56 protein-coding genes, 3 tRNA genes and 1 pseudogene (2 of these 60 cut by a window edge) are annotated in these 57,671 nt (G+C 39.4%); 24 read left to right on the forward strand and 36 right to left on the reverse strand.

Translation table 11 applies throughout. The features are described from left to right. Both CFPU101_RS09730 and CFPU101_RS09735 read left to right on the forward strand, forming a co-directional pair. Positions 1-405, forward strand: the 3' portion of a protein-coding gene (locus CFPU101_RS09730) for a gamma-glutamylcyclotransferase (protein ID WP_206815163.1). Its footprint begins 174 nt before the window's first position; only the last 405 of its 579 coding nucleotides appear in the window; the start codon falls outside the window, past its left edge; the stop codon is at positions 403-405. Positions 406-443: 38 nt separating this feature from the next. Next, positions 444-923 carry a thioesterase family protein gene (locus CFPU101_RS09735; RefSeq protein ID WP_206815164.1) on the forward strand — a complete coding sequence of 160 codons (480 nt, stop codon included), beginning with the start codon at positions 444-446 and terminating at the stop codon, positions 921-923. Here the strand turns inward: CFPU101_RS09735 and CFPU101_RS09740 are convergent. The 3 genes from CFPU101_RS09740 to CFPU101_RS09750 all read right to left on the reverse strand — a co-directional run bounded on the left by CFPU101_RS09740 (position 904) and on the right by CFPU101_RS09750 (position 4,828). Then, positions 904-3,372, reverse strand: a complete 2,469-nt coding sequence (locus tag CFPU101_RS09740; protein WP_206815165.1) for a S8 family serine peptidase — start codon at positions 3,370-3,372, stop codon at positions 904-906. The two genes, CFPU101_RS09735 and CFPU101_RS09740, sit on opposite strands and share 20 nt — an antisense overlap. Positions 3,373-3,719: 347 nt before the next feature. After that, positions 3,720-4,004 (reverse strand): hypothetical protein, encoded by a 285-nt coding sequence (locus tag CFPU101_RS09745; protein WP_374191941.1) that lies wholly within the window; start codon positions 4,002-4,004, stop codon positions 3,720-3,722. Between the two features lie 89 nt (positions 4,005-4,093). Next, positions 4,094-4,828: an MBL fold metallo-hydrolase gene (locus CFPU101_RS09750; protein ID WP_206815166.1), complete on the reverse strand. Its 735-nt coding sequence runs from the start codon at positions 4,826-4,828 to the stop codon at positions 4,094-4,096. A gap of 149 nt (positions 4,829-4,977) precedes the next feature. Between CFPU101_RS09750 and CFPU101_RS09755 the strand changes: the two genes are divergently transcribed. The 5 genes and pseudogenes from CFPU101_RS09755 (at position 4,978) to CFPU101_RS09775 (ending at position 9,889) form a co-directional block, all read left to right on the forward strand. Next, positions 4,978-6,495: a site-2 protease family protein gene (locus CFPU101_RS09755; protein ID WP_206815167.1), complete on the forward strand. Its 1,518-nt coding sequence runs from the start codon at positions 4,978-4,980 to the stop codon at positions 6,493-6,495. Positions 6,496-6,612: 117 nt separating this feature from the next. Continuing rightward, on the forward strand, positions 6,613-7,209 hold the full coding sequence (locus CFPU101_RS09760; protein ID WP_206815168.1) for a peroxiredoxin: 597 nt from the start codon (positions 6,613-6,615) through the stop codon (positions 7,207-7,209). 125 nt (positions 7,210-7,334) lie between these two features. Beyond that, positions 7,335-8,551, forward strand: a pseudogene (gene ispG / locus CFPU101_RS09765) ((E)-4-hydroxy-3-methylbut-2-enyl-diphosphate synthase). Positions 8,552-8,595: 44 nt separating this feature from the next. Next, a complete protein-coding gene (locus CFPU101_RS09770; RefSeq protein ID WP_206815169.1) occupies positions 8,596-9,726 on the forward strand; it encodes a quinone-dependent dihydroorotate dehydrogenase in 1,131 nt (376 codons plus the stop codon). Between the two features lie 89 nt (positions 9,727-9,815). Continuing rightward, a tRNA-Asp gene (locus CFPU101_RS09775) sits at positions 9,816-9,889 on the forward strand. A 50-nt stretch (positions 9,890-9,939) separates the two neighbouring features. Here the strand turns inward: CFPU101_RS09775 and rd are convergent. From rd to CFPU101_RS09790, 3 genes are all read right to left on the reverse strand, one after another. Then, entirely contained in the window at positions 9,940-10,104 is a 165-nt protein-coding gene (gene rd / locus CFPU101_RS09780) for a rubredoxin (protein ID WP_206815170.1), read from the reverse strand. Positions 10,105-10,273: 169 nt separating this feature from the next. Further along, positions 10,274-11,365: a redox-regulated ATPase YchF gene (gene ychF, locus CFPU101_RS09785; RefSeq protein ID WP_206815171.1), complete on the reverse strand. Its 1,092-nt coding sequence runs from the start codon at positions 11,363-11,365 to the stop codon at positions 10,274-10,276. A gap of 142 nt (positions 11,366-11,507) precedes the next feature. After that, entirely contained in the window at positions 11,508-12,191 is a 684-nt protein-coding gene (locus CFPU101_RS09790; RefSeq protein ID WP_206815172.1) for an SH3 domain-containing protein, read from the reverse strand. A 368-nt stretch (positions 12,192-12,559) separates the two neighbouring features. On the opposite strand from CFPU101_RS09790, the gene CFPU101_RS09795 reads away from it, so the two are divergent. After that, positions 12,560-13,366, forward strand: a complete 807-nt coding sequence (locus CFPU101_RS09795) for an inositol monophosphatase family protein (protein ID WP_206815173.1) — start codon at positions 12,560-12,562, stop codon at positions 13,364-13,366. Positions 13,367-13,404: 38 nt separating this feature from the next. Beyond that, a complete protein-coding gene (locus tag CFPU101_RS09800; protein WP_206815174.1) occupies positions 13,405-13,788 on the forward strand; it encodes a DUF1499 domain-containing protein in 384 nt (127 codons plus the stop codon). Positions 13,789-13,822: 34 nt separating this feature from the next. Here the strand turns inward: CFPU101_RS09800 and CFPU101_RS09805 are convergent, their stop codons facing one another. Next, entirely contained in the window at positions 13,823-14,035 is a 213-nt protein-coding gene (locus tag CFPU101_RS09805) for a DUF2555 domain-containing protein (RefSeq protein WP_206815175.1), read from the reverse strand. 153 nt (positions 14,036-14,188) lie between these two features. Here CFPU101_RS09805 and CFPU101_RS09810 point away from each other — a divergent pair, with 153 nt between their 5' ends. Continuing rightward, positions 14,189-15,568, forward strand: coding sequence for a cytochrome P450 (locus tag CFPU101_RS09810; RefSeq protein WP_206815176.1), 1,380 nt, complete (start codon positions 14,189-14,191; stop codon positions 15,566-15,568). Between the two features lie 20 nt (positions 15,569-15,588). Here the strand turns inward: CFPU101_RS09810 and CFPU101_RS09815 are convergent, their stop codons facing one another. From CFPU101_RS09815 to leuB, 3 genes are all read right to left on the reverse strand, one after another. Then, entirely contained in the window at positions 15,589-15,846 is a 258-nt protein-coding gene (locus tag CFPU101_RS09815) for a DUF4926 domain-containing protein (protein ID WP_206815177.1), read from the reverse strand. A 93-nt stretch (positions 15,847-15,939) separates the two neighbouring features. Beyond that, positions 15,940-16,851 (reverse strand): allantoinase PuuE, encoded by a 912-nt coding sequence (puuE, locus tag CFPU101_RS09820; RefSeq protein ID WP_206815178.1) that lies wholly within the window; start codon positions 16,849-16,851, stop codon positions 15,940-15,942. 32 nt (positions 16,852-16,883) lie between these two features. Further along, on the reverse strand, positions 16,884-17,969 hold the full coding sequence (leuB, locus tag CFPU101_RS09825; RefSeq protein ID WP_206815179.1) for a 3-isopropylmalate dehydrogenase: 1,086 nt from the start codon (positions 17,967-17,969) through the stop codon (positions 16,884-16,886). 208 nt (positions 17,970-18,177) lie between these two features. On the opposite strand from leuB, the gene CFPU101_RS09830 reads away from it, so the two are divergent. Continuing rightward, positions 18,178-19,353 carry an LptF/LptG family permease gene (locus tag CFPU101_RS09830; RefSeq protein ID WP_206815180.1) on the forward strand — a complete coding sequence of 392 codons (1,176 nt, stop codon included), beginning with the start codon at positions 18,178-18,180 and terminating at the stop codon, positions 19,351-19,353. 31 nt (positions 19,354-19,384) lie between these two features. Here CFPU101_RS09830 and CFPU101_RS09835 read toward each other — a convergent pair whose 3' ends face one another. Further along, entirely contained in the window at positions 19,385-21,037 is a 1,653-nt protein-coding gene (locus CFPU101_RS09835) for an acetolactate synthase large subunit (RefSeq protein ID WP_206815181.1), read from the reverse strand. A gap of 346 nt (positions 21,038-21,383) precedes the next feature. Further along, on the reverse strand, positions 21,384-23,171 hold the full coding sequence (gene aspS / locus CFPU101_RS09840) for an aspartate--tRNA ligase (RefSeq protein ID WP_206815182.1): 1,788 nt from the start codon (positions 23,169-23,171) through the stop codon (positions 21,384-21,386). 223 nt (positions 23,172-23,394) lie between these two features. Here aspS and CFPU101_RS09845 point away from each other — a divergent pair, with 223 nt between their 5' ends. Together CFPU101_RS09845 and CFPU101_RS25525 are read left to right on the forward strand one after the other, a co-directional pair. After that, entirely contained in the window at positions 23,395-23,718 is a 324-nt protein-coding gene (locus CFPU101_RS09845) for a hypothetical protein (protein ID WP_206815183.1), read from the forward strand. 26 nt (positions 23,719-23,744) lie between these two features. Then, the gene (locus CFPU101_RS25525) at positions 23,745-23,888 is read left to right on the forward strand and encodes an HNH endonuclease (protein ID WP_242577860.1); all 144 of its coding nucleotides are present in this window, start codon (positions 23,745-23,747) and stop codon (positions 23,886-23,888) included. Between the two features lie 217 nt (positions 23,889-24,105). Here CFPU101_RS25525 and CFPU101_RS09855 read toward each other — a convergent pair whose 3' ends face one another. From CFPU101_RS09855 to hpf, 6 genes are all read right to left on the reverse strand, one after another. Continuing rightward, positions 24,106-24,909 (reverse strand): hypothetical protein, encoded by an 804-nt coding sequence (locus tag CFPU101_RS09855; protein WP_206815184.1) that lies wholly within the window; start codon positions 24,907-24,909, stop codon positions 24,106-24,108. A gap of 118 nt (positions 24,910-25,027) precedes the next feature. Next, complete coding sequence (ppsA, locus tag CFPU101_RS09860; RefSeq protein WP_206815185.1) at positions 25,028-27,514, reverse strand: phosphoenolpyruvate synthase; 2,487 nt, start codon at positions 27,512-27,514, stop codon at positions 25,028-25,030. Between the two features lie 86 nt (positions 27,515-27,600). After that, the gene (locus tag CFPU101_RS09865) at positions 27,601-28,593 is read right to left on the reverse strand and encodes a pentapeptide repeat-containing protein (RefSeq protein ID WP_206815252.1); all 993 of its coding nucleotides are present in this window, start codon (positions 28,591-28,593) and stop codon (positions 27,601-27,603) included. A 13-nt stretch (positions 28,594-28,606) separates the two neighbouring features. Then, positions 28,607-29,767, reverse strand: a complete 1,161-nt coding sequence (locus CFPU101_RS09870; protein ID WP_206815186.1) for a hypothetical protein — start codon at positions 29,765-29,767, stop codon at positions 28,607-28,609. A gap of 109 nt (positions 29,768-29,876) precedes the next feature. After that, positions 29,877-30,752, reverse strand: coding sequence for a hypothetical protein (locus CFPU101_RS09875; RefSeq protein WP_206815187.1), 876 nt, complete (start codon positions 30,750-30,752; stop codon positions 29,877-29,879). Between the two features lie 132 nt (positions 30,753-30,884). Continuing rightward, a complete protein-coding gene (gene hpf, locus CFPU101_RS09880; protein ID WP_206815188.1) occupies positions 30,885-31,520 on the reverse strand; it encodes a ribosome hibernation-promoting factor, HPF/YfiA family in 636 nt (211 codons plus the stop codon). A 659-nt stretch (positions 31,521-32,179) separates the two neighbouring features. On the opposite strand from hpf, the gene lipB reads away from it, so the two are divergent. Further along, the gene (gene lipB, locus CFPU101_RS09885; protein ID WP_206815189.1) at positions 32,180-32,860 is read left to right on the forward strand and encodes a lipoyl(octanoyl) transferase LipB; all 681 of its coding nucleotides are present in this window, start codon (positions 32,180-32,182) and stop codon (positions 32,858-32,860) included. On the opposite strand, the gene CFPU101_RS09890 is transcribed toward lipB, so the two are convergent. Further along, positions 32,831-33,517 carry a GDSL-type esterase/lipase family protein gene (locus CFPU101_RS09890; protein ID WP_206815190.1) on the reverse strand — a complete coding sequence of 229 codons (687 nt, stop codon included), beginning with the start codon at positions 33,515-33,517 and terminating at the stop codon, positions 32,831-32,833. The two genes, lipB and CFPU101_RS09890, sit on opposite strands and share 30 nt — an antisense overlap. A gap of 234 nt (positions 33,518-33,751) precedes the next feature. On the opposite strand from CFPU101_RS09890, the gene CFPU101_RS09895 reads away from it, so the two are divergent. From CFPU101_RS09895 to CFPU101_RS09910, 4 genes are all read left to right on the forward strand, one after another. Further along, positions 33,752-33,979 (forward strand): DNA-directed RNA polymerase subunit omega, encoded by a 228-nt coding sequence (locus CFPU101_RS09895; RefSeq protein ID WP_206815191.1) that lies wholly within the window; start codon positions 33,752-33,754, stop codon positions 33,977-33,979. Between the two features lie 19 nt (positions 33,980-33,998). Beyond that, complete coding sequence (locus CFPU101_RS09900; RefSeq protein ID WP_242577851.1) at positions 33,999-34,571, forward strand: hypothetical protein; 573 nt, start codon at positions 33,999-34,001, stop codon at positions 34,569-34,571. A 2-nt stretch (positions 34,572-34,573) separates the two neighbouring features. Next, positions 34,574-34,942: a DUF1818 family protein gene (locus CFPU101_RS09905; protein WP_206815193.1), complete on the forward strand. Its 369-nt coding sequence runs from the start codon at positions 34,574-34,576 to the stop codon at positions 34,940-34,942. A gap of 46 nt (positions 34,943-34,988) precedes the next feature. Beyond that, positions 34,989-35,062: transfer RNA gene (locus CFPU101_RS09910), tRNA-Pro, on the forward strand. A 90-nt stretch (positions 35,063-35,152) separates the two neighbouring features. Here CFPU101_RS09910 and CFPU101_RS09915 read toward each other — a convergent pair. Beyond that, the gene (locus CFPU101_RS09915) at positions 35,153-35,839 is read right to left on the reverse strand and encodes a CPBP family intramembrane glutamic endopeptidase (protein ID WP_242577853.1); all 687 of its coding nucleotides are present in this window, start codon (positions 35,837-35,839) and stop codon (positions 35,153-35,155) included. Positions 35,840-36,005: 166 nt separating this feature from the next. Further along, on the reverse strand, positions 36,006-36,293 hold the full coding sequence (clpS, locus tag CFPU101_RS09920; protein WP_206815253.1) for an ATP-dependent Clp protease adapter ClpS: 288 nt from the start codon (positions 36,291-36,293) through the stop codon (positions 36,006-36,008). 669 nt (positions 36,294-36,962) lie between these two features. On the opposite strand from clpS, the gene CFPU101_RS09925 reads away from it, so the two are divergent. From CFPU101_RS09925 to CFPU101_RS09935, 3 genes are all read left to right on the forward strand, one after another. Next, entirely contained in the window at positions 36,963-38,879 is a 1,917-nt protein-coding gene (locus CFPU101_RS09925; protein WP_206815195.1) for a peptidoglycan DD-metalloendopeptidase family protein, read from the forward strand. 95 nt (positions 38,880-38,974) lie between these two features. Continuing rightward, positions 38,975-39,046: transfer RNA gene (locus tag CFPU101_RS09930), tRNA-Met, on the forward strand. Positions 39,047-39,369: 323 nt separating this feature from the next. Continuing rightward, a complete protein-coding gene (locus CFPU101_RS09935; protein WP_206815196.1) occupies positions 39,370-39,852 on the forward strand; it encodes a hypothetical protein in 483 nt (160 codons plus the stop codon). Between the two features lie 17 nt (positions 39,853-39,869). Here the strand turns inward: CFPU101_RS09935 and CFPU101_RS25970 are convergent, their stop codons facing one another. The 12 genes from CFPU101_RS25970 to CFPU101_RS09995 all read right to left on the reverse strand — a co-directional run bounded on the left by CFPU101_RS25970 (position 39,870) and on the right by CFPU101_RS09995 (position 52,497). Then, positions 39,870-40,448, reverse strand: coding sequence for an L-lactate permease (locus CFPU101_RS25970; protein WP_206815197.1), 579 nt, complete (start codon positions 40,446-40,448; stop codon positions 39,870-39,872). After that, complete coding sequence (locus CFPU101_RS09945) at positions 40,370-41,536, reverse strand: L-lactate permease (RefSeq protein ID WP_206815198.1); 1,167 nt, start codon at positions 41,534-41,536, stop codon at positions 40,370-40,372. The genes CFPU101_RS25970 and CFPU101_RS09945 overlap by 79 nt, the downstream gene beginning before the upstream one ends. Positions 41,537-41,658: 122 nt before the next feature. Then, positions 41,659-42,684, reverse strand: coding sequence for a 2-hydroxyacid dehydrogenase (locus CFPU101_RS09950; RefSeq protein ID WP_206815199.1), 1,026 nt, complete (start codon positions 42,682-42,684; stop codon positions 41,659-41,661). 92 nt (positions 42,685-42,776) lie between these two features. Beyond that, positions 42,777-44,066, reverse strand: coding sequence for a phosphopyruvate hydratase (gene eno, locus CFPU101_RS09955; protein WP_206815200.1), 1,290 nt, complete (start codon positions 44,064-44,066; stop codon positions 42,777-42,779). A 57-nt stretch (positions 44,067-44,123) separates the two neighbouring features. Further along, a complete protein-coding gene (locus tag CFPU101_RS09960) occupies positions 44,124-45,221 on the reverse strand; it encodes a glycerol dehydrogenase (protein ID WP_206815201.1) in 1,098 nt (365 codons plus the stop codon). A gap of 120 nt (positions 45,222-45,341) precedes the next feature. Continuing rightward, complete coding sequence (locus CFPU101_RS09965) at positions 45,342-45,980, reverse strand: histidine phosphatase family protein (RefSeq protein WP_206815202.1); 639 nt, start codon at positions 45,978-45,980, stop codon at positions 45,342-45,344. Positions 45,981-46,103: 123 nt separating this feature from the next. Next, positions 46,104-47,276 carry a transaldolase gene (locus CFPU101_RS09970; protein WP_206815203.1) on the reverse strand — a complete coding sequence of 391 codons (1,173 nt, stop codon included), beginning with the start codon at positions 47,274-47,276 and terminating at the stop codon, positions 46,104-46,106. A gap of 76 nt (positions 47,277-47,352) precedes the next feature. Next, the gene (gene gap / locus CFPU101_RS09975; protein WP_206815204.1) at positions 47,353-48,375 is read right to left on the reverse strand and encodes a type I glyceraldehyde-3-phosphate dehydrogenase; all 1,023 of its coding nucleotides are present in this window, start codon (positions 48,373-48,375) and stop codon (positions 47,353-47,355) included. Positions 48,376-49,492: 1,117 nt separating this feature from the next. Next, positions 49,493-50,011, reverse strand: a complete 519-nt coding sequence (locus tag CFPU101_RS09980; RefSeq protein ID WP_206815205.1) for a zinc ribbon domain-containing protein — start codon at positions 50,009-50,011, stop codon at positions 49,493-49,495. Between the two features lie 142 nt (positions 50,012-50,153). Next, the gene (locus tag CFPU101_RS09985) at positions 50,154-50,510 is read right to left on the reverse strand and encodes a hypothetical protein (protein ID WP_206815206.1); all 357 of its coding nucleotides are present in this window, start codon (positions 50,508-50,510) and stop codon (positions 50,154-50,156) included. Positions 50,511-50,766: 256 nt separating this feature from the next. Further along, the gene (locus CFPU101_RS09990) at positions 50,767-51,777 is read right to left on the reverse strand and encodes an RNA-guided endonuclease TnpB family protein (protein ID WP_206815207.1); all 1,011 of its coding nucleotides are present in this window, start codon (positions 51,775-51,777) and stop codon (positions 50,767-50,769) included. An 18-nt stretch (positions 51,778-51,795) separates the two neighbouring features. Then, positions 51,796-52,497: an HNH endonuclease signature motif containing protein gene (locus CFPU101_RS09995; protein WP_206815208.1), complete on the reverse strand. Its 702-nt coding sequence runs from the start codon at positions 52,495-52,497 to the stop codon at positions 51,796-51,798. A gap of 14 nt (positions 52,498-52,511) precedes the next feature. Here CFPU101_RS09995 and CFPU101_RS10000 point away from each other — a divergent pair, with 14 nt between their 5' ends. Then, on the forward strand, positions 52,512-52,748 hold the full coding sequence (locus tag CFPU101_RS10000; protein WP_206815209.1) for a hypothetical protein: 237 nt from the start codon (positions 52,512-52,514) through the stop codon (positions 52,746-52,748). Then, positions 52,745-53,005 carry a PIN domain-containing protein gene (locus CFPU101_RS10005; protein ID WP_307730441.1) on the forward strand — a complete coding sequence of 87 codons (261 nt, stop codon included), beginning with the start codon at positions 52,745-52,747 and terminating at the stop codon, positions 53,003-53,005. The genes CFPU101_RS10000 and CFPU101_RS10005 overlap by 4 nt, the downstream gene beginning before the upstream one ends. A gap of 394 nt (positions 53,006-53,399) precedes the next feature. Here CFPU101_RS10005 and ileS read toward each other — a convergent pair whose 3' ends face one another. Further along, positions 53,400-56,270 (reverse strand): isoleucine--tRNA ligase, encoded by a 2,871-nt coding sequence (gene ileS, locus CFPU101_RS10010; RefSeq protein ID WP_206815210.1) that lies wholly within the window; start codon positions 56,268-56,270, stop codon positions 53,400-53,402. A gap of 156 nt (positions 56,271-56,426) precedes the next feature. Here ileS and CFPU101_RS10015 point away from each other — a divergent pair, with 156 nt between their 5' ends. Further along, positions 56,427-57,053: a GUN4 domain-containing protein gene (locus CFPU101_RS10015; protein WP_206815211.1), complete on the forward strand. Its 627-nt coding sequence runs from the start codon at positions 56,427-56,429 to the stop codon at positions 57,051-57,053. A 30-nt stretch (positions 57,054-57,083) separates the two neighbouring features. On the opposite strand, the gene CFPU101_RS10020 is transcribed toward CFPU101_RS10015, so the two are convergent. Further along, on the reverse strand, positions 57,084-57,470 hold the full coding sequence (locus CFPU101_RS10020) for a type II toxin-antitoxin system VapC family toxin (RefSeq protein WP_206815212.1): 387 nt from the start codon (positions 57,468-57,470) through the stop codon (positions 57,084-57,086). Beyond that, positions 57,467-57,671, reverse strand: partial view of a type II toxin-antitoxin system Phd/YefM family antitoxin gene (locus CFPU101_RS10025; RefSeq protein ID WP_206815257.1) — the 3' portion only. The gene runs 38 nt beyond the window's last position; 205 of the gene's 243 nt are visible here — the last part of the coding sequence; its start codon lies beyond the right edge, outside the window; its stop codon occupies positions 57,467-57,469. Before CFPU101_RS10025 ends, CFPU101_RS10020 begins: the two co-directional genes overlap by 4 nt.

Raw genomic sequence — 57,671 nt, forward strand, 5'->3', positions numbered from 1 at the left:
GGTAAAGCTATCCTAAAAGGCTATCGACTCGGTTTTCATCGTCGTTCTTTGCATCGAGACTGTGGTGTATTAGATATTGTCAGCCAGCCTCATTCTAGCGTTGAAGGGGTATTATATCATCTTCCTTGGCGATTTAGCGATCGCTTAGATGAACGGGAAGAAGTGCCACGCAATGGCTATCGTCAGGAAATAATCGAAGTTTCTTGTCGTCATCAAGTTTATACGAATGTCCGTACCTACGTCGTCGTTGATAAACTCAAAGAAGAACTCGCCCCGAATGATTGGTATTTTAATGTAGTGATGCGAGGGGCGGTGACTTGTGGACTTTCAGAGGACTATTGCTGGCAATTATTCAATCATATGTATCGTTTGCAAGAGCAACAGTTAAAAGTAAACAAGCTATGATAATTTGTGATTATCACCCATAAATCCTCACTCTGCCTATGTCTCCCGAACTTCCACCAACTAACGTTTTGGCCCTCGATGCTGGAATTGATGCTAGAACTGAAAAATGGTTTGAGTATCCGATTAAAGTTTATCCCCATCATACCGACTATGCGGGTGTGGTCTGGCATGGGACTTATCTGACTTGGATGGAAGCAGCAAGAGTAGAATATTTAAACACCATCGGGATTAATTTTGCAGATTTAGTCAGCTTGGGTTGTGATTTACCAGTGGTTGATTTGTCAATTCGTTATCATCGTGCATTACGTTTAGGTGAAGAAGCAATTCTTAAAGCCCGCATGGATGAGATTACAGGTGTTCGACTCAACTGGGATTATAAAATTCAGTCACCTGATGAGCAACAATTGTATATTACAGCAAGAGTAACCTTGGTTGCTATTGATCGAGAAAAGGGAAAAATTTTACGACAACTGCCACCATCGGTTAAAAATATTTTACTTAAGCTAGTGCGCTCATGAAACTAAGTTTAGTTAGGTTGATTTCGGCTGACTGACAATAACGAAGTTGAGTAGAATTAAAAGTTGATGAAACTTTTGGGAGTGCTGTATCTGCTACAACACGACTCATTTGAACAGTAGACGGTGCTAAATCTTTCATTAAAGTCGAATTTGTATCGCTTAAATTGGGTTGAGACAAACTTTTATTCAGTAAAATATTGTTCCCTGATGTTGAGGTTAAGACCTGACGAATTTGGCTATCGGTTAAGCTATTATTAGCACTGAGTAATAAAGCAACAACACCCGATACTTGAGACGCAGCCATCGAGGTTCCACTTTGAGAACTATATCGATTATTAGGGAAAGTTGCATAGATTCCCGTACCAGGTGCCGTTAAATAAGCCATGTTTGCATTATTTCCTGCTTTATTTGACCAAGATGCTATTCTTCTAGATTTATCGACACTTCCGACTGCTAGTCCCCAATTTAAGGCATATGCAGCAGGATATTGTGGGGTGGTTCCTCCAGAATTTCCCGCCGCCATCACAACGACTGCACCTTCATTACTAGCATACTTGATCGCGTTTTGTAGTTCATTAGTACCAAAAAAGCCACCTAAACTAACATTAATCACTTTTGCACCATTATTTACAGCATAACGAATACCATTAGCCACTGATGACCAGTTTCCTACCCCTCTATCATCTAACACTTTAACGGGCATAATTTTAGAGTTATAAGCAACACCTGTCACACCAATGTTATTTCTAACTCCAGCAATGGTACCCGCGATATGTGTACCATGACCTCTAATATCTAAAGTCTTGTTGTTATTTTGAATAAAGTTCCAACCATAAACATCATCTACATAACCGTTACCATCATCATCAACGCCATTATTAGCAATTTCGTTTTGATTACTCCAGATATTAGCACTTAAATCAAGATGATTGCGGTCAACGCCAGTATCTAATACTGCAACAGTGATATTTTGTCCAGTATAACCATGGTTCCACACCGCAGGAACATTCATTAAATCGCTATCCCATTCATTTCTGCCTAAGTTTGGCACACTCGGAATAGCATTGACTCCTAAAACTTTGGCTAATGCTGCTGAAGCGTTGATTAAACCGTATCCTGACGAACTATAAACATTATTAGAGTTAGTAATGGTAATCGTTTGATAAGCAATGTTGTTTGTTTCATTACTTTCAATAACACAATTATTACCATCACTTACCGCAAATAAATAATAGACTCCTGCGCTTAATGTATTGCTGAGTTGTAGTGATACCGACTCAATAATATTGGTCGATGATTGAAGCTGATTGACATCTTCTGAGTTTAAATAAATATCAGAGTTATCTAAGGTCGTATCATTAGAAAGATAGAATTTAGTAGTGTTTGCACCAGCTTGATTATTGCCAAGGTTAGTTAAAGTGTAGTTGACGTTAAGTTGAGTATTAATAACAGCCGTAGTCGGTAACGATAAAGTTGTAATTGATAAATCTGGTTGCGGGGCGTTCGTTAGTTCTATGGTTTTATAAAACAAATTATTATTTTCATTGCTTTCTGCTACTGCCCCAAGACTGTCGGCTTGTGCTATTAGATAATAAGTTCCAATATTGAGTGTATTATTTAAGTATACTGAAGCCGATTCGGTTCTTGTGATGCCCGCTTCTACTGTAGTAATATAATCTGTCGTTAAACAAAGATCAGAACTATCTAAAGTGGCATTATTAGACAGATAAAATGTAGTGAGGCTAGTGGCTGCTTTACTATTGCCTAGATTAGAAACAGTGTAGCTGAAATCGAGTTGAGTTGCGCTCGTCTGTTGTGCGGGAACTGACACAGATTGAATGACTAAATCAGGTTGTGACACGGGGTTGAGTTGCAGAATTCGAGAGGTAATATTATTAGTTTCGTTGGTTTCAGTTGCAAAATTAAATCCATCTGCTTGAGCCAATAAATAATATGTTCCAGGATTAATATTATTATTAAAATAAACTGAAGCTGATTCACTTCTACTCATTGTTGCACCTAATGGCGAAACAGCATCAAAATTTAGATAAGAATCACTACTGTCTAAAAATATATCTCTAGACAGATAAAATTTAGTAACGTTAATTCCAGCTAAAGCGTTACCTCTGTTGGTTATAGTATAGGAAAAATTTAGAGACTGCCCTACGTTTGCAGATATTCCCCCTGATATATTGTCAATAGTTAAATCGGGTAATAAATTACTAATTGTACTGGCATAAGCGATGCCTGTAATCGGATCATGAAGATCCTGTGGTCTATCTTCAATTTGTTTTAACTCAGTAATTGGCTCTAAGTCGAGTTGCGTAGAATTATTTAAAGTTAAAGAGTAGTCTCCGTGAAATGGCGGATTAATCACCCTATTTTGTTCACTAAAATATAAAGAATTCCCAGAAATCTCGGTTGTATTTTCAAGATATTCAGTAAACATAACTATCGTTCCCCAATAACTCTATTCTTTTTATATGTTATCTTTCTCACCAGAGAATAGACTACTGTAATTTAACGTATTTATTTTTATTAAGCTTATTTTAAAACTCTAAAAATTGTTTAAAACTTTATATTTTCTGTTTCTAAAATACTTATTTGACAAACAATAAAAGTCACAATTAATACAGAGAAAGCTTTTTGAAACTTTACATTTTTAATACAAATTCTCTCCGTAAAATTACTGACTCGTGAGGAGGATCACAGGTCAAGACCATTTACGATCGCTAATTAAGCGTCAAAAAAAGCACGACTAATTTCAATCGTGCTACAAAGAATTAAATTTTTAGATTACTTTTTGATTTCTTTAGCCATTTTGCGGAAGATGTCCATATTGGTATCAACAGAACGGCTACTTTTAACACTCGAAGAAGTTGTCGAATTCGCGCCATTATTATTAACGCTTGATGGGGTCGGTTTTTTCTTCATCGATTTACGGATATACTCAGGGTTCCCTAGACTTTTAGCATCATCATCACTTAGATAATAAGCATCTTTGTTTTGAGATTGGTCATCCGTTGAGTTTGGTTCGTCTACATATTTCGTTTTATTACCAAATAATCCAAAAAATCCCATGATCAAACGTCCTAGCTAAATCGAGTAAAAGATAAGATAATCTCATATTAAATTTTATCAAAATTTATCAGAAAAGGTGGCTAACCATGCTAAACGATTATTGAAGCTTGAGCGAGTGTATCATAGTCTAGAGTACAAAGCTGTTGTAGAGGTTGTTCAATCAATCCTTTTCCGCGTAAAAAGCCAGTATTTGCACCAGGACACAAGTAGGACAAGGAAGAAGACGAAAACCGATCGCTAATTATTGTTACATTTCTTAACTGTCTGGGCCAATGAAAGGTTTTAGCGGTTCTCAGTGGCATTGGTAGACCCTGTTGATTCGGTAGCAGATGTCGTCCTGTAAACAAAACACCATCATGTTTTCCCCAGTATAAACAAGCTGAACCGGGAGAATGACCCGATGTCCAGAAACCATAACAATCAGGGGTTAACATGACTTCTTCTCGAAAAAGAGTGACTGGGATATCGGGTAATAAATAGGCTTCTTGTTCTTGAACCAAAATCTCGCAGTTTAATACAGATTGGAGAGATTTAACCGATTTTCCGTGATTACCGCGATGAGTTAGAAACCACCAACGAACCCCCATCTCTTGTAAAAAACCTTGATTGACTGGATCTGGGGCAGGAGAATCCAGCAAGATGTTGCCGCCATTTTCTACAATAAGATAAGAAGTACCGCCCAGTGTTTCTCGGTTTGGAGAAAAAGCGAATAATCCGTCCAAAAGTTGTCGTGGTTTTTTCTCTAACCTAGACGACGGGGCAGAAATTTCAGACAATAGAGGAGACGCATCATTTGATGGATGCTGATCTAAATTAGATGACATAACGGGTTTAAGAAATCGCAGTAAAAATGTATTTTGTAGGGAAGAAAAAACAATTTATGCTCAAAAGCAATTAATGATCATTAAAGATAATAGTAGTGCAAGCATTTGTTTAATTTTAAAAACATATTGATTGATTTAGGCTAATATTTATGGAAATTTGGTTGCTCCTAGCCGTATTAGGAATCTTCACATACATTATTCTCAAGCGTAGTGTCGCTAATATGACTAAAACACCGCTTGGATTGATTTGGTTAGTCATGATGACACCTGCCATTATTTGGAGTGTCTGGTGGCTTGTGTATGGCGAGGATCAACCGATTCCGCCTCTTCTATTGATTGGGCCTTTTGTGTTGTGTCCTCTCCTCTATTGGTGGTTAATTTCAATCGGACGACCCCAAAAAGAGAAAAGTCAAAGCCAGCAAGTGCCTTTACAAGCTTCCCTATCTGACAATAACATTAATCTTGAATCTGAGACGAATCAATTATCTGAAGATTCTGCTAAGGTACGTCCCATTACCCCTTCAGAAGAAAAAGTATTACGCGATTGTTTTCCTTGGGGAATTTATTATCTACAACAGATTGATTATCGTCCTCAAGCTATCCTCTGTCGGGGCAAATTACGCGCTGTTCCTGAAGATGCCTACAATACGGTGAAAGTTAATGTAGAAAAAGAATTTGGGGATCGCTTTTTAGTACTTTTCCAAGAAAGTTTACAAGGACAGCCTTTCTTTGCCCTTGTGACAAATCCCTGGGCTAAAAACGAAAATCAAAACGACGCGAAGAGTGAAAAATTAACTCGTCCTGGTTTAGCCTTAGCTTTACTCATAATTACTCTGTTTACCACAACTGTCATGGGGGCTGAACTGAGTGGCGTAACCTCCGAACAGTTAGAGGGTGATCTTAGCTTACTATTACAAGGACTACCATACAGTCTCGGTATTATTACAGTTTTAGGAATACACGAATTAAGTCATTATCTCACGGCAGTTCGTTACAAAATTCGAGTAACATTACCTTATTTTATTCCGATTCCCTTTTTCCTAGGGACATTTGGGGCGTTTATCAGTATGCGTTCCCCTGTGCCTAATCGCAAGGCTTTATTTGATGTGGCTATTGCGGGGCCTTGGGGTGGAGTCATTGCGACGATTCCGCTTTTGTTCTGGGGATTATCTCTATCTGAAACCGTCCCTATTGATCCAAAAGTATCTAGTCTTCTCAATTTTGAATCCTTAAATCCTCGTTTTTCTTGTTTACTTGCGGTCATTGCTAAATTTGCTCTTGGTAGTAACTTAGAAGCGGGACAAGCGATTCATTTACATCCTTTGGCGGTTGCTGGCTATGTGGGCTTAATTGTTACTGCTTTAAACTTGATGCCTGTCGGACAACTTGACGGGGGTCATATGATTCATGCCATGTTCGGTCAAAAAACAGCGATCGTCATTGGTCAATTAACTCGTATTTTAATGATCTGTTTGGCTGTTATTCAACCTGAGTTTTTACTGTGGGCCATTATTTTATTGTTGATGCCCATCAATGACCAACCTGCTTTAAATGATGTCACAGAATTAGATAATCGCCGAGATTTTATTGGTTTGCTATCTCTAGCTTTATTACTGCTGATTTTACTCCCTTTACCTAGTGCAATCGCTCAATTATTGAATATTTAAGCCGAATCGAGGGGAAAAAACATCTGTGAGCCTACTCAAAATCGTTATGACTATGATATAGTTGTAACAGAACTTAAAAATACACTTCTATAGAGATCGATAAGGAGAGTTGCAGCAATGACTGAAGGATGCTTACGAGTGGGTCAGCAGGCCCCTGATTTTACTGCAACCGCAGTAGTTGATCAGGAATTTAAAACCATCAAACTATCTGACTATCGTGGCAAATATGTCATCTTGTTCTTTTATCCCCTAGATTTTACCTTTGTTTGCCCCACAGAGATAATTGCATTTAGCGATCGTCATGAAGAGTTTAGCAAGCTGAATACAGAAATCTTAGGCGTTTCTGTCGATAGTGAATTTTCCCATCTAGCTTGGATTCAAACTGATCGTAAAAATGGTGGAATTGGTGATATTACTTATCCTCTAGTAGCGGATCTCAAAAAAGAAATTAGCACAGCTTATAATGTGTTAGATCCAGATGCGGGGGTCGCTTTACGTGGACTCTTTATCATCGACAAAGACGGCGTTATCCAACACGCAACCATTAATAACCTATCATTTGGTCGTAGCGTAGACGAAACCCTTAGAACACTAAAAGCCCTTCAATATGTACAATCCCACCCCGATGAAGTTTGTCCTGCGGGTTGGCAAGAAGGTGACAAAACCATGAACCCTGACCCCGTTAAATCGAAAGTCTATTTCGCTTCGGTCTAATTAACTTAATGTAATCTTTCAACCCAGTTGTCACTAACTGGGTTATTTTGTGGGCATCATTTGAGAAAATACAATAAGCCCTGATAATTTTTTGGCTAATCAAAGCGACTCAAGCAAGCGTGAATATGCAAACTCTTCCAAACCCCAAAGCTACAGCAACCACCCCTGAATTTGATACCACCATTCACCGACGTAAAACTCGTCCCGTTCGAGTCGGAGATGTCATCATTGGTGGCGGTTATCCCGTCGTCGTTCAGTCGATGATTAATGAAGATACTCTAGATATCGATGGTTCTGTTGCTGCCATTCGGCGGTTACATGAAATTGGCTGCGAGATTGTTCGAGTCACCGTACCCAGTATGGCCCATGCAAAAGCCCTAGCAGAGATTAAAGAAAAACTAGCCAAAACTTATAAACCTGTGCCTCTAGTGGCAGATGTGCATCACAACGGCATGAAAATCGCCCTAGAAGTCGCCCAACACGTCGATAAAGTTCGGATTAACCCCGGACTATACGTCTTTGAAAAACCCAAATCCGACGTACTGAATATAGTCAAGCGGAATTCGATGAAATTGGCGATAAAATTAGAGAAACGCTCAAACCACTGGTTTTAACCCTCAAAGAACAGAATAAAGCGATGCGAATTGGGGTTAATCATGGTTCACTCGCCGAACGGATGTTATTTAGTTACGGTGACACTCCTGAAGGGATGGTGGAATCGGCTTTGGAATTCTTAAAGATTTGTGAATCATTGGATTTTCGCAACCTAGTCATCTCAATGAAAGCTTCTCGCGTTCCCGTTATGTTAGCCGCCTATCGTTTGATGGTGAAACGGATGGATGAGTTAGGGATGGACTATCCGTTGCATTTAGGAGTCACAGAAGCAGGAGATGGCGAATACGGACGCATTAAATCAACCGCAGGAATTGCCACCCTATTAGCAGAAGGAATAGGCGATACCATTCGCGTTTCTCTCACAGAAGCCCCCGAAAAAGAAATCCCCGTTTGTTATAGCATTCTACAAGCCTTGGGAATGCGGAAAACAATGGTAGAATATGTCGCTTGTCCGTCTTGTGGTCGTACTTTATTTAATCTAGAAGAAGTCCTACACAAAGTACGAGAAGCCACGAAACATCTAACGGGTTTAGATATTGCTGTTATGGGATGTATCGTCAATGGGCCTGGGGAGATGGCTGATGCAGATTATGGTTATGTCGGCAAACAAGCGGGTTATATTGCCTTGTATCGCGGTCGAGATGAGATTAAACGTGTTCCCGAAGATCAAGGGGTTGAAGAGTTGATTAATCTCATTAAAGCCGATGGTCGTTGGGTTGAACCGTAAAATAAGCCCCTTCCTGTAAAAGGAGAGGGGAAGAGAAGGTAATAATGCTTTTTGAACTCTTAAAACCTGCTTATCCTCTAGCTTTTTCGGCAGTTAGAGGAACTTTAGAAGATACTCATCTACAACTATTAAAAACCCTAAATTGGATGGATCAGACACGCGATCGTCCTATGGTGCGTTGGTTAGTATCTGAATTAGAACAATCTTTCTGTCATACGAATCCCCGTTTAGCACAAAATTTATGGGGACTCAATTTTAGTAACCCTCTCGGTTTAGCCGCAGGTTTTGATAAAGATGGTTTAGGGGCAGGAATTTGGAATAGTTTTGGCTTTGGCTTTGCAGAATTAGGGGCGATTACGCTGCATTCTCAATCGGGTAACCCCCGACCTCGTTTATTTCGTTTACCACAGGATAAAGCCGCTTTAAACCGCATGGGAGCGAATAATCAAGGGGCGGCGGTGATGGCACGAACTCTAGAACATACTTGGCAGAGACATCCGCGATCAATTCCCATTGGCATTAATTTGTGTAAATCGAAGATCACAGCTTTAGAAGATGCGCCGCAAGATTATGTCGGGAGTTTTCAGTACCTCAAAGATTGGGCGGATTATTTTGTGATTAATGTGAGTTCTCCTAATACCCCAGGATTACGCGATTTACAAGGTGGGGAACAACTTGAACCAATTCTAGCGGCTTTAGCCACAGCCAATGAAAATCAACAACCCATTCTGATTAAAATTGCCCCTGATCTCGATTGGGAGGCGATTTCAAACATTCTTAAACTAACTCAAACCTATCAATTAGCGGGAATTATTGCCACAAATACGACGATTAGACGAGATTTACAAACCAAAATCTTAAAAGAAACGGGTAATCCTTTGAGTGAGGAAGCAGGGGGAATCAGTGGTTTACCGTTACGGGAACGCTCAACTGAGGTAATTCGTTTTATTTACCAAGAAACTAAAGGACAACTGCCGATTATTGGGGTCGGTGGGATTTTTACGGCTGATGATGCTTGGGACAAAATTACGGCGGGCGCAAGTTTGTTACAAATGTATACAGGTTGGCTGTATCAAGGCCCTTGGATTGTCCCTTCTATTTTAAAAGGATTACTCACTAAACTCGATGTTGCAGGACTATCCAATATCTCTGAAGCAGTCGGCTATAGAGAATAGCGATCGCGCCATATCTTGTAAAATTCTTGACCAAAAAGGCTTGACAAATTAATTGTTTTTAAATTACTATAGGAATTGTCGCAAAAATTGGGATTGTAGTTCAATTGGTTAGAGCACCGCCCTGTCACGGCGGAAGTTGCGGGTTCGAGCCCCGTCAATCCCGTAGAAAGCCTAATTTTTAGTTTGCTGTTTCTAATCCTAGAAGACATTTAATCATTCTTCGAGGAGTTCAAAATCAGATTTAGTAGCACCACAGACGGGACAATACCAATCATCAAGAATATCTTCAAAAGCCGTACCTGATTCAATCCCCGAATCTGGATCGCCTTCTTCTGGATCGTACACGTAACCACAAACGCTACAAGTATATTTATTCATAATGCAATGCCCTGGGATTTTATTTTGAGAACTGCCAGTCATTATAAAGCTGACTCAATTCTCAAAAAAACTTTGCTTAATCATCATTCACACTTCAATAAGTGATGATTATTGAAAAAAGGTAAGGTTTGGCAACCAAACCCTAACAATTTTAATGATGTATGAGGAACTAAACATTAAAACGGAATAATAATACATCGCCTTCTTGCACGACATATTCTTTTCCTTCACTGCGGACTAACCCTTTTTCTTTTGCTGCACTCATACTACCTAAAGTGACTAAATCCTGATAAGCAACGGTTTCAGCCCGAATAAAACCTCGCTCAAAATCAGTATGAATGACACCTGCGGCTTGTGGTGCTTTCATCCCTGCTAAAATTGTCCAAGCGCGGGTTTCTTGGGGCCCTGTCGTTAAATAAGTCCGCAAACCGAGTAATTCATAAGTCGCTTTAATTAACGATTTTAACCCCCCTTCTTCGACATTTAGAGATGCGAGAAATTCTTGTCGTTCCTCTGGGGATAAATCGACTAATTCCGCTTCAACCTGTGCCGAAATAATTACAACTTTCGCCCCTTCAGTTTCAGCTAGTTTACGGACTTGTTCAACCCATTCATTGCCAGTTGCAAGGTCATCTTCAGAAACATTAGCCGCATAAATAATCGGTTTGCGGGTTAAGAGTCCTAATGATTTAATCAGTTCTTCTTCTTCGACGGTTAAAGATACTTGTCTCGCGGGTTTTCCTTCATTTAACGCCGCTATAATGGGTTCTAATATTATTAATTCAGCTTGCGCTTCTTTGCTATTTTTAGCTTGTTTGCGTACTCTTTCAATTCGTTTTTCAACCTGTCCTAAGTCAGCTAAAGCTAATTCTAGATTAATAATTTCAATATCACTAGCAGGATCGACTGAACCCGATACATGAATAATATCAGGATCATCGAAACAACGAACCACCTGTACAATTGCGTCTACTTCTCGGATATTCGCTAAAAATTGGTTTCCCAGACCTTCCCCTTTACTAGCACCTTTGACTAATCCTGCAATATCAACAAATTCGATGCGAGTCGGTACAATTTTTTCAGATTGCGAAATTTTGGCTAATACGTCTAAGCGTTCATCGGGAACTGATACAACACCAACATTAGGTTCAATAGTACAAAAGGGAAAGTTAGCTGCTTCTGCTTTGGCATTAGCGACTAAGGCGTTAAATAGGGTCGATTTGCCAACGTTGGGTAGCCCGACGATACCTGCTCTTAACATAGGAATTAATTAATAAAATCAGAATAATAATCTTAACGATAGTCCGATTAACTACTCTAACACGGCGCGGAATTTCTCGGCTTCAAAACAAATGACAGGAAAGATCTTACTCTCCTGCCACAAGAAAATTAATTTTGGATTTTTAGATGCTACGACGATATGAGGTTTCTACATATTGAGCAGGAATCCAACCACCATTGTCCAATTCTACCCAGTTGTTTTCTCTGCGTCCTGTTAAGATTACTCGCTCACCATTAAGCAGCCTTCCTGTGATTTGATTGGCTGTACCAGGGCCTGAATAAACCTCCAAGTCTTCACCATTGGTTTTAACCAATCCTTCCGTGCGTTCTGCACCTACCGTTCTTCGAGTATTATAATTGTCATCATCGGTAGTACGTTGTTTTCCTCTGGTTAAAGCAATGAGTAGAGGAATGCCAATTAAAGGTAGGAGTAACCATAACCAGGGACTAACCCCTCTAGTTGCTTCTTGCGCATTATCAACCGCTTGTCCTGCTGCTTGGCCTGCATCAAAAGAAACGCTTTTATCGCCTTGGGTGTAACCACAGGTTAATCTCGCTTCTGTCCCACCTTTGACCAAATTAAGAACAACTTTAACACGATCACCTGTCGCGTCATAAGGTTCAACGGAAAGAATATCCTTTAAAGTGTAACCGTCTGCTTTGGCTTTATCGATACAAGCGGTTTTAGCCGCATTTGATAAATCAGGGGCAATGGTTCCCTGCGCTTGAATAGGTGACGCAACTGCTAAAGTCGCCGCGCTGATTATAGCTAATACGCCAGCTTTTTTTAAATTGGTTGTTTTCATTATGGAAACCTCTGTTAAATATTGCCAAAATTAGCAAGTTATGAGTAAGCAGTGATTCATCTTGCTCAGAGTTAAAAATCAAATGTTGCAATCAACCTTTTATTTAAGTCAATCGGTAAAATGATTAATGACTCTATTGAGTTTAGTAGACAAATCAGTGAAAATCAGGATTCAAAGTTCAGGATGCTTAAATTTATATTTTACAGCCTACAGGATAACACTGATCTAATTTGACTACAACCGTATAATGTCTGTGTTTATACTAAATTAAGTATTTCTTAAGATATAGACGCTTTTTTAAAGAGATATCAATCACTTTCGCGGTTTAAATTAGATTTTAATATAATTAATTAATAACTCTGACTTAGATGATGCTTAAATCAGCAATTCAATTAGCCGAAAAATTAGCCGATGTCTCTGGAAAGATTATCTGTCAATCCTTTCGCCAGCCTTATTTGCAAACTGAGACTAAAAGTAATGAAGTCTCTTCTATTGTGACGATTGCCGATCAAAAAGCTGAATCGGCAATGGTCGAATTAATCTCTTTAGAAGCTCCTCAAGATGGAATTATTCGAGAAGAAGGCGACAATATTAGCTCAGAGAGTGGACTGTATTGGGTACTTGATCCAATTGATGGAACTGCTGCTTTTACTAAAGGATTGCCCATTTTTGGAACTTTAATCGGCTTAGTTGATCTCAACAAAAATACAACTATCTTAGGAATTGTTAATCAACCAATCCTCAAAGAACGATGGTTAGGAGTCACAGAAGAAGTCACGCGACTTAATCATCAACCGCTGATTAATGTTTATGCAAAAGAGACAAACAACAAGTTACAAGATGCTTGTTTAACCTCAACAACCCCACTGATGTTTATTACCGAACGACAAAAAGCGATCGCAACTCAATTACAACAAATCTGCAAACGAACCGCTTTTGGAGGAGACTGTTATAACTATGTTTCCCTTGCGTCTGGGTGGAGTGCGATGCCAATGGTGATCCTAGAATCCGATCTCAAGTATTATGATTTTTGTGCCTTGATTCCTATTATTGAAGGCACAGGGGGAGTGATTACAGATTGGCAGGGACAATCGCTTAATGCAACATCTACAGAAATTCTAGCGGCTTCTAATCCTGTTTTACATCAACAAGCCTTAGCCGTTATTTCAGGTTAAGTTAAGTTTCATGAATTGTTTTTTAGGAGTGATCGACAATGTTTAACTTTTCTGGAAATCGTCCGACTAACTTAGGGATAAAAGATGGCAAATTAGCAGTTTGTCCTGGGAGTCCTAACTGTGTTAATAGCCAAAGCTCTAATCCACAATCAAAAATCGATGCTTTACCATTTATGACGATCGCAGATTTAAGGAAAGTCATTGAAAGTATGGAAAGAACGACAATCATTGAGGAAACGTCTAACTATCTATATGCTGAGTTTAAAAGTAAACTGATGGGTTATGTCGATGATGTTGAGTTTTATTTAGACCCCAGTGATAATTTAATTCAGGTTCGTTCTGCATCTCGTTTAGGACAATCTGACTTAGGAGTGAACCGCAAACGGGTTGAAGAAATTCGTTCTAAACTAAAATCCCTTTAAATAATTTTAAGGTGGCTCATGTCCACCTTAAACATTAAGACTCGTCATAGGTCTCGAGATCGAGAAGATAGAGATAGGGTTCAATTAATTCTTGACGCTGAAAAGCGATCGCTCGTAATAAATGCCAATCTTGTAAAGCTTCAAAAGGATTATTGTAGTCATCTTGTTCCAAGCGACCCGCCAAATTAGCAACATCATCGGCTGTAAGCGTTGCGATGTCTTGTATTAATACATCTAAGGTGATCATCTAAGATACCTCCTTTGAGACTATTTTGACTAGAACAATCTTTTCATATTATTCTAACCTTAATTCGTTATAGCGGTCTTCTATTTTGATCACGGCAATTTTTTTTCAAAAGAGCTAAATTCGTAAATAAAAGAAAAACGATACAACAGAGCAATGTTACAACTCAACAAACCCTCTACACCTCAATCAACGAACCAACTTCCAAACGGATCGAGCAAGGCTAGTACATTTAAGATGCTTTGGGCGATCATCAAACCCTTTCAATACCTTGAAACGATGCACAAACGCTATGGCGATTTATACTTAGATGTTTTTTCAGCCTTTCCACCCACTCTCATCATCAGCGACCCACAAGCGATCGAAAAAGTTTTTACCCTATCACCTGAATTATTTCTATCAGGGCCAGCTAATGCGATCTTACAACCTCTGTTTGGCTCAACTGCAATTCTATTTCAAGATGGCGAACCTCATGAAAAAAAGCGTAAATTATTAATGCCTCCCTTTCATGGTGAACGGATGCGAGCTTATGGACAACAGATCCATGATATTACCCTTCAAGTGATGGCAGAACCTATCAAAAAAAGACGATTTACTGCCCGTCCCGTAATGCAGGAAATCTCACTGAGAGTCATTCTTAAAGCCGTATTTGGACTCAGAGAAGGAGAACGCTATGAAAAAATTCGTTCAACATTGATTGAATATCTCGACTTTTTCAACATCCCCCTAAATGCAACTTTCCTATTTTTTCCATCATTACAAAAAGATTTAGGGGCATGGAGTCCTTGGGGTCGCTTTGTACGTCGCAAAAAGATACTTCTTGAGTTAATAGACGAAGAAATTAAAGAAAGACGAGAACAGCAAAATTTTACAGGTGAGGACATCATGAGTTTGCTACTCTCTGCTCGTGATGAAGAAGGACAAGCAATGAACGATGAGGAATTGCGAAATGAGTTATTAGCTTTACTTTTTGCAGGACACGAAACAACGGCACTTGCTTTATCATGGGCTTTATATTGGATACATTATTTACCAGAAGTGCGGGAGAAATTATTAGAGGAACTGTCTACAATCAATATAAGCGAGGTTGATCCGTCTGAAATTGCCCGTTTACCTTATTTATCAGCCGTTTGCTCAGAAACCCTTAGACTTTATCCAGTGGCTCTCTTTACCTTCTCGCGCCTTCTACAAGAACCAATGGAATTAATGGGCTATCAAATTCCTCAAGGTATCGGTTTAGCAATTCCAATTTATATCACCCATCAACGTCCTGAACTTTATCCAGAACCTAAAAAATTCAAACCCGAACGCTTTTTAGAACGTCAGTTTTCTCCATATGAGTATCTTCCGTTTGGGGGTGGTAACCGTCGCTGTATTGGTGCGGCTTTTGCTTTATTTGAGATGAAAATTGTTTTAGTCACCATCTTAACGAATTATTCCTTAGCTTTAGCCCAACAAAAACCCATTTTACCTGTACGTCGTGGGATTGTTTTTGCCCCTGCTGGTGGTGTCCGTTTAAAAGTCAAGGATAATTAATAATTATTAATTTAGTCTGCTCAAGCAACTTGAAGCTCATAATGCAAAACTAGAAGCTCATCTTCTTGTAATATAGCCATTGCATATTCTCGACCTTGATGGTCAGAAAACTCTACTAAATAGTGTTTTCCATCTTGTTCATACACTTCAACAACTGTTCCAACTTGACCACTGGGTAAACCTTCTATCCCAAACTGTTCGGGTTCAACTAAAGTTAATCTTTCTAGAGAAACTGGATGAATGATAGCAACAGTATCTAAAATCTGAATATTTTTCATCTGATTTCACCTGATAAATGCAGAAATAAGCTTTTGCATTGATATTTTTGCTTGATTGCCGTTAGGTAGTTTCATGGCTCGATCTTTGAGCGATTATATTCTAGGGGGATGATGTTGATACCAGTGATGGGCAATATCAATACGACGACATAACCAAACTTTCTCATGTTGCTGTACATAATCTAAAAATCGGCCTAACGATGCAGCACGTCCAGGACGACCGACAAGACGACAATGTAAGCCGATACTGAGCATTTTAGGGGTTGTTTCACCTTCTGTGTAGAGAACATCAAAGGAATCTTTAAGATATGTAAAAAATTGATCTCCTGAGTTAAAGCCTTGAGGAGAGGCAAAACGCATATCATTGCTATCGAGGGTGTAGGGGATGACTAAATGTGGCTTGCTATAATCATAGTCCCAGTAGGGGAGATCATCGGCATAACTATCCGCATCGTATAAAAATCCGCCTTCTTCTACAACAAGTTTTCGGGTGTGGGGACTGTTGCGCCCTGTATACCAACCGAGGGGACGACTTCCTGTAACTTCGGTATGAATTGCGATCGCTTTTTGTAGATGTTCTCGTTCCGCGTCTTCACAAAAATACTTATAATCGATCCAACGATAGCCATGACTTGCAATCTCCCAGTCAGCCTCTTTCATCGCGGCTACGGCTTCAGGATTTCGCTCTAGTGCCATCGCAATTCCATAAATCGTAACAGGGATTCCTTTTTGAGTAAACATACGGTAGAGTCGCCAAAAACCCGCCCGACTGCCATACTCGTAGATCGATTCCATACTCATGTGTCTAAGTCCCTGAAACGGTTGCGCCCCAATAATTTCCGATAAAAATGTTTCTGATGCCGCGTCTCCATGCAAGATACAATTTTCTCCCCCTTCTTCGTAATTAATCACGAACTGGATGGCGATACGGGCTTGATTGGGCCAATTGGGATGAGGGGGATTTTTTCCGTAACCGATTAAATCTCGTGGATAAGCTTGCGTCATTGTTTCAGCACAATTTGTATACAACCTACATTTTATCCTTCTAAAACTTTTAACAAAACTTGTCCCATCTCTTGACATCCAACCTGTTTCATGTTGAGGGACATGATATCACCCGTTCGATAACCTTGATCTAACACTGCTAAAACACCTTGTTCGATTTTATCGGCGGCGGCGGCTTCATTTAAACCATAGCGTAACATCATTGCAGCACTTAACACCTGTGCGAGAGGGTTGGCTTTATCTTGTCCCGCGATATCGGGGGCCGAACCATGAACAGGTTCAAAAACACCAGGCCCAGAAGATCCTAAACTTGCTGAGGGTAACATTCCAATACTCCCCGTTAGCATTGCTGCTGCATCGGACAGGATATCGCCAAATAAATTCCCTGTAATGATCGTATCAAACTGTTTCGGGTTGCGGACTAACTGCATCGCTGCATTATCGACATACATATGAGACAATTCGATATCGGGATATTTTTCAGATACGGCAATCACACGATCGCGCCATAATTGAGAGACATCTAAAACATTGGCTTTATCGACTGAACAAAGTTTGCTTTTACGTTTGCGGGATGCCTCAAACGCAACATGGGCAATGCGATCAATTTCTGACTCTGTATAAGCCATTGTATTAACGCCACGTTTTTCCCCTGTTTCAGTGGTAAAAATTCCCTTGGGTTGACCAAAATATACCCCCCCTGTCAGTTCCCGAACCACCATAATATCAACTCCCTCAACGACTTCTTTTTTGAGGCTAGAAGCGTCAATCAGTTGGGGTAAAATTGTGGCAGGACGGAGATTAGCAAATAGATTTAAGCCTGCACGTAAGCCTAAAAGTCCCGTTTCAGGGCGTTGTTGACGGGGTAGATTGTCCCATTTATAACCCCCAATGGCCGCCAGAAGAACCGCATCACTGTTACGGCAAAGATCTAAAGTTTCTTTAGGGAGAGGTTCACCTGTTTCATCGATCGCTGCGCCCCCAATTAACCCTTCTTGAAATTTAAAGCTAAGATCAAACTGTTTTCCTATGACATTAAGCACTTCTACGGTGACGGCTAAAATTTCGGGGCCAATACCATCGCCAGGTAGTAGAGTGATACCATATTGCTGAGTCATAGTTGTTTCTCGATTTGATTGGGGACGATCTATTATCTTACTGCTTAAGAGGCTGATCTGCGTTTTAAAATAGGAAGACAAACTTAGAAGATGATAATGAGATGGATAGGTAATAATCACGCGCCCAATGTCCGATCGCTTTATGCTTTAATGCTTAACGAGCATCTAAGTTCATATTTACATCAGCAACTAGAAAGTCGTTGACGAAATGAAAAAGGTTTATAACTGGCTAGTTACTATTTTTCAATTATTGCCAGGTGGCGGCAAAATCCTGGATAGCTATATTTTGTCCCAATTATTTCCCGCTTTTTTATTTGGCGTAGGGCTTTTATCAACTTTGGGGGTTGCTATTGGGAATCTTTCGGATTTAGCCAATAAGGTGTCTGATGCTAATTTACCTATTTTAATAGCTGTAGAAATTCTATTATTAAAAGTTCCTGAGTTTGTTTCTTATGCTTTACCAGTTTCGGTTCTTTTAGCAACACTCACCACTTATGGACGCTTAAGTAATGATAGTGAAATCATTGCAATTCGCAGTTGCGGTACCAATCTTTTTCGTCTGATTGTACCCGCTTTTCTGTTAAGTTTAATGGTCACAGGACTAACTTTTATTTGTACCGAGTTAGTGGTACCTTCCGCCAATTACCGCGCTACATCACTTTTAATCACTTCTATCAAAGAAGAACATGAATTTCGACAGACGAAAGATATCTTTTATCCTGATTATGAAAATATTATTTTACCTGATGGGCAAACGATTCGGACGCTAAGAAGTTTATTTTATGCCGAACAATTTAATGGAAAGGAGATGAAGTATTTAACGATACTACAATGGGTTGAACAACGCTTAGGACAAATTGTTATTTCTGATTCGGCTTCTTGGAATGCTCTAAAAAATACTTGGGATTTCTTTGACGGCACAATTTATCAAATTGCTCCTGATGCCTCTTATAGTGAAGCATTTCCCTTTGAACATCAACAATTAAAGTTTCCTAGAACGGTTTTTGATTTTGCGAGTCAAGGAAGAAACCCCTATGAAATGAATATTGCTCAAGCTCAAGAATATACTAAAATTTTAAAATTGAGTGGGGATCAAAAAAAAGTTAGACTATTTAAAGTTCGTCTTCAACAAAAAATCGCTTTTCCGTTTGTTTGTATTGTTTTTGGCATCGTTGGTTCGGCAATTGGTTCGGGTTTTGAGCAAATTGGACGTGGAACCAGTTTCGGTTTAAGTGTTGGAATTGTTTTTGCTTATTATGTGCTTGGTTTTATGACAGGTAGTATGGGTATCGTTGGGGCGATTTCTCCTTTTTTATCCGCTTGGCTACCTAATATTTTAGGATTGATTTTAGGAATAGTTTTAGTCCACGAAAGAAATAAATAGAGACGCAATTGCTCACGTCTCTACTTAAAATTTATGACCAAACTTGGCAACTTAAATCACCTGATTTTTGTGAGAGTTTGAGGTTTTCGCCATAATCAACAGGACAATCAATTACAGTGGGTACATCTTGTTTAAATGCTTCTTCAAGCGTCGGAATTAAATCGGCAGCAGATTCAACGCGATAGCCTTTGAGTCCCATACTTTCGGCAAATTTGACAAAATCGGGATTGCCAAATTTAACAAAGGAAGATTGACCAAATTGGTTCATTTGTTTCCATTCAATCAACCCATAGCCGTTATCGTTGAAGATGAGGGTAACAAACGGTGTACCGACACGTAAAGCGGTTTCTAATTCTTGACAGTTCATCATGAAACCACCGTCCCCTGTCACTGCAACAACCCGTTTATTGGGATGAACCAGTTTAGCAGCGATCGCACCAGGTATCGCAATTCCCATCGCCGCAAAACCATTAGAAATCAAACAAGTATTCGGGGTATCACAATGATAATGACGCGCCATCCACATTTTATGTGCGCCGACATCTGCAATAACAATATCTTCAGGCCCCATCACTTGTCTAAGATCATAGATTAGTTTTTGGGGTTTAATCGGGAAACCTTGATCATTCGCATAAAACTCGTAATCTTCGACAATTTCATGACGTAATGCTGCTGTGACTGGAGTAGGACGATTTTGGCGATCGGATCGTCTTAGTATATCTAAAAGTGAATCAGTAATATCCCCAATCACTTCCACAAGCGGAATATAGCTACTGTCAATTTCAGCGTTTTTCATTCCAATATGAATGATCGGAATATTCCCTTGAGGATTCCATTTTTTTGGAGAGTATTCGATTAAATCATAACCCACCGCAATCACTAAATCACTGCGATCAAAGGCACAACTAATTAAATCTCGTTGTTGCAGTCCCACACTCCATAAAGCTAAAGGATGAGTATAAGGAATTGTCCCTTTACCCATAAATGTATTCGCTACTGGAATATTAAGAACCGTCGCAAACTCGGTTAAGGCTTCGCTTGCATTAGCTCGTATTGTTCCATTTCCCACTAAAATTAAGGGATTTTTGGCTTTAGAGATCGCGTTGGCTGCTGCATTAAGACTACGATAGGATGCGTAGGTTTTTTCCTTGCTATCAATTGATAGGGGTCGCCCTAATGCTGACATCGCGGCAATATTTTCGGGTAAGTCGATATGAACCGCCCCCGGTTTTTCGCTTTGGGCAGTTTTAAAAGCTTTACGAACAACTTCAGGCGTAATACTGGGACGCACAATCTGTTTATTCCATTTAGTGACAGGCGCAAACATCGCTACTAAATCGAGATACTGATGTGATTCGATGTGCATCCGATCGGTTCCTACTTGTCCAGTAATGGCTACAAGCGGCGCACCATCGAGGTTAGCATCAGCAACCCCTGTCATTAAATTCGTTGCCCCAGGCCCCAAAGTTGAAAGACAAACTCCTGCTTTTCCAGTCAACCGTCCGTATACATCGGCCATAAAAGCCGCCCCTTGTTCGTGACGAGTTGTGATGAACTGGATCGAAGAATCTCTTAAAGCTTCTAATATGTGTAAATTTTCTTCCCCAGGTAATCCAAAAATGTATTCTACACCTTCATTTTCTAAGCACTGAACTAGGAGTTCGGCTGTGTTTAGTTCGCCCATAATTTATACCCCAAGCACCATTCACCGTTAATCTATTTCCTTCTAAGACAGCGTAGCCCGACAGAAGAGTCGGTTTGACAACTAATCCGTCGGGTTATTGATCGTGGATGAATTTTCCAAAGTTCCCTAAAAATTTAACAAATTCTATCTATTTCTATTCTGACTTAATAAAGTCGTTTTGGGCAGAGCGAATTTTATTAAGATTTAGAACGTTTGATCTTTAATGGACAAAACCTAATTAATTCTAAATGCAGAAATAGCAAAAAATTAATAAGTTTTTTACATATCAGTATAAATACTAACATCATCCTTTATTTTCTTTTTTGGAATTGACCCACCCTAAAAACTATGATTTTGGTTTATAAGTAGAAGCTACGTTTAATTCTTTTAGCTGTTTAGCATCAACGGATGACGGGGCATCTGTCAATAAACAACGTGCTTGTTGTGTTTTTGGAAAAGCAATCACATCTCTAATTGATTCTTCACCTGCTAATAGCATCACTAAACGATCTAAACCATAGGCAATACCCCCATGAGGCGGTGTACCATATTCAAAAGCATCTAGCAGAAAACCAAATTTACTATAAGCTTCTTCTTGGGTTAAACCAATGGTCGTAAAAACTTTTTCTTGGATTTCTCGTTGATAAATTCGTAAGCTTCCCCCACCGATTTCGAGCCCATTAAAAACCATATCATAGGCTAATGCTCTTGCTTTTGCCAAATTGTCGATATCTTCGGGATTAGGTGCAGTAAAGGGGTGATGTAATGCCTCTAAACGTTTTTCGTCTGCGTTCCATTCAAACATTGGAAAATCAGTGATCCAAAGTAAGTTAATTTTTTCTGGATCAATCAAACCCATCAATTCACCAATGACTAGGCGCAAGCGGCACAGAGACTTATTCACCGTATCTTGATCACCTGCACCAAATAGTAATAAGTGTCCTGGTTTCGCACCCGTTCGATTTAAGATTTCTTGTTTTTGTTCATCGCTTAAATTATCTTTAATCGCACCAATGGTATCTAAGTCAAGATTTTCTCTAACTCGAATATAAGCAATTCCTTTCGCACCAGCAGCAGTTGCTTCATTAAATAAATCACCACCTGGTTTAATCCGCACATTAGAAATCGCATCATTACCATTGGGAATGGGAAGAATTTTAACTAATCCACCATTTTTGATAGTTTCAGCAAATACTTTAAATCCTGAATCTTTAACTACATCTGAAACATCGACTAATTCTAACCCAAAACGAGTATCAGGCCGATCACATCCATATTTCGCCATCGAGTCAGTATAGGATAAACGGGGAAATGGACGCGGTAAATCAATATTTTTAACGGTTTTAAAAATATGACTCACTAAGGCTTCATTTAGATTTAAAATTTCATCTAATGACATGAAACTCATTTCCATGTCAAGCTGTGTAAATTCGGGTTGGCGATCGGCTCTTAAATCTTCATCACGAAAACACCGCGCAATCTGATAGTATCGATCCATCCCCGATACCATTAATAGCTGTTTAAATAACTGGGGTGACTGGGGTAGCGCGAACCATTCCCCTGGGTTGGCTCTTGAGGGAACTAAATAATCTCTGGCACCTTCGGGTGTAGAACGAGTCAGAATAGGGGTTTCTACTTCGATAAAGTTTTCTTCATCTTCAAGAAAACGACGCATCGCTTTAACGACTTGATGACGTAGCTGCAAGTTTTGACTCATGCTTTCTCGTCTAAGATCAAGATAGCGATATTTGAGACGAACATCTTCTCTAACTAACTCCGCATCGGCACTCGAAATGACAAACGGTAGTTGTTTGTGTACTGCATTCAGAAGTTCGATACTTTCTGCATAGATTTCGACTTCTCCTGTTGCTATTCTGGGGTTTAAAGACTCATCAGGTCGTTTGCTGACAGTTCCAATTACTTTGATGACATATTCATTTCTCACGCTTTCTGCTACAGCATAAGAATTCGGTGTCCGTTGTGGATCGCTGACAATTTGTATCGTTCCTGTGCGATCCCGTAAGTCAATAAAGATCACTCCTCCATGATCCCGATGTCGATCAACCCAACCAAAAAGGGTTACTGTTTCTTTGATCTGAATTCCTCTAAGTTCGCCACAATAATGAGTTCGCATGATTCTTTTATCGATAAGCTTTGCTGATAATACAATTCGTAGTATTTCTAGAATAACCAGATTTTGACGCATTGCCCATTATCTAGCATTTTGGCGACTCTGTACGATCCATTCAGGATTTGTTTTTATTCATTATGACAGGTTGAGTGTTTTGTGGTGTTGCCAAAAATTTCTTAAAATTTAAGATATCTGGAAAATTAAGATAAGTTTGGTAATTAAATCTATGATTGAACCTAAATTAATAATTGAGCCTTCTTACTGGCTAAGGGAAGGTATTCAATTAGAAAAAGTTAATGAGCATTATCTATTCAAATTCACTCCTCAGTTACAAGCACGTTCTGATGAATTAATAGAACAAAGCAAAAATAATTTACTTACGTCACAAGAAAAGGCAGAATTAGAAAGTATATCTGAATTAGCTCAAATTTTTACTTATGCTAATTCGATTTTGACTGTTAAACTAAAATGGTATCCGACTACATCTGAGAATTTGTTGCACAATGAGCTAAATATCTCTGTGAATACTGCCACTCGCCAGAGTTTATAAGTAGCGATCGTTTCACGGTCGATCATATTTTACCTAGATCTTTAGGCGGTTCCGATGAGTTGGATAATCTTGCATATGCTTGTCGTCGCTGCAATGAGCATCATTACAATTTTTTGGTCGAAACTGATCTGATAACTCAACAAAAAGTTCCTCTTTTTAACCCTCGTTAGGAACAATGGAACGAGCATTTTATTTGGAGTCAGAATGCACTAACAATTTTAGGAAAAACTTCTATAGGTAGAGCAACTTATAATAGGCTAGATTTGAATGATGAACATCATGCTAATGGTTTTATTCAAAAATCTAGACAATTATGGATAAAGCTTGGTGTTCATCCACCTCAAGAAGATTTATCAGAAAGATAGTGACTATATATTACTAAGTTTATTAAATAGGCATTTCTCTTCCCCACGAATCATGTTGAGCCAGTAGTATTAGATACAAGCAAAGGAGAATTACTTGAGACAATCTATGGTCAGGCATAAGGTAGCTTATTAGATTTTTTATTTGCTCAGAGTATACAAAAAATTCTAGCTTTCTTAAAAGTTTATGGTACTCATTAAATAAAACTGGATTTTCTTCAATTTTTCCTCCTTCTACCTGGTTATCCTCTAATAGGTTTTTTAGTTGCTCAATTCCTTGCTTAAAAAACTGCGTATTTTCTTCAAGTAATTTAAAGATTTGCTGTGAGCGTTTTATTGCAATTTGATATAGCTGCTCTTGCTGTTCTGTAAGACGCTCAAAAAAAACAGTCAAGAACTTTTCAAGCTCTTGATGTTCAATTATTGGATTTTCTTGATAATCTGTTTGAATGTGAATTATATTATTGATATCCTCGCACCATCTTGAGATCCTATACAATTCTTGCTTTTCTATCAGTTCATAGTTATAAGCATTAAAAAAATAATACAATATTTTATAAAAAATATGCCTTGTATACATTTCATTTGATTTAGATAGAGTTGAATAAGAATCAGTGTAGTCAGCAATATCTTTTAATGCTAAGTGAGCTTCTATATCTATTTCGTCTATCAATGGTTTGACTTGTCTTCGCCAGTAGTTAAATTGATCTGAATATTTTTTTAGATGGTCTTCTCTAAATTGTCTCCCACGTATATCATTGCTAACCCTTAACTCATTACCAATTGCTGACTGACCTAGTAAAGTTCTCACAAGGTTAGTAAATGCCATAATTAATCGTCTATCATTGAAGATTAGATCTTGCATACAATTTAAGATAGTAGGTATATAAGTATTATAGCAACTGAATTAAAAAAGCTAGGGTGAACTGAAGCCCACCCCAAAAACCCTAATTTTGTCCTTTCTCAACTTCTGCAACCATTAATAATGTTTTCAGGACAGAATCAGGATTTAAACTCATTGAATCAATCCCTAATTCAACCAAAAATTGAGCAAATTCTGGATAATCGCTAGGTGCTTGTCCACAAATTCCAATCTTACGACCTTTGGCTTTAGCAGTTTCAATAGCCATTTTGACCATCCGTTTTACCCCTTCATTTCGTTCATCAAATAGATGAGAAACTAAAGCAGAATCTCGGTCAATTCCTAATGTTAATTGTGTTAAATCATTGGAACCAATCGAGAAACCGTCAAAGATTTCGGCAAAGCGATCGGCTAAAATAACGTTACTGGGTAATTCGCACATCACATAAACTTGTAAGCCATTTTCACCCTGTTTTAATCCATGTTTAGCCATCTCTTCAATGACTCGTTTTCCTTCTTCGGGAGTGCGACAAAACGGAATCATCGGAATAACATTCGTTAACCCCATTTCATTCCGTACAATTTTCATTCCTTGACACTCGAGTGCAAACGCTTCTTGGTAAGATGGATCGTAGTAACGCGCTGCACCACGCCATCCTAACATCGGGTTTTCTTCTTCGGGTTCAAACTGACGACCTCCTAAAAGATTAGCGTACTCATTTGATTTAAAATCAGACATTCGCACAATGACAGGTTTAGGATAAAATGCGGCTGCAATCATGGAAATACCACGCGCTAATTTATCGATGAAAAATTGTGGTTTATTGTCGTAGTGTTTCGTAATTTCGGCGATTTCTGCTTGTAGATATTTGTCTTCTAGTTCATTAAACTTCAGCAACGCCATCGGGTGAATTTGGATGTGATTGGCGATAATAAACTCTAATCGGGCTAAACCGACCCCATCTGACGGAAAACTCGCAAAAGAAAAGGCTTGCTCTGGATTACCAATATTCATCAGAATTTGGGTTCGTGTTCGAGGTAAGTTATCTAATGCTGTTTCCTTAATCTCAAAAGGTAATAACCCCTCATACACCTTACCTTCTTCCCCCTCACAACAAGATACTGTCAATTCTTGTCCTGTTTTGATGAGTTCCGTTGCTTGGTTACTCCCGACAATTGCAGGAAGTCCCATTTCACGCGCTATGATGGCTGCATGACACGTTCTCCCACCTTGGTCGGTAATAACTGCGCTGGCCTGTTTCATTATCGGTTCCCAGTCGGGGTCTGTGCGTTTGGTGACTAAAACTTCGCCTGGTTGGAATTGATGAATTTGTGAGGGTTCTAGGATGACTCGTGCTTTTCCTTGTCCAATGGCGGCTCCGACACTACGACCTGTGGCTAATACTCGGCTACGTTGTTTGAGTTGATAGAGTCGTAGAACATTGCTTGTTTTGTTCGATTGTACGGTTTCGGGACGCGCTTGTACGATATAAAGGTCGCCTGTTAAGCCATCTTTAGCCCATTCAATATCCATCGGGCTATAGGTTCCTCGAACGTTTGAGTAATGATCTTCGATTTGAATGGCCCAACGTGCCAGGGTTAATATTTCTTCATCACTTAGACAGAATTGTTCTCGTTCTGCGCGACGAACTTCTATATTCTTGGTTAGTTTGGTGCCACCTGTGTCATAGACCATTTTCAGGGCTTTACTACCCAGACGTTTTTCTAAGATGGGTTTATAGCCTTCTTTTAAGGTCGGTTTAAAAACAAAGTATTCATCGGGGTTAACGTTGCCTTGGACGACGTTTTCGCCTAACCCATAAGCAGCAGTTATTAGGGCTGCATTTTTAAATCCTGTTTCGGTATCAATTGAGAACATAACCCCAGAAGTCGCAAGATCAGAACGTATCATTTTTTGTACTCCTACCGAAAGGGCTACCGAAAAATGATCAAAGTGATTATGATGGCGATAGGAAATAGCACGATCGGTAAACAGTGAAGCAAAGCATTGATGACACGCTTCTAGTACGCCTCGAATCCCCTGGACATTGAGATAGGTTTCCTGTTGTCCTGCAAAACTCGCGTCGGGTAGGTCTTCTGCGGTGGCACTCGAACGGACGGCTACATCAACACATTTTTCAATATATTCGATGTCTGGATTTTCGCAATTGATATCACCACAGCCATAACGTTCGCCTAAAATACCATAGGCTTTTTGGATTGCTTGAGTGAGATCATCGGGAAAAGGAGTATTTAATATTAATCTTCTGGCTTGCTGACCTTTCTCTTGTAAATTTCTAACATCATTAACATCAAGATCTTTAAAAAGTTTTCTAAGTTTAGCTTCTAACCCTGCTGATTCAATAAAGTAATGATATGCTTTTGAAGTTGTCGCAAAACCTGTAGGTACATTAATTCCTTTTGGGGTTAATTGTTGAATCATCTCGCCCAATGAGGAATTTTTACCACCTACTAAATCGACATCTTTACTATTTACTTCTTCAAACCAGAGAATTAAGGCGTTATTTCTTGAGGATGGCGCAGCATTAGATTGAGGTGAGGAAATAACCATCTCTATTTTAAACTCCTATGCTTTAATCTCTCTAGTCTAGCGAGTTTTTTCAGAGATGATCCCCAGTTTTATAATAATTATTTACATCAATTATTAACTCTGCCATCTGGCATCGTAGCACCTCGCAAATTTACGCCCGTTAAATTGGCACTCATTAATTCAGCACGAGTTAAATTAGCATTTCTTAAGTCCGCACCTGTTAAATTGGCTCTAGCAAAAAAAACTTCTATTAATTCAGCCTCAACAAAATTAGTCCCCGATAAATTGGCACGACTCAGATCAGCATGATTCATTCTGGCTAAACTTAAATTAGCTTGACTTAAATTAGCACGACTGAGCATTGCATGAGTCATAATCGCACTTTGAAAATTCCCGCCCATAACTTCGGTGTGCATCATTTTCGCCCGAACTAAATTGGCACCAGATAAGTTAGCACCCACTAATTTAGCACCCACTAAATTCGCATCTGTTAATAAAGCACCTTTCAAATTAGCACCACTTAAATCGGCTTTTCTTAAGTCAGCATCTCTCAGATTAACTTCTTTTAAATTAGCACCACTTAAATTAGCCCTAGCTAAGTCAACTCCTTTCATATTTGCGCCTTGTAAATCAGCTTTATATAAATTAACTGCTTGTAAATTGGTGTTATAACTTTTCTTTTCTTGGCGCATATTAGTTCCTCGTAAACAAGCACCTGTTAAATTAGCACCACTTAAATCGGCACCTCGTAAATCGGCACCAATTAAATTAGCATCTAATAATATTGCTAAAGTGATATCTGTTTCTCTTAAATTTGCACCCTGTAATAAGACACCATGTAAATTTGCACTGCGTAAATCCGCCCCACTTAAATCCGCTTGATTTAAGCTTGCTCCACTTAAATTCGCACCGACTAAATTGGCTTGTGTTAAGATAGCTCGATTGAGATAAGAAAATAATAAATTTGCGCCATGTAAATCGGCTTCATTTAAAGTTATTCCAATTAAATCAGCACCGACTAAGTTAATTCCAGGTAATTTTGAGCCACTAAAAATAGTTTCCCCAGAAGCATATCTATCAATTAATTCTTTTTTATTCATCATTAAATTTTCCTTAGATAATCCGTTGTAAAGCTTGAACAATAATGCCAGCAGTTTGTAAACTGGTATCTTGCTCAGGTAGCCGTTTTGCCGCCACATAAAGTCGCGATTCTATTTCTTTTAATGGGCAATTTTTTTGTAATAATTGTTCTAATAAATCATCTAGTGTATAACTACTCAAAGTTGACCAATCTTGCCCGCTTTGATCCCAAGGATGAAACAATACAGAATATAAAATAATTTTGGCTCTAAGGGGATTGGTAAACTGCACTATATCTAAGTGTAATTCAAAAGGATCATAATCTCGACTTAAAGCGTTATTAGTCGTTATTGAAGGAGGGGTTGTAGGTTTAACTAAATTTAATTCTGTAACGATTTGAGATTCATGACAATCAATAATTAGAGTATCCTGTTTAGACGCATTAACCGATGACTTAACGCTTGGTTGAACATGAATAATTTGTGTATCATAAACTTGTGCTTCGTTTAATTGAATTGGAATATATAAACTATTCATTTGGTCGATGATTAAATCAGCGATCGCTACATATAATGTTTTTTTATTAATATTTTCGGCAATGCGATATAAACTCTCTTTTAATTTAAGTTTTGTTGGATTGTTTTGACGTAAAGTCCAAATTAAATTTTTTAAGCCATAACTATCAATAATTTCTAAATGATTTTCCCATTTATTTTTAGCAGTAGCAAAAATCAATTTTTTAAGACGTTCAATTTCTGGATGATTGGCTAAATTATTAATAATTTTTTCTAAAATAATTTGTTCTTCACTCAAATTTTGCTCAACACAGTCTAGATTAGCTGTTGTTTCGATCTCTGAAGAGACAAACTCAGTTTTATGGATCAATGTCGCTGGAGTATTACTATATAATTTTCCGACTTCATCAATAATTACTTTAGCAACCGCCGCATAGACTTTAGGACGATTTAAAGTTTTAACAAGCTTGTAAACCGAAAAAGTTAATTGTTCATTAGAAGGCTTTAAATAAATTAATTCTTGAATTAATGCTTCTGTAGAGACACTATTAACAATATTGGGGTCATTCTCCCAATATTTTTTACAAATGCAAAAAATGAGTTTTTTAATCCGAAGTGTTTCTTCATGGGTATTTAGATATTGAACGACTTCATCGAAGACGCTTGCTGACAGTTGCATAGTAACCTCAAAGAAGCAGTGAGCGATATTCTCTTCCTTTATTTAAAGAGTACCCATTGAGCGCGTAACTATTAACTGCTTCCTTAAGTGAATTTGATCAAGAGGTGGGTTAATCTGGCAATGGACGACCTTTGGGTTCAGGTAGGACAGGATAGGGTTGATACGGCATTGGAATATACTGAACTGAAGGACGACCCCCTTGAGGTTGGGGATATAATTCCATTAAGTCATAGATAGATTTAGGAAGCCCTACGGTGATGGGTAGTCCTAATGCGGTGGCTTCTTCGACAGTAATCGGACAATCATGGGTAATTTGTCCTGTCGTCAGTTTATCAATAATAGTTTCTATATTTTCTGGTGCGATTTTGGCTTTCGGAATGTCATCGAGTAAGAGGGTTCGTACAAATCTCTGAACTTGGGCCTGTGCTTTTTTTGCTAAATCCGCCATAAGCAGGGTTTGATCGTCTATTTTATCAATGGATTTGCGTTCGACAACTGAAATAATACTTGCTGCGGCCATTCCACCTAATTGGGGGTCAACTGGGCCTAAAACGGCGTTCGCATCCATCACAATTTCGTCTGACGCGAGGGCTAACATCGTGCCACCACTCATAGCATAGTGAGGAATAAAAACGGTAACTTTAGCAGGATGACGAATTAAGGCCCTAGCAATTTGTTCAGTTGCTAAAACTAATCCCCCCGGTGTATGAAGGATTAAATCAATCGGGATATTAGGAGGGGTAAAACGGATGGCGCGTAAAACTTGTTCAGAATCTTCGATCGATATGTAGCGCGATAGGGGTATTCCTAACAAGCTGATTGACTCTTGACGGTGGATCAAAAGAATAACACGGCTTTTTCTGGATTGTTCAAATGTTTGTAGAGTACGAAGGCGTTGAAATTCGATGCGACGACGTTGCACAAGGGGTTGAATGGCAGAAATAAGAAAGAAAATGCCAATAATTTCACCAAGGCCAAATGACATAAGATTTTTTCAGTTTTGTAAAATTTGTTCGTTTTAAAAGTGATTTTACTTCTAAGACGACAAAAAAGGGGTAAAGATCATCCCAAGGATAAATCTTTTGCCCCATTGTTTATAAACTATCCACTACAAAACTTAAAGGGCTGTTTTTCCGTTACCGTTGCCGTTGCTGTGTCCGTTGCTATGACCATTTCCATTGGCTAAACGGGGTTGGATCACACCATAGCCGCCATGATTTCGACTGTAGATAACATTGATTTCATGGGTATCTCGGTTGAGAAACATATAAAAATCGTGATCGACTAATTGAAGTTGTACTAAGGCTTCATCAATTGACATCGGTGGCATGGCAAAATATTTCATTCTGACGACTTCTTGAGGAAGTTCGGGTAAACGATCGCCAATTTCTACGGGTTGCGTTTCTACTTCTGTCCCTAATTCTCCTGCTGGGATCAGGACATGACTTTTCTTATCTTGATGTCGTTCTTTATATTTACGAAGTTGTCGGGCAATTTTATCAGACACTAAATCGATACTTGCATACAAATTTTCACTACCTTCTTGAGCCCGTATTACAGTTCCGTTAGCATATACGGTGACTTCTGCTTTATGTCTGTCGGCAATTCGCGCATTCCGTTCTACTGATAAATGTACGTCTACCTTGGTCGTTATTGCTTGAAAATGTTTAACCGCTTTTTCTAATTTTTCCTCTACATAATCATGAATCGCTTTAGTAACAGTAATATTATTGCCCTGAATTAAAAGCTTCATAATTGATGACTCCATCTGTAATCTAGGTTTCAGTTAGGTTGAAAAGCTTGATTAACAAGTCTAAGTGATTGATTTTCACTGCCTTGTTTAGTTGTCGGATAAATATGAACCGCTCAATCTGGAATAAACCCAAATTTTGCCTTTAAATGTGATAACTTGTTTTTTTGCTCTAGCTTCAAATGCAAGTAAAACATTTAGATCTTAATAATGATCATAGAATAAATTAATCAGGTCTGATCCACTTAGCATATTGTAGATAGTGAATAGCCAACACTATTTTAGATTAGGCATTTGAAATTAAGCATTTGAGATTAGGTAATGATCCCAACTCTATTTCTTTATTTTCTGAGTTTCTTTTTCTAGAAGGATTTTGTCTAGAAAGATGTACGTTCCTCTCTTCTCTTGTTAGTTTTATTCTAAATCATTTTGTAAGATTTGTCCCTAAATTAGTTGAGGAATCCAGATTCAGGGATGGCAAAAGATGAGTTTACCTCCAAATCTATTTGATACTTTTAGATTAGCATTCTGTAGCCTATAACACATCGCTTTTTATGGTCTTTTTATTTTCCTTTGCATCCTTTTACATTCGTTAACAATTTACCACCACTCAAGTATAGTTTTAATACAATCCTGTCCAAGATATGTGTATATTTACACAAATGAATGTTTCATCACAAAGACGATGCTTATTGCAAATACAGAGCGTGGTACCTTATGCTAAGGCATGGGAAGAACAACGATCGCTAGTTGCTCAACGATTGGCTGATCCGACTCTAGATGACATCCTGTTATTACTCGAACACCCTCCAGTCTATACACTGGGAACGGGTGCAAATCTTAAGTTTCTTAAATTTGATCCTACTCAAACGACATATGAAGTGTATCGGATTGAAAGAGGTGGGGAAGTGACTTATCATTGTCCTGGGCAGTTGGTTGGCTATCCGATTCTTAATCTACGGTATTATTGTCAAGATTTACACTGGTATCTGCGACAACTCGAAGAAGTGATCATTCAACTGCTCAAGGGATATCATTTAGATGGACAAAGAATATCAGGTTTGACGGGTGTCTGGGTAGAAGGCTATAAAGTGGCAGCAATTGGAATTAAGGTGACGCGCTGGATGACGATGCACGGTTTTTCCCTTAATGTTTGTCCCGATTTAACTGGGTTTGCTGCGATCGTCCCTTGTGGGATTGAAGATAAACCCGTCGGTAGTCTCGTTCAGTTTTTACCCCATCTCACGTTAGAAGAGGTACGTCAAGATTTATTAAGATGCTTTGCTGAGGTGTTTCAGGTGCATCTCATTGATTTAAAGATGGCTGAAGGGTTCCCAGTTTAAAACGTCTTCTAGAATTGCTTGATAACCCTGTGTATTGGGATGTAGTCCATCTTCACTAAGATGTGAGCGACCCCATTCTTTACCTTTATTCATCCAAAGTTCAAATAAATCTAAATAAGGGATATTTTTCTCTAAACAGGCTTTTTTCGTGGCTTCTTTATAACGATATTGGTCAAAATGATTGTAGTAGAAGCAATCCAAAAAGGGCATTTTGCTTTCATCAACTGGAACCATCCCGATAAAAAGTACAGGACAGAGTTGTTGTGCTTGAGTAAGTAAAAGGGAGATTTGTCTAGTAAAAGTTTCAAAATCGGTAAAAGATTTACCATCAGGACGACTCAACCGCGCTGAGTCATTCACTCCCACAGAAAGAATGATTAAATCGGGAACTTTATTTTTAAGTTCTCCACGTAGGCGAAATTCTTGTTCTAGTCGATCTGCTACTTGAAAAACGCGATCGCCCCTAATCCCTAAATTATATAAAGTGTGACCATTCGTTTCGCTCCCCATCCACTGACGGCGTAAACGTTCTATCCAGCCTCCCCCAATTGGATCACCGTAACCATATACTAAACTATCTCCTAATGCCACAATCTTGAGAGGTTGTCTAGAACAAGAAAATAAAGTACGCTGATCAGGTTTAGCTAGGGATTGCATAAAATCATCACCTTTTACTAATTTTTTAACAAAATTATACAAAAATGTTTCTAAACGTTTCTTAATGTTTCTCAATATTTGAGTGGAACCTATTATATTACATGAGTCGCTTTTAAGGAAATATCTGTATTGATGTACTAAAAAAGAAAATCTATACTTTTTTGTAACCTATCTAGCCTTAAACCCCAATCGAAGTAAGCTACAATACAAGTTCACTCCATCAATATTCCGTCTATGCAGAAAAGACACACTTTTGATTCATCCCAAATTATGTATCGTGCTGACGAGTTAATGAAAGCTGCATCCAATCGGTATCGGATTACTGTACAAGTCGCCAATCGAGCTAAACGCCGACGTTATGAGGATGTTGATAGTATTGATGATCCGATGATGAAACCAGCAATTCGCGCTATTATCGAGATGTCTGACGAACTGACACAACCCGAAATCATTAGCGACTAAATTAATGAAGAGAAGTCAATTGACCCGACAATTTTGGTCATTCTTCAAAATTTTTGTGGGGATAGCCATTGGGTTATCCCTCTCGTTTGGGATCGCTCATTTAACCCACGCACAATCGATCCGTCCTGAATATGTTGCTAATATTGTTTATCAACGTCTTCCAGACATTCCTAAAGAAAATCAGTACATTCGGAACTCAACTAAAGAAGTTGATCCAGATAACACACTGATTAGTCGATTAATACGCTACAACCAAGATATACAAAAACGCCCAGTTCTATATCGTTTCGATTGGAAATTGACCCTAGCTGATTATTTAGGGGCAAATGAACCCGTAAAAGAAGAACTTTACCCTGGAAGAAATACTTTAACTGTTAATCCCTATAAAAAAGATGTAGAAGCAATTCGGAGTTTGAACCGTCGTCAACGAAATGATTTAGTAAATGTTCTAGCGAGTGTTTACAATCCGCAACAGAACTTACCTAACACTCCACAACCATCTCCACAATCATCCCCTCAACCGTCACCCGTCACAACACCCCAAAAACCTAATTTTTCTCAACCTGGGGACTCTCAGTTATTAAAACCCTAGTCATGACACAACGTTTGATTAAACAAGGGTTAGGATGGCGGATTGGTTGGAATTCCAATACAGACATTTATCGAGGGTTAGTGGGGACAGATGATTGGGCGATCGAATTAACCGAAGCTGAATTTAAAGATTTTTGTCGTTTATTTGAACAACTAGCCCTTTCTATGCAGCAAATGTCTCAAGAGTTGATGGATCAAGAACGAATCGCCTGTGAAGCCGAAAGTCATCTAATATGGCTAGAAGTAGAAGGATTCAGTAATGCTTATTCTCTCAGAATCCTGCTCTGTGAGGGTCGTCGCTGTGAGGGGTATTGGCCAGAAACGGTTACAAAAGAATTATTGCAAGCTGTTCAAACAATTTTAGTTTTTTAGTTGCTTTTTTACACCCATTTAGGTTATAGTTATAAATCGTTGACATCGGGGCGTAGCGCAGCTTGGTAGCGCACTACTTTGGGGTAGTAGGGGTCGTGAGTTCGAATCTCGCCGCTCCGATTTAATTAAAATGACTTGTAAAACAGGTTTGGTCAGATGACCAACGGTTTAGAACCTCGGATGAGTGCTAAGAATTCATCTGAGGTTCAGTCATTTTTTCATTCTGCTGTTCATTTTTGAAAACGACCAAAAGCCGAGAATACTGAGAAATAATAACCCCATTACACCTGCTAGAGGATTTTTATCAACTCCTGTAATTAAAGGAGACACGGTATTTGTATAAGTGATTAACTGTCCCACTTGAATCACATAATATCCCCAAACTAACCCGCCATGTAATCCGATACTCATGCCTAATCTACCTCGGTTACTCTGTTTTGCCCAACTAAACGTTAATCCGAGTAAAATCAAAGCGGGAAACTGAGGAAAAGTACGAATAATTTCTGTCAGGGGTTTAAGAAAATGCAACGACGCATAGAGTAATGTATTGCCCCAAATTGCCGCAGTGGGTGAATAATCTTTTTTCAGTTCATCTAAAATCCAACCCCGAAAAAACAATTCTTCAGCAAAACCAATTCCTAAAGAAACGAGTAACCCTTCTAAAATAATTCTTCCTATCGATGCAGTTGGGTTTTTAAACGTTACCCAGCCAAAAATCGCTTCAACAATGAATAGTAGCCAAACTAAAAGAAAACCAATATTTAAACCATTAATTAACTCAATTCGATTATTGTATGTCCACCCCAGACCGTAATGTCTTAAACCTGTAGGATGTTGATGAACTTGACGACTCCAACGACGCAGTAACCAAAGAAACTCAGCATATAAAATTACCATTGTCAAGATAGTGACTAAATTGGGATCAGAATGGAAAAAAAAGTAAATCGGAATGGCGAAAGGGAGCCATAGCGAGACTAAAATTAGGATGAAAATGCCCAGCCTTAAGGGTGCTGGGTAATTAGCTAGACGTTTATTAAACACTATTTTTGAGGATACTTATTAATTACTCATCAGGTTCAATGGTACTGCTTAAGCCATGTGCTTTTAACGTTTCGCTGTAAAACTCCGCGTGTTCTAAAGCGCAAGTAATTACTAAAGCTAACCCATTGGTATGAGCTTCCATCATAATATCAACCGCTTGAGGTTGAGTCATTCCTGCGATCGTTTGCATGAGAGTTTGTACAACGTGCTCCATCGAATTATAGTCATCATTATGGAGTAGAACTCGATATCGGGGTGCTGGTTTACGAACGGTTGAGGTTGAACGTTTCTCTATAACTTCTGTAGAAATCATTTTTTTCTTTTCTTTGGTAGGGATTGAGTTAGAGAACATAGACCACTTCTTATCATAATCAAAGTTTTGCTATTCAGGCAGCCATAATTAGTCTGAATTGGCCTGTTGTTGTTACATCGAGCAACGAATTGGGAATAATGAATCCAAGAAGCTTGTTTGAGCAATCAATGATTGAGCCATCAATCTAAATATTGCTTAAATTGGCGATGGGCCAAGTTATTCGTGATGGTAATAATAAGAAATTTGTATAAATAATCGATACAAACGCTTGAAACCATCAATTTAACTTATAAAATTGCTTGAGAAATAAAACGTCATTTTTCAGGATTAGCACCGAAAAACAGTCGTTTTATAGGATTGACAGAAACATTATTCGATTAAGAGCGTCTAACAATCCATTCCAAAAATCTGTCCCCAGAACGAGGTATTGAATTTAAGGGAATCATTAGACAGGCTTGTCTAAATTGTAAAACTAAGCTAACCTTTCATAGATATCATTGCAATAGTTTATTTTTAAGTGAGGTGTTTAACACTATTATTTAAACAAGCTCAAGCAAAAACTCTGTAAAAAAAGCGTAATTATCATAGAGCACACACTCATCGAGTCATATTAAACACTTATGGGTTGATGACACACGCTCAAGGTTTATTTTGAAAGAGGCACGTATGAAAAAAATGGTAACAACTCCCTCATCTGTAACAGAATCCACCGAATATACCACCGATTTTTTGACTCATTCGTCAGAAGCAACGATCGCCATTAATGAGGGAGCAAGCCGCATTCGCTGTTCACTACTTCTGGGTTTAGCAATTTCGATGGGAGCATCTAGCTTTTTGGTGGTTAACTCAAGTCAAGCTGCTTTCGCCGCAGACGTTACACCGCTCGAAACAACTTCAATCGAGAAAAACGACTCAAACCCATCACTGATCATTAATGGGTCGATCTCCCCTCAACAGCACGAAGTTAAACCAGGTGAAACGCTTTTTTCACTGTCTCAAAACTATCATATTGAACCCGAAGCGATCGCCGAAGTCAACAACATCAGCCCGCAAACTGATTTAGTCGTCGGACAAACGATCAAAATTCCTACATCTGAAAATCAATTATCGACCCGACCCGAAAAAATATCATCTGTCGCGCTGGATCAATCCCTTAATAATCTTAAAGAAAGCCGCCGAAAATTGCAGGAAAGCCTCGCGGCCTTACGGTCTAATCAAATCATCGAACAACCTACATTACTCGCCGAAGCCCCCACATCTGAAGAAGCCACCGTACAACGCGCTAGTGATCCCATTGCTGAAATTGATGAATCTTCCTCACTAGCTATAGAATTAAATCGTCCCATTCCAATTGCTGTACCAACTCCAAATACAGACAGCATTCAAGTTTCTGATGAACCCACGCTGATTAGAGTTCCAGAAGTGACAACAACTACCGAACCACAAACGACTTTATCAAGTCAACCCATAAAAGTAGAAGAGTCTAGTTCAGTAGTCCCTCAAGAAACTTCAACTCAAACCAGTGTTGCTTTACAAAGTCCTAAACTGATCACACCGACTCATGAAACCCTGTATCAAGTACAGCCAGGAGATACTATTCAAACGATCGCCCAATCTCACGGCATCTCAGTACAAGCATTAAGCGAAGCCAATCAGATTACAGATCCTAATACGATTAAGGTTAATCAATCTTTGATTATTCCCTCAAATTTTCAACAGTCGAGCTTTAAGCGCAAACTTCCACCCGTTCCCTCAGTTAAACCTATTACGGCGACCCCCGTCACTACCACATCCGAGACAGCCATCGCCGCACAACCCGTTAAGATTAATGTAGAATCGGCGACACCAACCTATACCGAGAAATTACGAGATGACTTCGCTCATTTGGAGCAAATCGAAGAACCGTCAACTCAATCAAATCAAGTTTCTGTCAGTATTCCTGTTGATACTGACATTTCTGAAACTCCACAACCTCGTAATTCAGAGTGGGATAGCTCCAGAAATTCAGCCTTTAAACGTCCTCAAAATATTGAAGCCAAACCGACTAGCAGTGAACCGACTATTGTAGGAACAGCCGCCATTCAAGTTGAGCCTTATCTGGATGATCTGCGAATTCCAGTCGGAACTACTGTAGACCCTGAAATCCCATCTCTGCCTAATCCTAATCAATATTTACCCGATACTCAACCCACACTTCAAAACTTTATTTGGCCCGCGAAAGGTACCTTAAGCTCTGGTTTTGGCAGACGTTGGGGACGAATGCACCGAGGAATTGATATCGCGGCTCCAGTTGGAACACCTATCATTGCGGCAGCTAGTGGAGAAGTGATCTCATCGGGCTGGAATAATGGGGGTTACGGCAATTTGGTTAAAGTTCAACACGCCGATGGTAGTATCACTTTGTATGCTCACAATAGCCGTTTGTTAGTACGTCGTGGACAACAAATTCAGCAAGGACAACAAATTGCTCAAATGGGTAGCACAGGATTTAGTACAGGGCCTCATCTCCATTTTGAAGTACATCCGAATGGAAAAGGTGCTGTCAATCCGATGGCTTTTCTACCCAAGAAAGAGCGTCGTTAGAATTGTGGGAAAGTTAAATGCTTTCCCTTTTTACCGAAAAAAAGTTGTTCAAAAGTTTCAACTTTGTTGTATAATTAAATATTGTGGAAAGAAACGGCTCAGTAGCTCAGTGGTAGAGCAGGGGACTCATAAGCCCAAGGTCGCAAGTTCAACTCTCGCCTGAGCCATTTTAAAATGTACAGTAACAGATTAATGTCGCGGTAGCAACTTAGATCTTGATCAGCCTAAAAGATTGGATTAAATGGTTGAGCCACTGTTGTAATTCTGTAATATGTCTAATAACGAAACTTTAAAAAGTGAAAAATAACTGTTCAATAAACGACACAAGCCGACACAGAAACTCAAAATTTCGACGAAAAAACGCTGAAAATGCTCAAGTTTATGATTTATTTCGTTATTTTATTTCACCTCATCAAAAATTAATCTAACAATCCTCATCAATTGCTAAAAAAAATGCTAGATTTAACATTAAGAATTTTGATACGGCAAGATGATGAACTCAGAACAAGACGAGAAAGATCGTGAACTACTAAAAGATGTCATGGCGGGTCGTACTTTTACACTTGCTGATCTGATTGCCAAAGAAGGAGGAGATTTTTTAAAGGGTGAATCTCCAGTACCAAAATTATTACAGGTTAAAACCGAACTCAATTTATTGATTAAAGAAAATGTGTCTGACTCACTAGGAGCCTTTAAAGCTACCCTACAAGACCTAATAGAAGAGAACGAATTAAAAATAGCCAAAAACTTAGATCAGCCTTTAATCGTTTTAGTTAAAATTATAGAATCATTAATTAATAATCCTAACTTATTTTATGAATTTGTCAGACGAGTTGATATGAAATGGGGTCAAATTTATGGGAAACGTCCTCATTTTCAAACCCCAGGTGATCCACCTCATCCAGATGATGATTATACTCATGAATCAGTCCGCCAAAAGCTTGTTGATTTTTTAAATATTTTGAAAGCTTAATCATAAATCTTCTATATCTAAAGAACAAAGACAGCAAAAACACCAAGTAAACCAGCAAATATTAAATATAAAATGACTGGAAGTAATAACTGACGGAGCAAGATGCCCTCCCGACCCATTAATCCGACCGTTGCAACCGCAGCAACAATGTTTGAGACAGCAATCATGTTTCCTGCGGCGGCTCCTACACCTTGCAATGCCAGAATAACTGATGTTGAAGCATCGATTTGTCTAGCCACCCCAAACTGAAATAAAGAGAACATCATATTGCTGACGGTAGTGCTTCCAGCAACAAAAGAACCCATCAGTCCAATGACAGGGGCAAAGAACGGCCAGACTTGACCCCCTATACTAGAAACCCCATCTGCTAGAGTAAGGGGCATACTGGCTAGTCCTGAAGCATTCACGTCAGAGTTGATAAAAACTTGAGCCATTGGTACGGATGCACCAATCGCTAAGGCGGTTCCCAGAAGCTTCTGCCCCGCTCCAGCGATCGCTCGTTTCATCTGCTCGATTTTCATGTGATGCAGAAAGTAAGTGAGGCACACCACCAAGAGAAAGACGGTCGCTGGAAGAAAAAGCGGCTTTGTCGCCACAGTAACATCTGTTCCAAAAATATTAGAAAAGCGAATCTCGATCGCTTGAAGCCACTCATCAACGGCAAATATCGGGTACGGGAAAGTACCAGAAATAGTCCCAGCAACACATAGGGTAGCCAAGCGTGCAACGCCGTCATTTTCACTGGTGTATTTGAAATTTCATAACTGGCGGTTCCCATCCAAGTAGTCGGCCATTGAGTGCGATCGGGAAAGTCCCAGATTTCCTTCGGGGCCAAAAATCCTCGCTTGGCAGCAGGAATTACGATCGCCAATCCCACCAGCCCCCCAAATAGAGAGGGGAACGCTGGGCCAAGCAAAATAGCAGTCAGTGCGTAGGGAATCACAAAGGCGAGTCCAGCAAATATGGCAAACTTAGCAACGCTTAGGCTATCTTTCCAAGATTTGCGCTTACCAAAATAGGCATTTAGGGTTATGACTAACAGCAGGGGAATAAACATTCCAATCACACCCTGAATGATTGCCGTCTTAGCACCAATAAGATTCAGATAATCAGAGAAATTCGACCCTAAGCGGGCAACTTCTTGCTCAACCGCCTCAGCACCTTCCAAACCGCTATTAATACCAATAAAAATCGGAGTTCCCACTGCTCCAAAGGGAGAAGCCGTACCTTGGGTGAGCAACAATGCTAGTACGGCTGCCATTGGGGGAAACCCAATCGCCACCAAAAGCGGTACACAAATTACGGCTGGAGTCCCAAAACCCGAAGCCCCCTCAATAAAATTGCCAAATAACCAAGCAATCAGGATCACTTGAATTCGACGATCGCTAGAAATACCTAATAAGCCTTGACGAATTTTGCTAATCGCTCCCGACTCTTGTAAGGTGTTTAGCAACAAAATAGCACCAAAGACAATGTAGAGAATTTCCAAAGTGACGATCAGTCCTACCACCGTTGAAGCAGCAACTTGGATAAAAGGCACTTTCCAGAGCAGCAGTGCAATGATCACTGTTACTAGGTAAGTAACGGGCATTGCCTGAGTAGCTGGACGATTGGCAACCACTAAGAGCAAAAAAGCGGTTAGAATCGGCGTAAAGGCCAGCAGCGAGTAGAGGGCTAGTTGCATAGTTGACTCTAAATAGGGTTAGGAACAAGGTTGACCATAATTGTATGAATTTTTTTTGATGATTAATGATTGTGGAAAAACATGGGGGGTAGAGCTTTTGCGCCCTTTACAAAGACTTGTTATTAAACAGGTGCTTTTGCAGAAGCAGAAGGCTTATAAACGACTTCATTTTTCAAAGGTTGCCCTTGTTCAAAATCAGTAATATTAGATAAGGTGGTAGTAGCGATACTATAAAGAGCCTCTTGAGTAAAGAATCCTTGATGAGCCGTAATTACAACATTGGGAAATGATTGTAGTAATTGAAAAGTATCATCTTGAATGATGGTGTCAGACAGATCTTGGAAAAATAGAGCTTCCTCCTCCTCGTATACATCAATACCAAGGTGACCAATTTTGCCAGATTTAATCCCTTCAATTGCTGCGGCAGTATCAATTAAGCCACCACGACTGGTATTAATTAGCATCACACCAGGCTTCATTTGCTCAATCGTATTTGGATTGATTAAATAATGGGTCGTGCTCATCAATGGACAATGCAAAGAAATAATATCTGAGTTTGCCAGTAACTCAGGTAAAGTAACATAACGGGCATTTGCGAGTGCTTCAAATTGAGAATTAGGGTAAGCATCATAGCCCAGCAATGAACAACCAAAACCCTGCATGATTTGAGCAAATATCATACCGATCTTGCCCGTCCCCACTACACCAACGGTACGACCATTTAGATCGAAGCCAAGTAACCCTTCTAGGGAAAAATTGTCATCTCGAACACGGTTGTAGGCTCTGTAAAGTTTTCGGTTTAGCATTAGCACTAAGCCAACTGCGAGTTCAGCAACGGCATAAGGAGAGTATGCAGGTACCCGCACGACTTTAATTCCTAATTCTGCTGCTCGCTTGAGATCAACTTGATCGAATCCAGCAGAGCGGAGTGCTAGAATGCGAGTCCCATTAGAAGCGAGAATCTCCAGTGTTGTTGCGTCGGCAATGTCATTAACGAATTTACAAACGGCGGGGAAACCTGCTGCTAGTGCGGCGGTATTGGAGTTGAGTTGGGTATCAAAAAACGTCAAATCGTGATGATAGTCAGCATTGACCGCTTCAAAAGACTGGCGATCATAGGATTTGGTACTAAAAAAAGCAACTTTCATAAGACAAATTGAAGGTAAATGCGATCGCTATTGTTGGTAATTAATTCAGAGACAGTATAGAATTCTCAAACTGTCTCCGTAAATGAATAGGCTTACTTACGTTTGAAGGCTGCCATTCCAGCGTAATGAGCCTTGCTACCCAATTCCTCCTCAATCCGAAGTAACTGATTGTATTTAGCGAGACGCTCACCCCGACAGGGCGCACCCGTTTTAATTTGACCTGCATTAGTAGCTACGGCTAGATCTGCAATAAAATCATCAGTGGTTTCGCCAGAGCGATGGCTGATCATACAAGTGTAACCACCCGCTTTCGAGTCGTTAATGGCGTTGAGCGTTTCGGTAATTGAGCCAATCTGATTAACTTTTATTAAGGAGGAGTTACCGACCTGATCAGCGATCGCCTGTTTGATAATTTTGGGATTGGTGACAAAGATATCATCGCCGACTATCTGGATGCGATCGCCTAAACGCTGGGTTAACAGTTGCCAGCCTTGCCAATCTTGCTCGCCCAAACCATCCTCAATCGAAATGATCGGATACTGATTGACCCAACTTTCCCATAATTGAATAATGTCTTCGGTGCTTTTCTTGCTTTGATCAGACTTATAAAACAAATAACTACCATCTTCTTGATAGAGTTCGGTAACTGCGGGATCGAGGGCCAAGCAGACTTCAGTGCCAGCTTTAAGTCCAGCTTTTTCAATCCCTTGCATAATGACTTCGATCGCTTCTACATTGTTTGACAAATGGGGTGCAAACCCTCCTTCATCACCCACACCTGTGCTGTATCCTTTTTTCTGTAGAACTGATTTTAAGGCATGGAAAATATCGGCTCCCCATTCGAGGGCGATTGAAAAAGTAGGCGCACCCACGGGAACGACCATAAATTCTTGAAAATCGATATTATTATCAGCATGAGCCCCGCCATTAATCACGTTGAAGCAAGGCGCAGGCAATAGATTCGCAGAGTCTCCGCCCAAATGCCGATAGAGGGGAATTTTTTTAGATGAAGCAGCCGCACGAGCGATCGCCATCGATATTCCTAAAATGGCATTAGCTCCCAGATTTTTTTTGTACTCAGTGCCGTCTAAGTCCAGCATTTTGTTATCAACAGCCGTCTGGTCGGCTGCATCCATTCCCATCAAAGCAGAAGCAAGTTTAGTGTTGACATTAGCCACAGCTTGTAGTACACCTTTACCATCGTATCGCTTCGGATCACCATCGCGCAATTCTAAGGCTTCGCGGCTTCCTGTGGATGCACCAGAAGGAACGGCTGAACGTCCTAGGCTGCCATCTTGTAAAATAACATCGACTTCAACAGTCGGATAACCGCGAGAATCTAAGATTTCTCTAGCATGAATGGATTGAATATTTGTGTTCATTATTTTTACCCAAATTTAATTAAAACAATAAAGATTGGAAACAGAATGGCACTCATATTAAATAGATGATTTGCGTCTTTTCCCCTCTGCATCTGCTGCTTTGAGTGAGGAGAATACTAGATCTGGAGTCACAGGGATGGGTTCATTGTGAATAGTTTCACCCTCTAGACATGATGCTTGAGCCACTTTCATGAGCTTTTCGTCACTTATTTCACTTAATCCGATGTCGGCTAATGTGGTTGGCAGACCAATTGATTCGCAAAAACTGTAAACCTCATCGATGGTTTTGATTGGCTTGTCTGTTAAAAATAGTGAAGTGAGTGTGCCAAAAGCCACCTTTTCACCATGATAGTAATGATGAGTTTGTTCTAGTACAGTCAGTCCATTGTGGATGGCGTGGGCGGCTGCAAGTCCAGCACTCTCGAAACCCAAACCACTAAGAAGTGTATTTGCTTCGACAATGTGATCCAGAGCAGGTGTTACGATGTGAGTCTCACAAGCTGTCTTTGCTGTCAACCCATATTCTAAAAGAGTTTCGTAGCACAGTTTTGCCAATGAATAGGCTGTTCTAGAGCCAAGATCCCCAGTCATGTTAGGAGCGTATTTCTTCATACAGGATTCGGCTTCAAACCAAGTAGCAAGAGCATCTCCCATTCCAGCAATCAGAAAGCGCACTGGTGCATTAGTGATAATCTGTGTGTCCATTAACACAAGATTAGGACTGTGGGGTAGAAATAAGTAGCGTTTGAACTCACCTTCGCTCGTATAGATGACAGATACGGCACTACATGGGGCATCACTGGCTGCAAGAGTAGGGATGATGACAACGGGTAACTTAGCCTCATACGCTACTGCTTTGGCTGTGTCCATGGTTTTGCCACCACCTAATCCCACGACAAAATGAAATTTCGCCTCGTGGATTATATTAAGTAAGCGATTAATCTCTTCGTCTGAACACTCGCCGCCGAATTTCTCAATAAATACATCGACTCCATCTTTCATATAGGGTTCAAAATCTGAAAGGAGTTTCTCATATACAAAGGAATCGCAGATCACAATTCCCTTTTCTCCATATCGTGATAACTCCTCGCCGAGTCTTTTCCTCGCGTCTCTACCTTGAACATAGCGTCCAGGAAATATAGTGGTACTGAGCATGGTTTATTTCCTCTTAATCGTTTTTGAGATATTCATGTAACGCTTTTAATCCGAGAAGATACACCAGAAAAAACAGTAATATTAATGGAGTCACCTTGCTCAGATTCACACACCTGTTGATCATGCTTCCTCACGAGCCTGCAATTCTTTAGTCAAATGAGTGCGATCGCCGAGTCGTTGGAGCAATGGGCCATATGTACTAAACTTCACCACACTAACTGAACCCACTCGCATTTCTAGGCGATCTCGATAACGTCCTAAATCGATGCCCAGTAAATTACAAAGAATAATCCGAATCGTCGTTTTATGAGAAACGATCAAAACATTGCCATCGGAGTATTTCGCTTCAATTTCTGCGATGACTGATAAGGCTCGGCTTAATACTTCTACGGCTGTTTCGCCACCAGTCGGAGGATTCCAAGACGGTTCGGTCATCCAATTGATGCAATCATCAAGATAATGCTCTCTAACCCAATCTGGGGTTTGTCCTTCCCACTTGCCAAAATCCATCTCTTTGAGTCCAGAGCGTAGTTGCATTTCGACTTTATTCGCTTCACACAAGGGTTGAGCAGTAGCGATCGTTCGTTTCATAGGACTGACATAAATTCCCGCCCAAGGTAAGGCTTGATATGCTGCCGCGAAAGCTTGGGCCATCCGTATTCCTTCTGGAGTGAGTTCAGGGTCACTAATGCCACTGTAGGCTCCCGACTGGCTATAGGATGTTTCCCCATGTCGTAGAAGATATAATGTCAAACTCATTGGTGGGTGGCTCTAAAATCTCAATATTAAAGGAAAACTGTGTGAGAAATGAGAATTGATTATTGTAGGTTAGTTTGAGATGGCACAACTCAACCTACAAGGGAAGTTATTTGAGCCACAATTTTAAACGGCTGTCATTTGGAAGGTGGCTCCCAATGCTGCCATCATTTCATCTGGCGTGATTCTGCCATCACTATCAAGATCGAGCGCATCAAAAATAGCATCTAATCCCATCCATTCTTCGCGAGTGATAAAGCCGTCCTCATCGAAATCGTATGCGGCAAAGATATTAGTTGCAGCAACGCCGACTTTGGCTCCGCTTTCGAGTTGGGTCAGACGGTTTGCTAGAAACATCTCCAAAGATTCTAGAGCTTTGCTAAACCCTTTAATCCCTTCGGCAAGTTTTTCGGTTGCCATGTGATTATCGGCGTGCATTTTGTCAAAAGTGGCTTGGTCAATGGACATTTTTTCAATATCCATTTTTGCCGCCAAATCGGGGTCAAGTTTGCGGGTTAATTCTCCAGTCGTTTCCTGCAACTGGGTCAATTGTTTAGGGCCAATTGTCAGCAAGTCACAGCCTGCTAATTCAGTAACTTGGCTAATTTTACGGAAACTGGCACCCATGACCTCAGTAGGGTAGTCAAATTTTTTGTAGTAGTTGTAGATACGGGTAACGGATTGGACTCCAGGATCGTCGGCTCCTTCGTATTGCTGACCTGTGTTTTTAGTGTACCAATCGGTGATCCGTCCAACGTAGGGTGAAATGAGCGTGGCTCCCGCTTCGGCACAGGCGATCGCTTGATGAATGCCGAACAACAGCGTCATATTCGATTGAATACCTTCTTTTTCTAGGATTTCGCCAGCCTTAATCCCTTCCCAAGTCGCGGCGATCTTGATCATGACACGTTCGCGGGGTGTGCCAGCTTTTTCAAATTCAGAGAGCAGAAAACGACTTTGCCTAACCGTAGCTTCGGTGTTGTAGGAAAATCGCGGATCAGCTTGAACCGAAACACGTTGCGGCACAATGTCTAGAATTCTTTTACCAAAGGAGACCGCGAGGCGAGCAAAAGCCAGTCCAGCGATTTCTTTTTTAGTTGCACCCGATCCTGCATCTTTTTTCGCTTGAAGTATCGTTTCATCGACGATTTCTCGATATTCTGGCATTTGAGCCGCCGTCGCAATTAGTGAAGGATTGGTGGTGGCATCTTGAGGCATAAATTTCTGAATGGCTTGCAGATCACCTGTATCGGCTACTACAACGGTGTATTTTTTGAGTTGTTCAAGTAAATTTGGCATAGTTAGATCCTTAGTTCAATGTCGATGTACAGTTGGGCTTGAATAATTCTTTGTTTGCACACGGAGTCGTTCACAGCTAGAACAGACCTTCTTTTTTAGCCATATACAGCATCAGATCGATGACTCTTGCTGAGTAGCCCCATTCGTTGTCATACCACGCCAATACTTTATAGAAGTTGGAATTTAAAGCAATTCCAGCTTTAGCATCGAAGATACTGGAGTGAGGATCGTTGTTGAAGTCGGTAGAAACTACTTCTTCGTCGGTGTAGCTCAGGACTCCCTTTAGTTCTCCGTTTGCTGCTACTTTCATTGCTGCACAGATGTCTTCGTAGGTGGTTGCTTGTGTCGTCTTAAAGGTTAAGTCCACCACTGAAACATTAGGGGTTCCGACTCGGAACGCCATGCCCGTCAGTTTGCCTTTGAGTTCGGGCATCACGAGGGCTAACGCTTTGGCGGCTCCAGTAGAGGATGGGATAATGTTTTGGCTCGCTCCTCGTCCACCTCGCCAGTCTTTTTTACTGGGGCCGTCTACGGTTGGCTGAGTTGCCGTCATGGCGTGAACGGTAGTCATCAAGCCTTCGGCAAGACCAAAGTTTTCATGTATCACTTTGACTACTGGAGCTAAACAGTTAGTTGTGCAGCTTGCGTTAGAGACGATCGCATCTTTAGCGGGATCGAATTCTTGGTGATTCACACCTACAACAAAGGTACGAACACGATCTGGGTCTTTAGTTGGAGCAGATATAACAACTCGTTTTGCTCCAGCTTTTAAGTGATTTTCGGCTCCTTCAAGGGTGGTAAAAAGTCCCGTAGATTCTACTACATAATCGGCTCCCAGTTTGCCCCAAGGGAGTTCGGCTGGATTTCTAATCGCCATACAATGAATAAAGTGCCCATTGATTTCAATTCCATCTTCTTTAGCCTCTACTGTGCCTTTGTAGGTGCCGTGTGTAGAATCGTATTTGAATAAGTAAGCTAGATTGTCCGCAGGAACTAAATCATTTACACCGACGATTTCAACTTCAGGATGATCCATTGCAATTCGAGCAACTAACCGTCCGATACGACCAAAGCCATTAATGCCAATTTTAAGTGTCATGGCGAGTCTCCTGATTAAGATAAGTTTAAATTGTTGTTTGATTAGCTATACTTTGAAACTTCCGTCTTTACCGAGGGAGTTTTTGGTGCTGTTCTGACGATAGATAATCATTAATTGTTATGTCATGATGATTTTTCGTGGAAATTCTAAGCAACTTGCCCTGAATGTAAAACAGGTGATCTAAAAATGCTCCCTTCAGACTTTCGACGCTCATTCGAGTGTCCTTATCTTCAATCTGAATATTGTTGGTTGTCATGCTAACCATAAATAGTGTTGCTACTGTTTCTATTAGTTCCCTAGATTGGAAATTAAGGTTGATGTATAGCCTTTACAGTTGATTAATGCCATCACTTAAATTGTTTTTTTGGCTGTATTAATGCTTTTAAAAAAACAACTTATTTTAGTACAAGGATTTCTGATAAAGGTTACCTAAATTTTATATCCAGTCAGATAAATAAAATCTTAATTTATTATAAAGTTTAATCTTTAAACAATATTGATTTTTTTAAATGTTAGTTATAACCTACTTCTTAAATTAACATAAGTTTGTAAATATAGTATTAAATAAATTTTGACAAAGCCTTGTATCGTAGAACACTTATATTATAAGTTATTCAGTTTATTCAATGTGATTGCGTGATCAGATCATAATTTTGGCTTGAGTAACTTATGAAATATTTTTTAATACTACAGCCATTAACTAAGTTTAATCAAGTTTAAAAAATTAAGCAAAAAGTTTTAAAAAAACTTATTAACAAAATGTTAGAAAAAATGATTTTCAACCGCTTTAGACACAATTGAAGCTATTGGATAGTACAGAATCAGTGAAAAATCTAAAGACCCTGAAAGATGAGAATCGGGACTCATTACCCTAGTTTTATAATTTTGCGCTCAGTATAGTTTAAATCTTTTTTGGATTTCTCTAAAATTATGCACTACTGTATATCCAATTTTGTGTTTTGAAAACCCTGTCTCATAGTAGAAATAAAAACGATCGCGGTTGAAGCATATATAGTAAAGATGTCTAATCCGCGATCGCCGATACTCACTAGCGATTATTATTAACTTTAAAAGACCATCACGTTAACGACTAGCGTAAATTTACGCAAATTTGTTTTTAGGTTAAGGAATGACCGCAATTAGCGCAGAAGCGATCATTTGAATTGACTTTCGCACCACATTGACTACAAAAGTTCGGTGTTTTCACGGATGGTGATCCCATTTTTAACTCCATGTCACCCATTTTCATTTCCATCGTGTTAAGATTCATTTCCATGTTGCCCATTTTTAATGGCTGCATAGGTTGCATGGGTTTCATTGAACTAACAGGCTTTTTTTCGGTCGGTTTGATCGGTAGCGGTTCATTTTGTTCGCTTGATAAAGTTTCTTTTGACACACTCATACTGCTACCTTGAATCAAGATATTGTATTCTCCTGTCGCAGTAGTAATTTTAACGATCGTCCCGCGAGAAGTCTGATTAACTTGCGGTGGTGTCGTCCATGTTCCTGTTTGATATCCGCTACTTGCTTGCTGTTGTTGTCCGCTACTACCACTTGATAGGGTAACAAAGGTTTGATTTGCCGAATTTTCTAAATATAGGGTTTGACCTGTACCCAGTTCACAAACATAAGACATAATGATTAAGTATAAAGTGCTGCTTCTTTTTAGTCTAAGCAAAAAAATTTTCTTGCTGCCTACTCTTAATAAGATGTGACTTTATAATTAATAAGGGTCTGGAAACCCCAAACCCTTCAAATTTATAGTTCTGTAATATGGACTATTCGGGTAAAACCTGACGGATTCGTTGTTCTAAACGTTCTAGGTCTAACCCCCCCTCATCGCGGGTAATGCGTCGTACTGTAGAATTGACATGACCTAACTCTAACAGCAAATCTTGAAGAATTTCCTGTTGTTGACGCGCTTGGGTGACTTCTTGTGGTTCTTGTACCAAATCGCGAATTAGGGTATCTTCAGCACGAGAGGCGATAATAGGTTGTATTTGTCCTTGAATATAAACAAAGCTTCTTCGTCCTGGCCCTCTGTCCTCATCTACGGGGATCACTGCTGTAACTTGATCCGAACGAATGTACTTACCGTAACCTAGGTGAACAAGTACTGATTGCTGTATTTTCATGCTGCTCTCTTTTCTAACCTTCTTCTATTATACTTGTTTCAAAATGGCTTTTAGAGTATACACAGAGCGGTTTTCACTCTATTTACAGAGCAATTACCACCCAGTGTTTTTATAAATCAAATAGCTTAACTTTCTCTAATCTCGATGAATACCTTGCTAGGAAAATTTAGTTTTTCTGGTCAGTCGAGGGAGTTTTTTTGGGAAATTTGATCTATTTGTTGACACTCCCCGCCATTTATGGTGGGGATTCTTTGTTCTACGAAGTTACTTGCTCTGACACAATTACTTGAGCCAAAGTAGGGGTATCTTCTCCCAAAGCGTTTAGGCTGTTCTCCAACCAACTTCCTGTATGCCCTACAGTAGTTAATCCTTTCTTTAAAATGTTACGTGCAGCGTTTTCGTCACGGCAAATTGTTAAACCGCAACTGCATTGATGAGTAAGTGTTGACAAGGTTTTCTTGACTATATTTCCACAATTTGAACATTCTTGACTTGTCCATTGTGGGGGAACAGCAATCGTTATTTTACCAAACTTAACTCCAAAATATTCAATCCATTTTCTGAGTTGATACCAACCTGCATCATTGATACTTTTTGCTAAATGATGATTTTTAACTAGATTCTTAATCTGTAAGTCTTCATAGGCGACAACATCGTTAGATGTCACTACGCAACGAGCTAATTTTTTGCTATGTTCTTCACGCTGCCTACTTACCTTAAGATGCAACCTAGCTAATCTGTTTTTAGCTCTTAGATAGTTATTAGAAACGGGTTGACCTTTCTTGCTCCGTCCACATGGCGAGGAAACCTCGCCGTGGGCGGTGCGCTTCTTAAATTTACGAGAAACTTGCTTTTGTAGTTTCTTCAGACGCTTTTCGGCTTGACGGTAAAATTTAGGATTTTCTTCTGTATGACCAAAATTATCGACATACAGAAATTTTAACCCTACATCTAAACCGACTGCTTTTCCTGTTGGCTCTGACTCTTGTTTTACATCTACAGATATACAGAACTGACAATAGTAGCCATCTGCACGACGAATTAATCTAACTCGCTTTATATCAGATTCGTTGTAAAAATAGATGTCTCTTGAACCAACGAGCTTTAAACGCCCTATTCCCTTTTTATCAGTAAAAGTTAAATGCTTTTTAGTTTTTACATCTAGTTTCCATCCTGACTGTTTATACTCAACTGAACGAGTATTTTTTTGTCGGGTAAGAGAGAATACGTCACCGTATCCCTCTCCCCACAGAACCGAACTTGACAATTTCTCATCATTCGGCTCTTACTCATGACTAAATTTCCTGTGTAAGTTAATGTGGCAAGTCTTATGGACATGGACGAGGTTCGTTTCCTCATCTGTACCACCTTCTCGTACAGGTAGTTTGTGATGTGTGTCCCATTCTTCACCATTGAGCAGATGTTCTCCACATACAGGGCATTTCCATCCTTGGTTTATTGCCACTTTTTGTAGTTTACTTCCGTCGCTGAATCGTGTTCTACCATATCTGGTTAGCCTTTTCTCCCAGTAGTCCCTCATGTCTGGATCATCTGGTGATGTGTCCAGCTTGACTTTCACGTGTCTAACTATCGGGATTTTTGCTAGTTGTATGATGTTAATCAGTGTTTCTCTGCCCTTCCTATTTTTGGTTTTGGCTTTGAAAACCCAGTTGTCTCCTCCAACTCTTCCAAAATAGTAGTATCGTATCCATTTCGTTTTTCTTTTTCCATGTTTTTTCCTTGCCCATCTTAATAAAGGATGAACTAAGTCATGGTCAAGACTTGCGAATATCTCTTTGGCTACGGAATGTTTGTAATAGTTACCCCATCCTCTAATTATTGGATTAAGATATCTTATAACGTCGGCGGCTTCAACATTAATGTGTGATTTTAACCACTCTTTAATCTCTCTGCGCTTTGCTATAACCTTTTCTTTTTGAGGCTTGATTAGGCATTTGCCATTGTAGCTTCTTACATTAAACCCCAAGAAGAGGAAAAAGGATGGAAAGTATTCAATTAAAAACTCACGTTGGTCATGACGGATTGTTACAGATTAAGCTTCCTTCTGAGATAGCTGGCTTAGAGGTAGAAGTGGTGGTCATTTATCAGCCAGTGGACAAGACAGAAAAAAGAAGCTGGTCGCCAGGATTTTTTGAGAAGACATTTGGGGCTTGGGTTGGTGAACCAATGGTGAGAGAACCACAAGGAGAGTTCCCCCAAAGAGAACCCTTAGCATGATTTACCTGTTGGATACCAATACCTGTATCGCCTATATTAATCGCCGTAATCTCTCAGTTAGAGAGCGTTTAAATGCTTTATCACCATTAGATGTAGCTCTTTGCGATGTGGTCAAGTACGAGCTTTACTATGGGGCTTATCGAAGTTCAAGACAACAGGAAAATCTGGCTACTTTGAGAGAGTTTTTAGTGAGTTTGTCAGTTTACCTTTTGACGGTCAAGCGGCGGCGATTTGTGGTTACATTCGGGCTTCTTTAGCCGCTAATGGTACTCCGATTGGAGTTATGACATCCAAATTGCTGCGATCTCTTTGGCGAATAACTTGATTTTAGTTACTCATAATGTTGATGAATTTAGTCGAGTTGAAGGATTAATGATTGAAGATTGGGAAGTCTAATTAACATGAGTTCGGGATAAGAAAACAAAGAAAAGGAAATACTCAGCATCTTTGTTATACACATAGTTTAAAAACTTTATTTTGTGACGTTGATGATGATTGCCAAAATTTATAACGGTTAAGTTTTTTTCTCTTTGCCATCTTGGAGTTGTATAAATTCTTTGGTAGTATCCATAAAAATTTACTGATTTTGTATAAATTTAAGTCAAGAATAGGATGCACTATTTAAGCAAAAAATACATCCTAAACTTTTAATTAAAGCTTTCCTTGCAATGCAGCATTACACCGTTCGCAAATCGTTGGATCATCTGGGAATTCTCCAACATGAATCGAATAATTCCAACACCGATCGCATTTTACCCCATCTGCTTTGACAATTCCTACAGCAACGAGATCTGACTCACCTTGATAGTCTGTTTGTTTAATTGCATCCATCGAGTCTACTAACTCAACCTGGGAAGATAAAAACAGATAACGCAGTTCGTCAACACGATTACCCGATAAACTATCAGCAGGATTAAAATTCGCTAATTGTTGTTTTAAATCCTGATCCGATACATAAAGTAAGGTTTTTGCGTCTAATGATGCACCAATCATTTTATTAGTCCGCGCTTGTTCCATCACTTTATTAACTTCTGTTCGAATTTGACGAAATTTAGCCCATTTTATGGCTAATTCTGGATTATTCCACTGGGAATCAAGTTTAACCCAACCTGACTCAAAAACTGATTGATAGGGTGTCGAGTATGGAATATATTGCCAAATGTCCTCCGCTAAATGGGATAAGACAGGTGCGATCGCTTTAGCTAAACATTCGAGTGCTACTGCATAAACTGTCTGACAACTGCGACGACGAGGGGAGTTAAGATCAGAAATATATAATCTATCTTTAGCAATGTCGATATAAAAGTTAGACAGATCAACTACACAGAAATTTTGTACAGTTTGGAAGAAACGGAAAAACTGAAAACTCGAATAAGCATCCGTCACTTCTGTAAAAACTTCCGAGATGCGATGCAACATATATCGATCCATCTCTGGTAATTCTTCGTAAGGAATTGTGTGTTTTGCTGGATCAAAATCATGTAAGCTTCCGAGTAAGAATTTAGCTGTATTGCGGATTTTATTACGAACATCAACTAATTGCTTGAGTATATTTTGACCGAAAGCTACATCAGAAGTATAGTCTACCGAAGACACCCATAAACGGATAATATCTGCACCATAAGCAGGTTCTTTTTCCTTGTTTTTGCCACCGTTGATGATGGTTAATGGATCAAAAATATTGCCCTCGGACTTACTCATTTTACGGCCTTGTTCATCTAAGATAAAACCATGAGTTAACACTGTCTGATAGGGTGAAATCTCATTTGCGGCAACACTGGTTAAAAGACTTGACTGAAACCACCCGCGATGTTGATCCGATCCTTCTAAATAGATATCCACTGGATATTTTAACTCAGGCCGAGCATCTGTAACAGCCGCCCAAGAGGAACCCGAATCGAACCAAACATCCATTGTATCGGTACCTTTGCGGTAGGTATGTCCATTATTTCGATAGCTTTCGGGTAACAATTCTTCTACTGAAAGTTCCCACCAAGCATCAGACCCTTTTTCTGCAAAAATAGTTTGTACATGGTTGATGGTTTCTTCCGTCATTAAAGGTTCGTTAGTTGCCTCATCATAAAAAACTGGAATAGGAACTCCCCAACTACGCTGACGAGAGATGCACCAATCAGAGCGATCGCTTACCATAGGAGTAATACGGTTTTCTCCTTGTGCAGGTATCCATTTTACTGTTTTAATTGCTGCTAGTGCTTCTTCTCTAAACCCTTCTACGGATGCAAACCATTGTTCAGTTGCACGAAAAATCGTCGGTTTTTTGGTTCTCCAGTCATACGGATATTTATGTTCATAAGATTCTTCTTTGAGTAATGAACCTTTTTCTTGTAGTGCATTGATAATCACTTCATTTGCATCTTTAAGAACATTCAAACCCTCAAATGGCCCTGCTTCTGCGGTAAAATTCCCTTTATCATCAACAGGAGAAAGAATCGGTAAACCGTAGCGTTGTCCTACGATATAATCTTCTTGTCCGTGTCCTGGTGCGGTATGAACCAAACCTGTACCCGAATCTGTTGTAACATAATCTCCACCGATCACAATTTCACTTTCTCTGTCAAATAAAGGATGACGATAGGTGGTATGTTCTAACTCTTTTCCTTGGAGGGTTGCTTTGACTGTTAAAGAAGTATTAAAGGTTTCCGATAGTTTTTCAACTAAATCTACTGCAACGATGAGATATTTATAATTAGAAATTGGCTCACTTGATTCTACTACAGCGTACTTTAGATCTGGATTTAGAGCAACCGCTAAATTACCTGGTAATGTCCAAGGGGTCGTTGTCCAAATTGCTACACCCAAATCAGGAAGAAACGGGGTTAAAATTTCTGTAGATGCTTTAGTGACGGGGAATGCTGCATAAACACTCCTTGAGGTATGACCCTCTGGATATTCTAACTCTGCTTCAGCAAGTGCCGTTTGTGAACTTGGACTCCAGTGAACAGGTTTTAGTCCGCGATAGATATATCCCTTGAGTACCATTTGTCCAAAAACACCAATTTGTGCCGCTTCGTATTCGGGACTCATCGTTAAATAGGGGTGATCCCAGTCTCCCCAGACTCCAAACCTTTTAAAAGCTTCACCCTGTACTTTTTGCGTCTGGAGGGCAAAATCACGCGCCCTGTGACGTAATTTGAGAGGGGTTAAGCCTTCTCTTTCCTCTTTTTTCATACTTTGCAGTACTTTAAGTTCGATAGGGAGTCCATGACAGTCCCAACCTGGTACATAGCGAACTTTGTATCCTTGCAGTAATTTGTATTTATTAATAATATCTTTGAGGATTTTGTTTAGCGCATGGCCCATATGTACGGCACCATTCGCATAGGGTGGGCCATCGTGTAAAATAAAGAGTTCATTAGGGTTATTCTGTGACAATTTCTCATAAATCTGGTTTTCTTTCCAAAATTGTTGAATCTCTGGTTCTCGCTTGGCTGCATTCGCCCGCATATCAAATTTCGTCTGGGGCAAGTTTACGGTGTCTTTGTAACTCTTTGCGTCTGTCACAGTTCTAATAGAAGTTCGTTATAGGGTTTACTCTTTATTCATGATATTACACAGGGCTTCAATTCCGCTTCGAGTAAAGAACTGAAAGTAATCTTATGAAAATTTAGCTACAATGGGTAGTAAAAATATTGTGGATGTAATTAATAGGCTACCAAAATGAATTTTTTTGATTTTTTATCGACTGGTGTGACTTTATTAGGACTGAAAGATAAAATTGTTAATGGGTGGGATAAAAGAAAAAAGCGAAAGAAATTATCTTTACTTACTATACAGAATGAAAGCATTAATTATAAACCACTTAAGAATTGGTTAATAGCTCAGGAATGGGAAGCTGCAAATCAAGAAACAAAAAGAATCATTTTATTACTTAAAAAAGATATTGCATCAGCGACTATTTTAGGTAATTGGGGAATAGAATATTTATTCAAACAACATCATGAGCATTTACTTCATATAAATAAATTATGGATGGATGCTAGTGATAATCATTTTGGATTCACTTCTCAACTAGAAACTTGGAGAGACTTGGGAGGTGTAATTAATTGGCGGACTTATTACCAGTTAACAGACTGTTTTGGCTGGACAGCATCGCAAAAATTAAAAGAATTAAAATATTCACTAAATACTCCAAAAGGGCATTTACCTACATTACCTTTTTCACGCCCCTTTCATGAAAATAGAGTAAGTCTACCTTATTGCGATGGTTTAACTAGAGGAATTCTAATTAAAAATCCTCCAGTTTTGTATTTTTTAAAAAATTTTGAATCTTTTAGTAATATATAAAGATAAAATAAGCTAAAAAAAATTTTTTATTTACCATTCAACTGTAACAGGATAGTTTTCAAATACTGGATCACGACTTACTAATACTGCTCTTTCTGATATAGCTTGAGCAATTAGTAAACGGTCAAATGGATCTTTGTGATGGAGCGGTAGACTATTCAAAGATAATACATGATTTAGAGTAATGGGTAAAATTGCTAGATTATTAATCTGTTGCTGATTATTAAGTATGTCTGATAGAGATTCATTGAGTATGAGCTTGCCGAGTTGCACTTTAATTTGAATTTCCCAAGCACTAGCAACACTAAATAGTAGACTATGTGTTGAATCATTGCAAAGCTCTAAAGCTCGTTGTGATAATTGTACCGATTGACTATTCCACCAAATAAAAGTATGAGTATCTAATAAAAGCTTCATTCTTCCCCTAACCAAAATTCATCGGGTAGCGGTTCATCAAAATCTTTACTCATGATAATCGCATTGGGATGTAAGTCTTGTTTTCGGGGAGAATTAGAATTAAATGGATTAATAGAAATTATACGCGCTAAGGGGATATTTCCATTAGTTAATACTATTTCTGTATCTTCTTTTAGAAGTGATAGTAATTCTTTGATGCTC

The sequence above is a fragment of the Chroococcus sp. FPU101 genome (assembly GCF_017312365.1).
GTDB lineage: Bacteria > Cyanobacteriota > Cyanobacteriia > Cyanobacteriales > Microcystaceae > Chroococcus.

What these genes read in the sequence shown, in the direction of transcription:
- CFPU101_RS09735 (WP_206815164.1), top strand. Translation starts at nt 444, where the DNA reads ATGTCTCCCGAACTTCCACCAACTAACGTTTTGGCCCTCGATGCTGGA.
- CFPU101_RS09740 (WP_206815165.1), bottom strand. Translation starts at nt 3,372, where the DNA reads ATGTTTACTGAATATCTTGAAAATACAACCGAGATTTCTGGGAATTCT.
- CFPU101_RS09745 (WP_374191941.1), bottom strand. Translation starts at nt 4,004, where the DNA reads ATGGGATTTTTTGGATTATTTGGTAATAAAACGAAATATGTAGACGAA.
- CFPU101_RS09750 (WP_206815166.1), bottom strand. Translation starts at nt 4,828, where the DNA reads ATGTCATCTAATTTAGATCAGCATCCATCAAATGATGCGTCTCCTCTA.
- CFPU101_RS09755 (WP_206815167.1), top strand. Translation starts at nt 4,978, where the DNA reads ATGGAAATTTGGTTGCTCCTAGCCGTATTAGGAATCTTCACATACATT.
- CFPU101_RS09760 (WP_206815168.1), top strand. Translation starts at nt 6,613, where the DNA reads ATGACTGAAGGATGCTTACGAGTGGGTCAGCAGGCCCCTGATTTTACT.
- CFPU101_RS09770 (WP_206815169.1), top strand. Translation starts at nt 8,596, where the DNA reads ATGCTTTTTGAACTCTTAAAACCTGCTTATCCTCTAGCTTTTTCGGCA.
- rd (WP_206815170.1), bottom strand. Translation starts at nt 10,104, where the DNA reads ATGAATAAATATACTTGTAGCGTTTGTGGTTACGTGTACGATCCAGAA.
- ychF (WP_206815171.1), bottom strand. Translation starts at nt 11,365, where the DNA reads ATGTTAAGAGCAGGTATCGTCGGGCTACCCAACGTTGGCAAATCGACC.
- CFPU101_RS09790 (WP_206815172.1), bottom strand. Translation starts at nt 12,191, where the DNA reads ATGAAAACAACCAATTTAAAAAAAGCTGGCGTATTAGCTATAATCAGC.
- CFPU101_RS09795 (WP_206815173.1), top strand. Translation starts at nt 12,560, where the DNA reads ATGATGCTTAAATCAGCAATTCAATTAGCCGAAAAATTAGCCGATGTC.
- CFPU101_RS09800 (WP_206815174.1), top strand. Translation starts at nt 13,405, where the DNA reads ATGTTTAACTTTTCTGGAAATCGTCCGACTAACTTAGGGATAAAAGAT.
- CFPU101_RS09805 (WP_206815175.1), bottom strand. Translation starts at nt 14,035, where the DNA reads ATGATCACCTTAGATGTATTAATACAAGACATCGCAACGCTTACAGCC.
- CFPU101_RS09810 (WP_206815176.1), top strand. Translation starts at nt 14,189, where the DNA reads ATGTTACAACTCAACAAACCCTCTACACCTCAATCAACGAACCAACTT.
- CFPU101_RS09815 (WP_206815177.1), bottom strand. Translation starts at nt 15,846, where the DNA reads ATGAAAAATATTCAGATTTTAGATACTGTTGCTATCATTCATCCAGTT.
- puuE (WP_206815178.1), bottom strand. Translation starts at nt 16,851, where the DNA reads ATGACGCAAGCTTATCCACGAGATTTAATCGGTTACGGAAAAAATCCC.
- leuB (WP_206815179.1), bottom strand. Translation starts at nt 17,969, where the DNA reads ATGACTCAGCAATATGGTATCACTCTACTACCTGGCGATGGTATTGGC.
- CFPU101_RS09830 (WP_206815180.1), top strand. Translation starts at nt 18,178, where the DNA reads ATGAAAAAGGTTTATAACTGGCTAGTTACTATTTTTCAATTATTGCCA.
- CFPU101_RS09835 (WP_206815181.1), bottom strand. Translation starts at nt 21,037, where the DNA reads ATGGGCGAACTAAACACAGCCGAACTCCTAGTTCAGTGCTTAGAAAAT.
- aspS (WP_206815182.1), bottom strand. Translation starts at nt 23,171, where the DNA reads ATGCGAACTCATTATTGTGGCGAACTTAGAGGAATTCAGATCAAAGAA.
- CFPU101_RS09845 (WP_206815183.1), top strand. Translation starts at nt 23,395, where the DNA reads ATGATTGAACCTAAATTAATAATTGAGCCTTCTTACTGGCTAAGGGAA.
- CFPU101_RS09855 (WP_206815184.1), bottom strand. Translation starts at nt 24,909, where the DNA reads ATGGCATTTACTAACCTTGTGAGAACTTTACTAGGTCAGTCAGCAATT.
- ppsA (WP_206815185.1), bottom strand. Translation starts at nt 27,514, where the DNA reads ATGGTTATTTCCTCACCTCAATCTAATGCTGCGCCATCCTCAAGAAAT.
- CFPU101_RS09865 (WP_206815252.1), bottom strand. Translation starts at nt 28,593, where the DNA reads ATGAATAAAAAAGAATTAATTGATAGATATGCTTCTGGGGAAACTATT.
- CFPU101_RS09870 (WP_206815186.1), bottom strand. Translation starts at nt 29,767, where the DNA reads ATGCAACTGTCAGCAAGCGTCTTCGATGAAGTCGTTCAATATCTAAAT.
- CFPU101_RS09875 (WP_206815187.1), bottom strand. Translation starts at nt 30,752, where the DNA reads ATGTCATTTGGCCTTGGTGAAATTATTGGCATTTTCTTTCTTATTTCT.
- hpf (WP_206815188.1), bottom strand. Translation starts at nt 31,520, where the DNA reads ATGAAGCTTTTAATTCAGGGCAATAATATTACTGTTACTAAAGCGATT.
- lipB (WP_206815189.1), top strand. Translation starts at nt 32,180, where the DNA reads ATGAATGTTTCATCACAAAGACGATGCTTATTGCAAATACAGAGCGTG.
- CFPU101_RS09890 (WP_206815190.1), bottom strand. Translation starts at nt 33,517, where the DNA reads ATGCAATCCCTAGCTAAACCTGATCAGCGTACTTTATTTTCTTGTTCT.
- CFPU101_RS09895 (WP_206815191.1), top strand. Translation starts at nt 33,752, where the DNA reads ATGCAGAAAAGACACACTTTTGATTCATCCCAAATTATGTATCGTGCT.
- CFPU101_RS09905 (WP_206815193.1), top strand. Translation starts at nt 34,574, where the DNA reads ATGACACAACGTTTGATTAAACAAGGGTTAGGATGGCGGATTGGTTGG.
- CFPU101_RS09915 (WP_242577853.1), bottom strand. Translation starts at nt 35,839, where the DNA reads ATGGTAATTTTATATGCTGAGTTTCTTTGGTTACTGCGTCGTTGGAGT.
- CFPU101_RS09925 (WP_206815195.1), top strand. Translation starts at nt 36,963, where the DNA reads ATGAAAAAAATGGTAACAACTCCCTCATCTGTAACAGAATCCACCGAA.
- CFPU101_RS09935 (WP_206815196.1), top strand. Translation starts at nt 39,370, where the DNA reads ATGATGAACTCAGAACAAGACGAGAAAGATCGTGAACTACTAAAAGAT.
- CFPU101_RS09945 (WP_206815198.1), bottom strand. Translation starts at nt 41,536, where the DNA reads ATGCAACTAGCCCTCTACTCGCTGCTGGCCTTTACGCCGATTCTAACC.
- CFPU101_RS09950 (WP_206815199.1), bottom strand. Translation starts at nt 42,684, where the DNA reads ATGAAAGTTGCTTTTTTTAGTACCAAATCCTATGATCGCCAGTCTTTT.
- eno (WP_206815200.1), bottom strand. Translation starts at nt 44,066, where the DNA reads ATGAACACAAATATTCAATCCATTCATGCTAGAGAAATCTTAGATTCT.
- CFPU101_RS09960 (WP_206815201.1), bottom strand. Translation starts at nt 45,221, where the DNA reads ATGCTCAGTACCACTATATTTCCTGGACGCTATGTTCAAGGTAGAGAC.
- CFPU101_RS09965 (WP_206815202.1), bottom strand. Translation starts at nt 45,980, where the DNA reads ATGAGTTTGACATTATATCTTCTACGACATGGGGAAACATCCTATAGC.
- CFPU101_RS09970 (WP_206815203.1), bottom strand. Translation starts at nt 47,276, where the DNA reads ATGCCAAATTTACTTGAACAACTCAAAAAATACACCGTTGTAGTAGCC.
- gap (WP_206815204.1), bottom strand. Translation starts at nt 48,375, where the DNA reads ATGACACTTAAAATTGGCATTAATGGCTTTGGTCGTATCGGACGGTTA.
- CFPU101_RS09980 (WP_206815205.1), bottom strand. Translation starts at nt 50,011, where the DNA reads ATGTCTTATGTTTGTGAACTGGGTACAGGTCAAACCCTATATTTAGAA.
- CFPU101_RS09985 (WP_206815206.1), bottom strand. Translation starts at nt 50,510, where the DNA reads ATGAAAATACAGCAATCAGTACTTGTTCACCTAGGTTACGGTAAGTAC.
- CFPU101_RS10000 (WP_206815209.1), top strand. Translation starts at nt 52,512, where the DNA reads ATGGAAAGTATTCAATTAAAAACTCACGTTGGTCATGACGGATTGTTA.
- CFPU101_RS10005 (WP_307730441.1), top strand. Translation starts at nt 52,745, where the DNA reads ATGATTTACCTGTTGGATACCAATACCTGTATCGCCTATATTAATCGC.
- CFPU101_RS10015 (WP_206815211.1), top strand. Translation starts at nt 56,427, where the DNA reads ATGAATTTTTTTGATTTTTTATCGACTGGTGTGACTTTATTAGGACTG.
- CFPU101_RS10020 (WP_206815212.1), bottom strand. Translation starts at nt 57,470, where the DNA reads ATGAAGCTTTTATTAGATACTCATACTTTTATTTGGTGGAATAGTCAA.